Origin of the sequence: Brevibacillus nitrificans (assembly GCF_003710965.1) — a bacterium.
Classification (GTDB): Bacteria; Bacillota; Bacilli; order Brevibacillales; family Brevibacillaceae; genus Brevibacillus; species Brevibacillus centrosporus.
Genome location: NZ_RHHU01000003.1, coordinates 806,718 through 864,388, shown reverse-complemented (window position 1 = coordinate 864,388; position 57,671 = coordinate 806,718). Strand labels below are relative to the sequence as shown.

Here is a 57,671-nt window from a genome sequence, read left to right as displayed (position 1 = left end):
CGTTGATTATGTGGACGGCGTTGCGCCCGGAGTGTTTGCGATCATCTCTTCCTCGATGCAAGAGGTTCATGACACGATGAAATACTTGAAGATGGGTTCGGGTCCAAACTACGTCCTGTATCGACCCTATCATTTGACCAGTCTGGAAACACCCCTTTCGATTGCGCGCGCTTTTTTGCAAAAGGAAGCCACAATTGCTCCCTACTTTGGGATGGTGGCAGAAACAGTGGCCGTAGCCAAAAAAGATTTGCGGGCTGGCGAAGCGCTCGATGGCATCGGAGGATTCTCTGCATACGGGAAAATCATCACGGCAGCGGATAGGCGCGAACAAGAAGCGCTGCCGATAGGTCTGATTGGTCCAAATATTCGGCTTAGCAGAGACGTTGCCCAAGGCTCCGTGATTACTTTCCATGATATTGAGGTCACCGAACAAAATACGATCATGCGACTTCGTGAACAAATGGAGAACAATGATTAAAAAGTGGGAGGAAGGCAACAGCCGTCTTCCTCTTTTCTTTCTAAAAAACAGGGAAAATCTGTTATAATATGTAAGGAAGAAGAGTATAGTAACGTTTTTAATGAGGGATACATATGGATAACTGGACAGAAAAACGCGAACTGGTACGCATCGCCAAAATGTACTACGTAAATGGACTCACACAGGCGGAAATCGCCAAAAAAATCGGAGTTTCCCGGCCGGTTATTTCCAAAATGCTGCAGCGTGCCAAAGATACAGGAGTCGTAGAAATCTACATTCGGGACGAGACTGTAAGCATGGTTGAGCTGGAGCAAGAGCTGGAGGCCGCCTTGAAGATGGATGAGGTCATAGTCGTACCCGCCCAAGGCTCTACAAATGAAGAAATCATCAAGCAGCAGGTAGCGAAAGCAGCAGCACAGTACCTTCCGAAGTGGATCCGCAACAAACGGCGGATCGGTATCTCCTGGGGAACGACGCTATACCATCTGGTCAATGAATATCCATTTGAGAGACATCATAAAATGAAAGTATACCCTCTAGTAGGGGGAATCGGTCGGCACCGCATTGAAATTCACTCCAACCAGCTCGCTTACGAGTTCTCCAAAAAGCTAGGAGGAACCTGTGAGTTTCTTTACGCACCAGCCATCGCGGACTCCATCGAGCTGAAAAAGCAGTTAGTAGACTCGCCGGACATACGCTCCATTCAGGAGGAAGCGCGCCGTGTCGAGCTGGCCATAGTAGGGATCGGAAATCCATACGAATCCACCATGGCCGAGATGGGCTATCTGAAAGAAGAAGACATCCGGCAATTGCGGGATGGCGAAGCAGTGGGGGACATTAGCTCCCGTTTCTTTGACAAGACAGGAGAGCCGATCGATAACAATTTGAATAACCGGGTCATCGGAATCGAGCTTGCAGATCTCAAAAATATCCCAACGGTTGTAGGTGTTGTCTCAGGCACGAAAAAGCTTGCGGCAGTTTGGGCAGGTTTGCAAGGCAACTATTTCGACAAGTTGATCATAGATGAATATTTGGCAGAGCGATTACTGGAGAAGGCCAAGGGGGTGAGTATAAGTGAAAGAGGATAAGATGAAGGCTTCGTTGTTCTGTATCAAATGCATGGACGATACCATCCATGAAGTGACGTATGTCGACAACATTTTGTATGAAATTCGCTGCGAAGTATGCTCTCTATCGGATTCGCGCGGGGCGGACATCCAAAGAGAGCTGTACTTAAACTACATGGAGCGTGTCTTCAGCAAGCCGAAGCGGTTTAAAAATGAGGCAGGGGATAACTTACCTCACTTCCTGTTTTCACTCCCTTATCGTGTGATGAGCAAACCATTTCGCACCTACAAAGAAATCAAGGATATGCTGAAATACAAACGGAAGATTTGAAGAACGCAAAAAAGAACGAAGGTCGGCTGATCCGGCCTTCGTTTCTTTTTTTGGAGAATGGGACTGCTACGGAACGATATTTCCAGCGGCTTTGTAGATTTGGTACCATTCTTCCCGCGTCAGTGTTACATCTGAGCTTTGGCAAGCGTCCAGCAAGCGCTCCGGCTTCGTCGTACCGAGGATCACTTGGATGTTTGCCGGATGACGTTCGATCCAGGCGGTGGCGATCGCCGTATTCGTCACTTCATATTTTTTTGCAATGGTGTCAATGATTTGATTTAATTCAGGGAAGTTGGTGGTATCTCCAAGAAAAGGCCCTTTAAAAAATCCATGCTGAAAAGGTGACCATGCCTGCAGGGTGATGTTGTTCAAGCGGCAGTAGTCCACGATGCTGCTATCGCGATTGATGGACTGATCGACCTTCATATTGAACGAAACACCAGAGTCGATCACGGGTGTATGGGCAATACTTAACTGGATTTGGTTGACGATCAGCTTGTGCGGTAGCGAGCGCTGAAGCAGCTCGATTTGTGCCGGTGTATGGTTGGACACGCCAAAGTACTTCACCTTACCTTGGCTGTGCAGCTGATCAAAGGCTTCGGCAACCTCATCAGGCTCGACTAGCGGATCGGGACGATGGAGAAGGAGTATATCCAGGTAATCCGTTTGAAGTCGCTTCAATATTCCGTCTACGGATCGAATAATATGCTCCTTTGACAAATCGTAGTAGTTTTCTTTGGAGCGGATGCCGCATTTGCTTTGCAGGATCATGGTTTCGCGTATGCTGGGACTCATTTGGAGAGCTTCCGCAAAGATCTCTTCGCACACACCATGGCCATAAATATCGGCGTGGTCAAAGAAGTTGATTCCTTGCTCAATCGCGGTTCGTATCAATTTCTCCGCCTCAGAAATCGACAGCTGCTTGAGCCGCATGCAGCCCAAAACGAGTGAAGAAACCTCGAGATCCGTGTCACTCAAAGGAAAGTATTTCACGCTTACACCCCTCCATACGCCTAAGTATGTATCGAATAGATTGTACCAAGCAGACGGTTCAGTCAGCAATAGATGGAAGGACAATTGCACGCGGAATGGAAATTGGACTTGACAGAGCGCGAAAGAGAAGACATGCTACGGTAGGAACAAATCACGATTTCAACAGCAAAGTCACGTCACTTTTGTTGGCAGAATTAACTCTGTGCACATTTTTTCATAAATGTTAAAATGTGTATGAAGAGGGTATATACTTCTCGTTACGAAAAGGGAGGGGCCGGCGTTCGTTTACCTCAAGGATTTTTTACTCAATATTTTTATCATTTTTTCCCCGCTTGTCTTCTATCCCTATCTGTATAAAAACAGAAGCAACGTATTTTATCACCGGTTACTTTTGTATGTCCTCTTCGCAGCAGCCTTGCTGCTGAGCATGTCGTTTCCGGTAAAAGTAAATGAAATCACGTATGATTTTCGGTCGGTGCCCTTGGCGATCGCTTCTCTTTACGGTGGGCCTGTCGTATCTATTTTGCTCTACGCGACCTTACTCATTTATCGATTTCTGCTAGGCAATCCCAACAATGTTCTTTATGCGCTATCCATACTGCCGAGCTTTGTCTTTGTTCTTTTGCTGTACAAAAACTATCCGTATCAGAAGCTGTATCAAAAAATTGCCGTGGCGATTCTGTTGTGTACGGCGATAAAGCTCACTACATTTTCGACGTATTTTTTCATCACGCAAGGAAGCTTGCAGCAAGTAATCCAGCAGCCACTCGCAACCCTGAATACCTATATTCTGCAAGCAGTTATCATCGGTGTGTGCGTGTATGCCATGGAGTTTTTGCAATCGTACTTTTATATGCAAGAAGAGGTCATCAAAAGCGAAAAAACCAAAATCGTCAGTGACATGGCAGCTTCGGTCGCCCATGAGATCCGCAACCCGCTGACAACCGTAAGAGGCTTTATCCAATTGCTCGCTGCCGATGATGTGGACAAGCAAAAGAAACAGTTCTATCAAAGAATTTGTTTGGAAGAACTGGATCGTGCGCAGCTCATCATCAGTGATTATTTATCCTTGGCAAAGCCAGATCCAGAATCGATGGAAATCATCTGCGTGCACGAAGAGATCACCTATTTATCGAATCTGCTGATCACGTACGCCAATTACAACAATATCCAAATTCACAAAGCGCTTCCTGAGGATCAAGCGCTCCAGATCATCGGGGATCGCTACAAATTCCGTCAAGCTTTGATCAATATCGGGAAAAATGCGATCGAGGCTCTCCGTGATGGGGGAACGCTCGAGATCAAGGCCAGCAAAAAGAACGATCATATCATCATCCATCTGAATGATACAGGGATCGGGATGACAGCGGAACAGATCAAGAGACTGGGAACACCGTATTATTCCACCAAGGATAAAGGGACAGGGCTGGGAACAATGGTCTCATTTGGGATCATCAAAAAAATGAACGGCAAGATCGAAATCACCAGTGAGCCTGGTAAAGGAACCGAGTACAAGCTCATATTTCCAAGCAGCTCAGAATCTGCTTACTAACAAGGCTTCGTCCAATCGCGGATGAAGCTTTTTCTTGTTGCGTTTCAAGCATGACTAGGTCAGTAGGGTGCGGGTAAGGCATTCACACAACATAACATTTATTATGTAAACAAATGACTGTGCGAATTAAATGGAGGCGCGAGTGAGCTATAAATCAATCAAAAGCTCGATCGCAATCGAAAGGCACATAACAAAATGATGGAAACACTCCATCGTCCTTTTGATACTCAACTGTCTTACCTCCTTTCTCTCCGTGCAAACATCGTATGCCGAAGTAGCGAGGCTAGAAGGCAGCGGGTGAAATTCACGTGTAAGTGAACAGAGTGAACGAAATTCCTTAGCGATAAACAAGCTGTTTGTTCGTTAATGTTTGTTTGTGATAATTATGTTGATTTCCAGTTATCTCCTGTCTATGATAGGCATATATCTTACAAACAAAAATATTCCGTTAATGGAGTGATGAAGATGTCGCCTTCTGCCCGGCTCAACCGGCTCTTTGCTGCTGATGGAAAATGCTTTGATGTGGCCATTGATCACGGCTTTTTCAATGAGTATGCTTTTCTGTCCGGGATCGAGTCGATGGAGCGCGCTGTAAAGACGGTCGTGGCGGCCGATCCGGATGCGATTCAGCTCAGCGTCGGTCAGGCGAAGTATTTACAGCGGATTTCCGGCAGACAAAAACCGTCCCTTGTTTTGCGTATAGATGTTGCCAATGTTTACGGAAAAGAGCTGCCTAGACATTTGTTCAGCGAGATGATTCAAAATCCGGTGGAGCAGGCTCTCTCGCTGGATGCTGCTTGTGTCGTGGTCAATGTGTTCTCTATTCCGAACCAGCCTGAGGTCTATCATCAATGTATCCAGAACGTTTGTGCAATCAAACCCGCCTGTGAAAAATACGGGATGCCGCTGATGGTAGAACCGTTGGTCATGCTGCCAAATGAGCAGGGTGGCGGTTATCTGGTGGACGGGAACATCGAGAAAATCATCCCGCTTGTGCGACAGGCGGTAGAGCTGGGGGCGGATATCATCAAAGCAGATCCCTGTGACGACATCACGGAGTATCATCAGGTGATTGAAGCCGCATCTGGAATTCCTGTCTTGGTACGAGGCGGCGGAAAAGCATCGGAGGAGGAGATTCTCACAAGGACCTATCAGCTCATGCAACAAGGCGCATCCGGAATTGTTTATGGGCGAAATGTCGTTCAGCATCCGAAACCTAGGGAAATAACCCGGGCCTTTATGGCAATTGTTCATGAAGGGGCGACTGTCGAGCACGCGCTGCAAATCTTGAAAGAGGAGAATCGCTGAAGATGTCAAAAAAGAAGGTGAGATTCGGAGTCATCGGATGCGGTTTGATGGGCAAGGAGTTTGCCAGTGCCGTTTCGCGCTGGTGTCATCTTTTGGATACGGAAGCCGAGCCGCAGATCGTCGCTGTTTGTGACGCCAATCTGGCTGCTGCAAAGTGGTTCACATCCCATTTCCCCAGCATTCGTCATGTGACAAAGGATTACCGGGAGCTGCTTTCGCTGGCAGAAATCGATGCCATCTACTGTGCGGTTCCCCATCACTTGCACGCGGAGCTATACACAGCGATTATTCAGGCAGGCAAGCATTTGCTGGGCGAAAAGCCGTTCGGCATCGATCGGGTAGCGAATGAGCAAGTGATGGAAGCTATCTCGGAGCGTCCAGATGTGGTGGTGCGCTGCTCCTCTGAGCTGCCTTTTTTTCCAGGGGGCTTAAAGGTCTATGACTTTGTGCGAAAGGGAAACGTGGGGAAAGTCATCGAGGTGGAAGCAGGATTTTTACATAGCAGTGACTTGAATCCGCAAAAGCCGATCAACTGGAAGCGCCGGATCGCTACGAATGGCGAATACGGCTGCATGGGAGATCTGGGGATGCACGTCCTGCACTTGCCGCTGCGTCTTGGGTGGAAGCCGCGAAATGTGCGAGCGATTCTAAGTAAACTGGTGGAGCAAAGGCCAGAAGCAGATGGCAGTCTAGTCCCTTGTGAGACGTGGGACAACGCTACCTTGCTTTGCGAGGTGAAAGCGAATTCACATGCTTTCCCCATGAGTCTATCGATGAAGCGCATTGCTCCTGGTCATAACAATACTTGGTTCATTCGTGTGCTTGGGATGGAAGGCTCCGTCGAATTCAGTACCAAAAACCCGAAGGAATTACGTACGATGCGTTATCGGCCCGGAGGAGAGCAGGCTTGGCGCACGGAAGATTTGCCCTATGCTTCTGCATACCCGACGATTACCGGAAATATTTTTGAATTTGGCTTTTCCGATGCGATTTTGCAGATGTGGGCAGCGTTTTGCGATGAAGTCGTAAATGGCCCAAATATGCACCAGCCCTTCCCATGTGCCACTCCACAAGAAGCTGCTTTTACCCATCAGTTATTTTCGGCTGCTTTGGAATCCCATCGGAAGGGTGTGATTGTCAACCTGGAATAAGGAGTGGTAACGACATGAACTCTAAAATACCGGAAGTCGTGGTCGCCGGTCTTGTTTGTCTGGATGTCATCCCTTCCATTCAGGAAGGGAAATTACTAAAGCATTTTTTCTTGCCAGGCAAACTGATTGAGGTAGGAGCTGCGACGATCGCAACGGGTGGAGCCGTCGCCAATACAGGGGTTGCCCTGCTTCGTCTGGGGATATCGACGAGTCTCATGGGCAAAGTGGGCAATGATGAATTCGGCAGGATACTCCTTGATTCCTTGAAGAGAGTGGATCCTCGTTTGACTGAAACCATGATCGTAGCAGAGGGACAGCACACCTCTTACTCGATCGTCTTGAGCATTCCTGGTGTTGATCGCATCTTTCTGCATTGTCCTGGCGCCAATGATACATTTGTGGTTGAGGACATCAAAACCGAACAGGTCGAGCGGGCAAAGCTGTTCCATTTTGGCTATCCGCCACAAATGAAACGTATCCGCGAGGGGAATGGGCATCATCTTGCGCAGCTGATGGAAAAAGTAAAAGCTTTGGGGGTAGCCACCTCTTTGGACATGGCGATGCCTGACCCGGATGCGGAATCTGGGAACATCGACTGGGTAGGCTTCCTGCGCAAAGCCTTGCCGCATGTAGACATTTTCTTGCCCAGCTTGGAGGAAACCTTGTTCATGCTGAAGCGCTCTTATTATGATGAGCTGCAGCTTCGGGCAGGCCAGGACGGAATTTTGGCTCTTGTCGGAGAAGAAGTGATTGGCGAGCTTGCAGAAGAGCTGCTTGGTATGGGGTGCGGAATGGTTGTCATCAAGCTGGGAGAATCCGGCTTGTATCTGCAAACAGGTCCCAACAAACGGCTTCTAGAAATAGGGGCAGGGCTGATTGACGACGTGGAAAGCTGGTCCGATCGGCAGCTGTGGGCACCTTGCTTTGAAACAGATGTAAAAGGAACGACAGGTGCGGGAGATTGCACCATCGCAGGTTTTTTGGCGGGGTTGCTCAAGGGGCTTTCGCCTGAGAGCGCGATGAATCACGCCGTTGCCGTCGGTGCTTTTTGTGTGGAAGCGATCGATGCCACGAGCGGCGTGGTTCCGTGGGAGCAAGTATCCATACGGGTACAGGAGATGGGGGATCGACTTCCTTTGCGACAGAATCCTGCCTGCTGGGAGTGGCAGGAGGCGGCAACGGTATGGGTCGGACCCAAGGATCGATCGCGCGTTTAATTTTGTTTGAAAATGTTTGTTCGATAGCTTGAATAAATCAAGGCAAGTGCTTTCGCTTTCGAGGGGGAAAACCATGCTGAACAGCACGAGACAAATACAGATGAAAGAGTTTATTGAGAAACAGAAAAATGTTACGGTTCAACAATTGATCGAGCATTTTCGGGTATCGGATATGACCGTTCGCCGCGACTTGGTGCAGCTGGAAAAATTGGGTACATTCAAGCGGGTTCATGGCGGTGTCGTTTACACCGAAGATTTGGAAGAAGACATTCTGCTTTCCATTCGCGAGGATTCGCACAAGCCGGAAAAGGAGAGAATTGCCGAAAAGGCGGTTTCCCTCGTTTTGGAGGGGCAATCTGTGCTGCTGGATGCAGGCTCGACCACTCTCGAAATCGCGAGGAAGCTGCTCGCTCAAAAAAACATCACGGTCATTACCAATGCGATTAATATTGCTTCTTTGCTGTCGCAAAATGTGAATCTGCAGGTCATTATGACGGGAGGCGATGTACGTCATTCCACGCAATCGCTGGTCGGCCCCACAACCGTTCAGTTTTTACGGCAGCTGCAGGTGGATCACGCCTTTATTGGGTGCAGTGGGCTTTCCCAGCAGCGCGGTCTCATGAATTCCAACATGGTCGAGGGAGAAGTCAAGCGTACAATGATGACCGTGACCCGTCACGTCTATGTAGTCGCGGATCATACGAAATTTGAGCAAACGGCCTTCAACAGGTTCGCTGGTTGGGAGCACGTCGATGCCGTGATTTCGACCACGCAAGTAAAAGAGGAGTACCAGCGCGAGTTCCAGGAAAAAGAAAGTCCGAAGCTCATTCTCGTCTAAATTTCAGGGGGGTTTTTGTCCATGGCCAATCGTGAAGAAGTAAAGCAGCGCACGGTAGAGCTTTTACACAAAGCGGGATTATTGCTGACAGAGGAAGAGCAGAAACAAATCGAGATTGCGGATATGGGATTGGGACATCTTGAGATCGAAGGGCTGCAGCTGTTTACGTACATCAATACGGATCGTTACTGCGCCAAAGAGCTGGTGCTTTTCCCAAGGCAAACCTGCCCGGAGCATCTGCATCCACCTGTAAATGGGGAAGATGGGAAAATGGAAACGTTCCGCTGCCGTTGGGGGACGGTCTATCTGTACGTGGAAGGGGAGGAAACGCCAAACATTCAAGGCATTCCTCCCGCAGGAAAAGAAGCCTTTTACACAGCCAGACACGAAATCATTTTGAGGCCAGGCGAGCAATACACGATTCCCCCGCATACGAAGCACTGGTTTCAGGCGAGCGACGAAGGGGCAATCGTGTCCGAATTTTCCAGTACGAGCCGGGATGAGTTCGATGTGTTTACTGACCCAGGTGTAAATCGACTGGAAGGTATCAATACGTAAGACGTCATTTTGACGGAAAATTCCTAAAACAGCAGCTGAGGTATTTTAGTAAGCGCTTACTTTCGCCTTGTCAGATTCCTTACAAATGGAAAGGGGTAATCGGCAATGAAGCAGTGGAGGAAATCGCTTCTGATTGGTGTCTCAACACTCCTGACGGTTATGCTCGCCGCATGCAGTAGTACACCTGCTGGCGGGAATGGCAGTGGCAGTGCTGGAAGTGGAGCATCTGGCTCATCGGGCGGAGGGGAGTTGACTGTTGCGGGTGTCGTTTTTCAGGAAGACCAGTTCATGAAGCTGCTCTCCATTGGGTATGAGGATGCTGCCAAAGCTGCCGGAGTAAAAATCTTGACGAGCAATACAGGAAACGATCAAGGAAAAGAGGCAGAGCTGATCAATACCTACGTTGCTCAAAAGGTGAACGGAATTGCGATTGCCCCATTGAATCAGGAGTCCTCCATAGCGGCATTGCAGCGCGCGGATGAGCAAGGGGTGAAGGTAGCGGTCACGAATATCTCTTTGAGCAATGCCCCGTTCATAGTTGGCGGTTTCACGTCCGACAATCAGAACATCGGGCAGATTACGGGCAAGGAAGCAGCAGCCTATATCAAAGAAAAATTGGGCGGCAAAGCGAAGATTGCGATCATTCAATACAAGTCGCTGCTCCCTGAGCAAAGTACAGCACGCTATACCGGGTTTGTGGAAGAAGTAAAAAAGGAAAATCCTGACGTGGAGATTGTGGCCGATCAGGACGCATGGATTCAGGATAAAGCAGTAGCGGTGACAGGTGACGTACTGACCGCTCATCCGGATGTCGACATCATCTGGGCCGCAAATGAAGGCGGGACGATCGGTGCGGTCATGGCCGTTAAGAATGCTGGAAAAGCAGGGAAGATCAAAGTCTTTGGCACCGATGCCAGCGACCAGCTAATCTCCATGCTGAAAGCAGATGACGACATCCTGCAGGCGATAACTGGTCAAGATCCATACACCATGGGCTACAAGGCTATGGAGCTTTTGATCAAGCAAGTAAAAGGAGAGGACGTCAGTGCGAGCAAAGGGAAGACCGAGATTGTAGACGGTATCTTGCTCAGCCGTTCCAATCCGGATGGCATCGCCAAATTCGAAGCAGATCTGAAAGCAAAGATGGGGAAATAGGTGTTCGATTCGCATTTCCAGGGTTCCTGCAGTATGCCTCTTCTCGATTCTGCAGGGCCCGCTTTCTATTTTTGCAAGGGAATGGTGGTGGCCCAAAGTGACGAGATTGGAGACGAGAAGCATAACCAAAATATACCCTGGCACGGTTGCCTTGCAGCAAGTATCCGCTTCCTTTGAAAGTGGCAAGGTGCATGCGCTGCTCGGGAAAAATGGCTCTGGAAAGTCCACTCTGCTCAAAATCTTTTCGGGAGCGGTCCAGCCGACCAGCGGCGAGGTCGTGCTCGATGGCACCCCCTTGAAGTTCACAGACCCGAGTCAAGCATTTGCCAAAGGAATTGCTACCGTGTATCAGGAGCTAAGCCTCGTTCCCGGGATGTCCGTAGCGGAGAATATCCTGCTCGGCCGAACCCCGATGCGTGGTCCGCTCGTCAACTGGAAGCAAACGTATGCGAAGGCAAAGGAGCTATTACAAGAGCTGCGTGTGGATATACCCGCAGACGAAATGGTCTACAACTTAAGTGTCGGGCAAGCGCAGATGATCGAAATCGTAAAGGCGATGAGCTTTCGGCCAAAGGTGCTGCAGTTGGATGAACCCACCTCAGCCTTGGCGAAGAACGAGGTAGAAGCGCTCTTTGCGATGATTCGCGAATTAAAAAAGCAGGACGTGATTATCATCTACGTTTCGCATCGCTTGCACGAGCTATGGGAAATAGCGGACAGCTGCACGGTATTGCGAGAAGGCCAGTTGATTGGTACAGCACCCATGGCAAAGCTATCCCGGCGTGAGCTGATCAGCATGATGTTTGGCGATGTGGAAATTCGGACGCGTCCGAGTGATTCACGAAGGTCGGAACGGATTGTCCTGGAGGTAAAAGGATTAACCAGGAAAAACAAATGGAAAGACATTTCCTTTCAGCTGCGTGAAGGAGAAATTCTCGGAATTGCTGGGATGCTCGGCTCAGGACGTACAGAGCTGTTAAAATCCATCTTTGGCGCAGAACGTTTTGACAGCGGAGAGATTATTTATCAAGGGGAGAGCATCCCTGCCCCTACTCCTGAAAAAATGAAAAAATGGGGCTTTGCCCTGACACCGGAGGACAGAAAACAAGAAGGCTTGATTCAAATCCATTCCATCCGGGAAAATCTATGTCTTGCCAATCTCGACCAGATCCGAAAAGGTCTGTTTCTGGATCGTCAAAAGGAACTCCAGCTTGTCGATCGCCAAGTGTCTGATCTGCAAATCAAGGTGACCGACATCGAGCATCCGATCTCTTCTTTATCGGGTGGCAATCAGCAAAAAGTAGTCGTGGGAAACTGGTTGAACAGCAATCCCCGCGTCATTTTCTTTGACGAGCCGACCCGAGGTATCGATGTGAACGCCAAGCAACAAATCTTTCAAATCATTTGGGATCAGTCGCGCAAAGGCGTGTCCAGCATCATCGTTTCTTCTGAGCTGGAGGAGCTGCTGGAGGTGTGTCACCGCATATTGATCCTGCGCGATGGACAGATTGTGGGGGAATACGAACCGGAAGAGCTGCGGATGGAAGATGTGTACGCGCTGAGTATGGGAGGCGAGGAACGTGAAATCGACCCCGATCGAGGTTAACCATACAAAGAAGCAGGGCCAAGCAGCCCTATGGAGCAAAATCGTCAACAAATACGTGCTGGAGATTATCCTCCTCGTGATTATTCTATCGATGACCTTCGCTTCTCCTGGCTTCCTCACGACGGATAATCTGCTGAACATCCTGAGGAACATGGCTCTGCAGGGATGCATCGCGTTTGGCATGACGATGGTGATTATCGCAGGCGAGATTGATTTGTCGATTGGCTCGACGGTTGCTTTAACAGGTGTGATTGTCGGTCTGGTGAGCGGATGGTTGTCTGGAGCAGGCTGGATGGGAATCGACCAAGCAGCCCTCGTAGGAATCGTTGTCGCTTTTTTCGCAGCTGGCTTGCTCGGGCTTTTTAACGGATGGATACTGACCAAATACAAGCTGCCTTCGTTTATCATCACGCTCGCGATGCTCAATGTAATCTACGGGCTGGCTGCTGTTGTATCAAAAGGGTTTCCCGTTACGACGCTTCCATCCTGGTACAGCGTGATTGGCTCGGGGAAGATTTGGTCGATCCCCATCCCCGCGATCATTCTGCTCTTGGTCTTCGCAGTCGTTTTTGTCATCATGAACCATACGAAATTTGGGCGTGAGGTGTATGCCGTTGGAGGCAATCCCGAGTCAGCGCGTCTCTCCGGAATCCATGTTACCCGCGTGAAGATCATTTGCATGGTTGCCGTTCAGCTTTGTGCAGCCTTGAGCGGAATCCTCGTGTCATCGCAAGTGATGTCTGGATCGTTCAACTTTGGAAAAGGGTGGGAGATGCTGGTCATTGCGGCCGTCATTATCGGGGGAACCAGCTTGATGGGCGGTATTGGCAAGGTGTGGGGCACCTTTATCGGGCTAATCTTTCTCGGGGTACTGATCAACGCCATGGTTCTATTAAATATTAACGAGTACGTGCAATACATCGTTCGAGGCCTGTTGATTCTCATTGCTGTTCTCATTACAGCGATCCAATTTCAGAAAAAGCGTGCCCGTTAGAAGGTAAGCAGCCCGATTCTTTTCTTGGGCTGTTTTTTCGGTAGGAATAGGGGGGACAGATGGCAATGCCTGACAATCTGTGCATCGTCAAGGAAAGCAGACTGGAAAACGGAATGCTCGCTATCGAAATGCATACCCCGCTGCTGCGGGTAGTCGTCCTGCCAGCGAAGGGAGCGGATATACACAGCATTCAGTACAAAAAACGCGAAAATCTGGAGCTTTTGTGGAAAGCCCCATGGGGGGTGAGCGCGCCGGGAATGTGCATGCTGCACAGCGAAGGCTCCAAGCAGCGATGGCTGGATGCCTATCAGGGAGGCTGGCAGCTCATGTTTCCGAATGCGGGGAATGAATGTCACTATAAAGGCGCACTGTACGGCTTTCATGGAGAAGCGAGCATGGTGCCCTGGAAGTACCAGGTCGAGGAAACGGGAGAGAAGCTGCGTGTACGATTTTGTACCGATCTGACGAGATCCCCCTTTCGTCTGGAGCGGGTACTGCAGCTGGAGTCGAACACGGCGACTCTGACGATCGAAGAGAAAATCACAAACCTGGGTAGGGAAGCCATGGACTGCGAGTGGGGGCAGCATATTGCTTTCGGCGAGCCGTTTCTCTCGGAAGATTGCTCGCTTCATGTCCCAGCTCAAACGATCATCGGCGCTGTGCGAGATCAACGCTTGTCTCGATTGCCTTCTGGTCCATCCCACTGGCCGCTCGTTACTTCACACGGCACCATCCACGATATGAGCAAATTGCCGTCGCGTCACGAGCAAACAACCGATTTTGGCGTTTTATGCGACTTGTCAGAGGGCTATTACGAGCTTACGAATGGCAAGCTTGATCTGTCGGTAGGCGTTGCCTGGGATCTGCGTGTGATGCCGTATGTATGGCTCTGGCAAGAATTTCAGGGACTCAAAGACTACCCGTTTTACGGGCGCTGCTACGTCATGGGAGTGGAGCCTTGCAGTACGTTTTCAGAGGAAGGCTTGCTAGACTCGATAGAAAAAGGAGTGGCGATGCGCATCGAGCCAGCACAGTCCAAATGCTTTTCATTGAAGCTCACGGTTTTCGAAGGAAGGGGGGACAACACAGGGCACAGTGCTTGCGGAGATTGAATGATTGTATGCTAGCTTCTATACTAATTTTATCTTCGCTTTTCCGCTGCTGGTGAAAAGTGCCCAAAGGACGTGCTGCCTGATGTTTTTAATAGGAGAAATCTCAAAGCTCTTCCAAATCGATATCCGCACCTTGCGATATTACGATGATATCGACTTGTTTAAGCCTGCCCACGTCGATGAAAAAACAGGCTACCGCTACTACTCGATCGAGCAATTTGAACAGCTCAATACGATTCTGTACTTAAAGGCATTGAACATCCCGCTGAAAAATGTGAAGTACTTTCTGGAGAACCGGGATATCGATCGAATCCTGCAGTTACTGGAAGAACAACAGCGGGAAACACAAAGGCGCATCCAGGAATTTAAGCAGATTGAAAAAAAGATTGCGAGCCGCATCCATCAGATCACGGACGCCACACAGAAAGAAGAGCTGGATAAGATCAAAGAAGTGTTCATTCCGGAACGCATGATCGTTCGTCTGAAACAAAAAATTCAAAAGAACGACAGCCTGGAAATGTCTATACGCCTGCTGGAAAACAGTACGAGGATGAAGTCCACGATTTTTCTGGGGAAGGTCGGATTATTGCTTGACGTGGAAAAGGTGAAGGAACGGAGCTTTGAGGAGTACGACTCTATCTTTGTCATCATGGAAAATGAAAGCTTGGAAATGGAGGAGGCGCAGGCAACGACGCTCCCTGCTGGCCAATACGCCACGATTCGCTTTACAGGGACGCACGCCGACGCCTCTTTCTACTATGAAAAGCTCTTGGATTATTTCGAGCGGAAAGGCTACGAAATGACGGAGGATGCGATTGAAATTACGTTGATCGATTACGGTCTTACAAATGACAGATCCAAATTTGTCACCGAAATCCAGATACGAGTCAAAACGAGCAGGGAGGCAGGTTTACCCCCCGAGCAGTGATCTGGATAGCTTTAAGGCATCGATCACGATTTTAAATCCACTCTCTTTTTGTGCCCGAATGACGGATACGGCTTTTTCCCGGTCCTTGCTGCGCAGCGCCTCTACAACGGCGCGGTGCTCTTCATTGGACGCGCGCAGACGAGCGGGATCATGGTGGAAAATCATCTTTGAATTTTCGCTTCTCATGAACAGATTCTCAATCATTTCTACCAGAATAGGCGCGTGGGAGGCGCGGTAGAGCAGCTGGTGGAACTGGCGGTTGCTCGCGGTGTAGGTGGGAATGTCGTTATTCTGGATGCTTTCATCCATGCTCTGTACATAGCTTTCTAAGAGGTCCAGCTCCTCGGAAGTCGCTGCATCTACGGCAAGTCTAGTGGCAAGCGTCTCCAGTTCTACGCGAATCGTGAAGATTTCCTCCAGGTTTTTAATATTCAGAGGTGCAATTCGCGCGCCACTATGTGACTTCAGCTCGAGCAAACCATCGGAAGCCAGCTTCTTGATCGCTTCACGTACGGGAATGTCACTCACTCCAAGCTGGCGAGATACCTCTCGAATGACGAGACGGTCTCCAGGATTGTAGGCCCCGGTCAAAATTCTCTCCTTCAAATACTCGTATACTTTATCTGATTTGGTATTCCCCTCAAAATCTCCGATTGTCATGGAATAAACGCTCCCTCGAAATATGATTCTCGCAAATCCCATTCTAGTCATTCTATAGATGTAAGAAGTAGGATTCTTTTAAGAAAGAATCCACTAAAAATATATCATGTCGGATAGTAATTATATATGATTTTGCTGATTTTGTACATAATTCGTAAACGAAGGGTATTTTCGCAAACGCGTCGTGAGAAAATTCATGGAAAAAAGCTCTTGAAGTTTCGCAATATTTTTTATAATATACAGTCATGATTCAGATTATATATAATTTGACTCATCATCATATGTAATGATGAAAATTTTCCATATCATTTTGAGCAGAAGGTGAGCTGATACGATGTACGCAGAGTTGCTTGAGGGAGCGTATGACCTCCATGTACACACAGGACCTGATGTCAACGAACGGAAGCTCGATGACCTCGAGATGGCGGAGCGGGTACAACGTCTAGGAATGAAAGGCTTCGGGATCAAATCTCATTACTTCTGTACTGCAGAGCGGGCGAGATTGGTGAAGAAGCTGTATCCTGACGTCAATCCGATCGGGGCGATTGCCTTGAACTATCCGACAGGTGGAATCAATCCGATGGCAGTCGAGATGGCAGCGCGAGACGGCGCCAAAATTGTTTGGATGCCTACTTTTGATGCAGCCAATGAGCTCCGATACTTATTGGCGCAAAACAGCTATGAAGAGCTGCCCCCTTGGGCGAAGGTCCAGCTGGAGCTGAATCAGCAGGGCAAAACCCAGGCCGGTCTTTCCATTCTAGAGGATGGCAAGCTGACGGCAGCTGCCCTGGAAGTAGTGGAGATTGTGGCGCAGCGAGATCTGATCTTGGCCACCGGTCACTTGGGCAAGGAAGAAATTTATCATCTGGTTCGAGCCGCACGCGATCACGGCGTGAAAAAGGTCGTGGTCACCCATCCCACGTTTTCTTCTGTAAGCCTTTCCAAAGAGGAGCAGAAGGAGCTCACGCAGCTAGGAGCTTTCATGGAGCAGTGCTTTGGTGTCATTACACCGACGTATGGCGTGGACTGGGAACAGCTGTATGAAATGATTCGCTATGTCGGACCAGAGCGTACGATTCTTTCCAGCGACCTTGGGCAAGTGAACAATCCGTTCCCAGATGAAGGCATGGTCACTTTTGTTACCAATCTGCTGAACAATGGCTTTGGAAAAGAAGAAATCAAGCAAATGACTGCAACCAACACGACGTTTTTGGTAGAAGGCTAGAAATCCACATACACAGGAGGGAAACATATGGGGAACGCAACCATTAAGGCAGCCAACTGGAACACGATGCAGGAAGTGCTCGTACGCGAAGGAGTGACTCGAAAAGCATTCAGCGGAGAAGGGGCTACGCTCGCCCTGCACGTACTTCACCCCGGACATGAACCGAAGCCGCATCATCATTCCTACGAGCAGATTGTCTACATCGTGAGCGGCAAGGTGAATTTTCATGTGGGTGCAGAGATCGTCTATCTGGAGGCAGGAGGACTTCTCGTCGTGCCGCCCGATGTAGAGCATTACGCAGAGGTCGTGGGCGATGAGCCTGTATACAATCTGGACATCTTTACACCGAAAAGAGCAGAGTACGATGCATAGGCAGGAGAGGAACTCCACCTTCAAAGAGAGGCTGAGAGCGGGCGCGCCGCAGCTGGGGACCTTTGTGAAGATTTTTTCCGCAGAGATCATCGAGCTGTTAGGGATGGCAGGTTTTGACTTTATCGTGATCGATATGGAGCATACCACCCTGAGCTTCTCTCAGGTGGAGCAGATGGTTCGCGCAGCAGATCTCCATGGTATGACGAGCATGGTGAGGATACCGGATGCGACCAGGAGCTCCGTGCTCAGAGCGTTGGATTTGGGTGCGACGGGCATCCAGATCCCGCAGCTGTACGGAGTCGAGGAGGTCAAGGATGCTGTAGACAAAGCGAAATATCCGCCGGAAGGGTCACGTGGAGTCACTTACGCCCACCGCGCAGCAGGTTTCGGGAATACACCGCCAAACTATTTGGCAAAAGCCAACCAGCAGACAACGATAGCCATTCATATCGAAACTGAAAGCGCTTACGATCAGGTGGATGCGATCTGCCAGGTAGAGGGATGGGATGTAGCATTTATCGGGCCAGTCGATCTGGGAATATCCTTGGGAGTTGGAGCCGACTATTTGCGCGGAGGGCTCGCCCAGCCCGTCCATCGCATTTTGGAGGTTTGTCAGCAGCGGGGGAAACAAGCGGGAATCGCCGTCACGAATGAAGAGCAGTATCGTTTTGCGCTCCAACATCAAATTCCCTATATCGTATGGGCGTCCGATGTAGCTTTGTTCAAACAGGGAATAGAAGGTATCGTCAAAGTCTGTGCCTTGCGTGAAAACGCGTAAGGCGCAGTTTCCAAGCATGATAGAGCCTAAGGGGGGTTATCCATGGGGAAAGCAGCAACAGACAGCATCCTTGTAACGAAAGACCAATCCAGCGAGAAGCTGAGTGAAGAGGGAAAGAAAACGTTACTGGCAGCCTTCTTTGGATTTACAGTCGATATGATTGACGTATATTTGCCGATTATTGCCCTAGCGCCTGCGATGGTGTATTTTCAGCCGGCAGATCTTTCGCCGACAGTAGCAACGACGCTCTATTTCCTGGTATTTGTCCTGTCGCTGATTGGACGGCCGATTGGTTCGATGATCTTCGGTTATTACGGAGACAAGATCGGGCGGAGAAAAACGACCCTGGTATCCATTCTTGGCATTGCGGTCTCGACACTGTTGATTGCGCTATTGCCCGGGTATGCTGCCTGGGGACTCGGCGGCATTATCACGATGGCGATCCTCCGACTGTTTGCGGGTATTTTTATGGGAGGCGAGTATACGTCAGCGAATCCTTTGGCTATGGAGTACGCACCCAAGCAAAAGCGTGGACTGTTTGGCGGATTTATCAATGCCGGCTTTCCAGCTGGAACCATTATCGTATCCGTTGTGACGCTGGCTACCCTGAAACTATTCCCGGCGGGAGACGCGACCTCCGCTTATGCCGTGTGGGGGTGGAGAATTCCTTTTATCATCGGTGCCTTGCTATCTTTTGCCCTATTTATTTACTCCTATTATAAAGTACCAGAATCAGAGGTATGGAAAGAATCCAAAAAGGCGGATAACCCTCTCAAGGATCTATTCAGCAAAGCAAATCTTGCCCAGCTCGGCCAAGTATTTCTGGTCATGAGCGGTGTGTGGTTTGCAACCAACGCAATCATTTCGTCGTTGCCTGGTATGCTGAAGATGCTGAAGGTAGACAGTACCCTTTCCACCAATGCACAACTCATCACAAACATTGTCATGTTCTTTCTGTTTATTTTTGCAGGAGCCATCAGCCAAAAAATCGGACGAAAAGCAGTCCTCATTCTATTCGGCATCTTGGGCTTTACCGTTTCTCCGATTCTCTACTATTATCTGCTCAGCAGCGGCTACCAGAGTGCTGGTTCTCTCATCCTTTTGGTTTTGCTGGTGAACTCGCTGGTGATTCCGGTCTTTGGCGTCTTGACCTCGTACATCACGGAGCGCTTTCATACCGGAGTACGAGCTTCCGGCTATGGAGTAGGCTACAGTCTGGCACTTATCATTCCAGCGCTAACGCCATTTATCATGCTCGGTTTGCAACGCTTCATGCCGTATGTCTATACCCCGATCGTGATTCTGGTCATAGGCGGACTCTTCATTACAATAGGCGCACTGATCGGTCCCGAAACCAAAGAAGTCGACTTATAAGCGAGCAGCAACTTTTCATTGACCCTCCATCTACTGGAGGGTTTATTCTTTCTCCAAGAATAAATGAAGGAGAGGAAAATCACCGTGCTCGGAACCATTGTGAACGTCGTATTGATCATCATTGGCAGTGTGATTGGAAGTATTTTCAAGAGAGGGATGAAAGAATCCTATCAAGACATCCTGATGCAGGGAATGGGACTCGCCGTCACGGCACTTGGCGTTTTTTCCATCTCGAAGCATATGGGGAATAGTCAGTACCCGGTTTTGTTCATCGTCAGTCTCGCAGTAGGGAGTATTGTCGGGGAAAAGCTGGATATGGAGAGCCGATTTAAGAAGCTCGTCTCTCGTATCTCCAAAGGAAACCTGGCAGAGGGCTTATCGACGGCTGTGCTGCTATTTTGCATCGGTACCTTGTCCATAGTCGGACCGATTGAGAGTGCATTGAACGGCAATCAGACTTATTTGTTTACCAACGCGATCTTGGACTTGATCACATCCATGGTGCTGGCTGCAACTTTTGGCATCGGGATTGCTTTATCTGCGATCGTTTTGTTTTGTTGGCAAGGCTTTTTCTACATGGCGGCAGGGTATGTAGCCGATTTTATTACCCCCGAGCTGCTCACGGAAATTTCGATTATCGGCGGTGTCTTGATTCTGAGCTCAGGACTAAGCATTCTTGGAGTGAAGAAGTTTAAAACGATGAATCTGATACCCGCTTTGCTCTTTCCAGTGGTATATTTGACGGTGAAGAGTCTCATCGGGTTTTGACGGGACAAGTAGAAAGAAAAAAAGACGGAGTATGAAAAATGGGGGAATCGGCAGATGAGCAGCGTAGTTCGCTTGGAAGAGATCTTTTTTCAACGCCAGGAGCGCGAGGTTATTACAGATGTGCATCTCCAGATTGATCAAGGGGAGCGGTGGGTCTTTCTAGGGAGAAATGGCTCTGGCAAGACGACGATTCTAGAGCTGATCACTGGCTACTTGTTTCCCAGCAAGGGGAGTGTGCAGGTACTTGGACATACATACGGTGAATGCGATGTACGAGAGATTCGGAAGCGCATCGGGTATGTCAGCCAATCGTTATTTGAAAGACTGACCTCTCACGACCCTGTATGGGAAGTCGTCGCCACCGGTGAATACAGCTACTTGCGGATGTATGAGGAAATGCCTCCAAAGCTGAAGGAAAAAGCGTACGAGAAGCTCGAACAATTCGGCTTGACGCATCTGCATGATCAGTTGATTGGCTCTCTTTCCCAAGGAGAAAGGAAAAAAGTCATGCTTGCCCGCGCGCTCATGAAATCTCCGGATCTATTGGTACTGGATGAGGTCTGCTCCGGGCTTGACTTGTACGAGCGTGAACAAGTGCTAATGACCTTGGAAAAAACGGTTGCTGAGTCCACTTTGATCTATGTCACTCATCATTTGGATGAAATTGTCCCTCTGTTTACCCATTGCGCATTATTCGAAAGAGGGAAAATCATAGCGGCTGGTGCAAAGCATGAGGTTTTGACCACAGAAAACCTGTCGCGTGCTTATCACGTACCGCTTGAGTTGGATTGGCACAACGATAGGCCCATTCTCAAACTGCTTGGAAGTCCTCTATCGAATCCATGAGTAAGATCAGCTAGCCGAGGGTATTGCCCTCGGTTTTTTCATGGACGAGCTTCCGTGCCGGGCAGTCGACTTTCCCGACCCGAAGAATGGTACAATGGAAATGAATGTAAAAACAGGCACGATCGAAAGGATGTTGCGCATGAGCGAAGCGAACCAGGAGTTTATCGTCATTTCGGGAGCGAGGGAAAACAATCTCAAGAATGTATCGTTGCGCATTCCCAAACGGAAAATCACGATCTTCACCGGAGTATCCGGTTCTGGCAAATCCTCGATCGTCTTCGATACGATCGCCGCAGAGTCTACGCGTTTGCTAAACGAGAACTTCAGCATGTTCGTGCGTACGTTCCTGCCCCGCTATCCGCAGCCGGATACAGACGCGATCGAAAACCTGAGCATGGCTGTGATCGTGGATCAAAAGCGGCTGGGTGGCGGCTCTCATTCCACGATGGGAACAATTACCGATATATCTCCCATTCTCCGTCTGCTTTTCTCGCGAGTAGGTCAGCCCTCTATTGGACAAGCGAACATGTTCTCGTTCAACGATCCACAAGGTATGTGTCCCGAGTGTAACGGGATTGGCCGCAAGCTGGTCGTCGACATGAGCAAGGCGCTGGACATGTCAAAATCGTTAAATGAAGGGGCCATCTTGCTGCCGGACTATAAGGTGGAAAGCTGGGATTGGACGATGGTCGTGCAGTCGGGGGACTTCGATCCTGATAAGAAGCTCAGTGACTATTCGGATGAAGAACGGGAGCAGCTGCTCTTTGGCAAGGCGAGGAAAGTAAAAATGGACTTCGCCGGGAAGGCCACGAATATTACGGTGGAAGGCGTGATCGAGAAGTTCACGAACAAGTACATCAAGCAGGATGTGAAGACCAAATCAGAGCGCACGCAGAAGGCTGTTGCCCCATTCATTTCCGAGGGACCGTGCTCCAGCTGCCACGGCTCGAGACTTAGCAAGGCCGCGCTCAGCTGCAAGATCCATGGGTATAACATTGCTGACCTGTCTTCCATGGAGGTCGGACAGCTCATCCGTGTCATAGGCGAGATAGTCGATCCTGTTGCCGCACCGATCGTGCGGTCGCTGACAGAGCGGCTGGAGCATCTGGTGGATATCGGACTTGACTACTTAACGCTGGACCGCGAGACGGATACGTTGTCCGGCGGTGAGTCGCAGCGCGTCAAAATGGTGAAGCATTTGAGCGGAAGTCTGGTTGATGTTACTTACATATTTGACGAGCCGAGCGTTGGCCTGCACCCCCGTGATGTGCACCGGCTCAATGATCTGTTACAGAAACTGCGGGACAAGGGCAATACCGTGATTGTCGTCGAGCATGATCCCGATGTGATCAAGGTGGCGGATCATATTGTCGACGTCGGTCCACATGCTGGCAGCCGCGGTGGTACGATCGTGTATGAAGGAAGCTACCAGGGCCTGCTTGCTTCAGGTACATTGACCGGCAACCATATGAAGCGACCACTCCAACGAAAGCACGATTGCAGACAGCCTTCAGGCAAGCTGTCTATCAAGGATGCTACCCTGCACAATTTGCAACAGGTGAGCGTCGATATTCCAACAGGTGTGCTTACCGTAGTTACAGGCGTTGCCGGCTCGGGCAAGAGCACGCTGATTAACGAGGTCTTCCTCCGCCAACATCCGGATGCGATCGTTATCGACCAATCAGCGGTAGGAGTATCCACACGCTCGAACCCTGCGACCTACACAGGCATAATGGATGATGTACGCAAAGCGTTTGCCACGGCGAACAAGGTAAACCAAGGCTTGTTCAGCTTCAACTCGAAAGGGGCTTGCGAGAACTGCCAAGGGCTGGGAGTCGTGTATACAGACCTTGCATTTCTCGACAGCGTGAAGCTGCCATGTGAAGTATGTGGCGGTAGACGGTTCAAGGAAGAGGTGCTTGCCTATAAGCTCGACGGCAAATCCATTGCAGAAGTGCTGGAGATGACCGTGGAGCAGGCGTTGGAGTTCTTTTCGCTAAAAGAGGTTGTGCGCAAGCTGCAGGCGATGAGCGATGTGGGGCTGAATTATCTTACCCTCGGACAGCCGCTAAGCACACTCTCTGGTGGGGAATGCCAGCGTATCAAGCTGGCAAGCGAGCTGCACAAGAACGGAAGCATTTACGTGATGGACGAGCCCACGACCGGACTGCATATGTCAGATATCGGTCATCTGCTGGAAATCATGAACCGCCTCGTCGATGCCGGAAATACAGTCATCGTGATCGAGCACAACTTGGAAGTGATCAGCCAAGCGGATTGGATTATCGATATGGGGCCGGATGGAGGAAGCAAGGGCGGTCAGGTCGTGTTCGAGGGTACGCCTGAGCAGATCATCCATGCCGAGCAGTCGATTACGGGAAGATACTTGAAGTAATCCAACCAACAAGGAGGAACTGTCTGTGAGCCGAATGGATTTGCTACTGAAGGTCCTAGATTCCACATTCGATAAAGAGAGCTGGTACGCACCTTTTCAGCATGCCATACAAGGACTTACTGCTGATCAGGCGAATTGGAAGCCTCCCGGAGCGGCCACGAAAACCATCTGGGAGAATGTAAACCACCTCATTTATTACAAAGAGAGGCTCGCAGCAAATCTGGATGGGAGAGAGTGGACGCATCATCTCGATGGGGATGACACCTTCCATTATACCGATCAAACGAATGATAATCAGGACTGGCAAACGGTCGTTGTACGTGCGGAAAGCGCACAACGCAATCTCAGGCAGGTCTTGAGCAGCCTCTCCGTTGAAAAGCTCGACCAGCTTGAGGAAGAGAAGCTGCTGGACATCATGCTTCATGATGCCTATCATACAGGGCAAATCATTCAGACTAGAAAAATGCAAGGGTCTTGGCCATCGACTCGTTAAGGGAGACATAATTTTTTTATGGTTAATGCTTTCGGGGCGCTTTCTTGAGGAAGATAGCGCCTTTTTGATTTGCTCCTTTCCGTAATGAAACCAATGACGCGTAAATAGGTATGGTTGCAGGTTCTGTTTTTTGACCGACTACGGGAAGATATAAGCGGGAGGGAAGGATGGCGACTTTCTTTTTAGTCCTGATCTATTTGGCTTTCATCAGCTTGGGCTTGCCTGACTCGTTGCTAGGTGCAGCATGGCCGGTGATGCAAAAGGATTTGAAGGCCCCGATGGAGATGGCTGGCTTCCTCTTTATGAGCATTGCTGCCGGCACCATTGTATCCAGTTTAGCGAGTGGAACCGTATTGAAGCGGTTCGGTACTGGTAAAGTCACCTTGGTTAGCTGCATCATGACTGCCACCGCTTTGCTCGGAATGGCTTTTGCCCCATCGCTGTTATGGCTATGGATACTCGCCATTCCGCTTGGGCTAGGGGGTGGAGCAGTAGACGCGGGATTGAACCATTACGTAGCGGCCCATTACAAAGCGCATCATATGAGCTGGCTGCATTGCTTTTGGGGTGTTGGGGCCATGCTTGGACCGCTGATCATGGCGCCTTATATATCTGAGGAAACCCTATGGAGGCAAGGCTATTTCATTGTTGCCTGCATTCAATTTGTGTTAGTGGTGATTTTGTTCCTTACATTCCCTTTATGGGAGCGAGCAGCAGCCAATCGCGCACAGGCTCCCTTAATCGAAGCGCCTCTTATCGAGACAGAAGGTGTCCATACTTCTCATCCGCTCCAGATCAAAGGGGGGCGATTGGCACTCGCTTCCTTTTTGCTGTACAGCGGGGTCGAAGCGATGATCGGTTTATGGGGGAGCAGCTTTGTCGTCTATGTGAAAGAAGTTCCTGCAGCTGTTGCTGCTCAATGGATTTCCTTCTATTATGCGGGCATCACGGTAGGCAGGTTCATTACGGGATTTGTTACCTTTACGATAAAAAATCAATCCCTCATCCGTCTCGGCCAGTGGATAGCGTTATTTGGGGCGAGCTTGCTGATCCTGCCATTGCCGCCATTTGTTTCACTAGCAGGCTTGATCATTGCGGGGCTCGGCCTTGCTCCGATCTATCCATGCATGCTCCATGAAACACCGAGACGCTTTGGAAGGGAAAACGCTCCGTCCATGATAGGCTATCAAATGGCGTTCGCTTATACGGGAAGCACTTGTCTGCCGCCGCTTTTTGGTTTTTTGGCGTCCCAAACATCCATTGCCATTTTTCCGTGGGCAATTGTCCTGAGCGCTGCGGGAATGCTCTTTTTTACGGAAAAGCTGAATGCCCTGTTGAAAGGAAAGCATGCTTTGCTCGAGAAAAACAGCAGGTCCCTCTAGGCTTGAATGGCCTGCTGCTACGGTTTGCGATTAAATCCTCCTTTAATTTTGCCTGTGCTAGTCACCTTCACCTCGACCTTTACACTTCCGAGCGATTTTTTATCTAAAAAGAAGGGCTTATTTTTTGTCAGGCGATGAAAATCAGCAGGGAAATCACGGTAGATGATTTCGCGTAATTGGTAAGGATCGCATTTGAGAGCCACGCTTTTCGCAAACGTTTTTCTCAGCTCCGCTTCGATGGCCTCCCCGGCATGCAGCTCAAGCTGACTCGTCGGAATATCATCGAACTGCTCGTAAATCGTCCCTTCTACTTTTACATGTAAATCAAACGTAACGGTATTTCCCTTGATGTGAGGTGTCGCTTTAAAGCGGGGATGCGTCATCATGATCACGATACCCGAAGGGACTTCGGATGGTACGCGAAGCGGGGTTTTTTCGAGCTCGCGATTTGTCCAGCGTATTCCTTTTAACTCGTAGAGCGGCATCCACGTGTTTAACCGATGATTTTCAAAAAAGTAAGCGCCAGATATCATGAACATTCCTTTTTTCTTGTGATCTTCGCGCCAGTTCTTCTTGGAGATGGCGATCGAGGGAATCATAGCCGGGTTCCCTTTTTCATTCAAACTGGCGATGGCATGGTTTCCGTTCAGGGGAACTAAGAAAGATTTTTGGCTGCTCATTTGCACGCCTGTAAACATGATTGTGTCCAACGGAGAGAGGTTAAAGATCGACTTTTGCGTCAAGATGTCCGTCAGATTTTCTTTGGTACCATAGACGAGGATATTGTAGCGAATTTCACGATTGCGATTTAACGTGCTGCATATTTCGGCGATTCCCTGTGTCATGGCTCTCTCCGTCACTACTACCGTTTTGAGATGTCCCCAAAACAAAGGGTATTGGGAGGAAGCATTGATTTCCGTCAGCGAACCAGACAGACTTTGTCCATCTCCAACACCAATCCAGATCGGAACGGGCTTTCCTAGCACGGAATCTTCTGAGCGGGCGATATTGCTGAAATTCAAAACTTGCACATAGGATACATACTTGCCATCGATATAATCAACACCAAGAGCAGTCACATAGGCCAAATTCTGAATGTCCCGCGAGTTTCCGCATCCTGAAAGGAAAAAGAGAAGGACGAGCAGGGAATGGACAAAAATGCGGCCTACCTTCAATGCGCACACCCTCCTTACCGATCATCGTCCTGTGTTTGGATGCTGGTTGGCCGGCGGCGCAGCATCTCCCATGGCACTCGCAAAAAAGACTGAACGACCGTTTTCAAGAGCAAGGGGGAGAGTGGCGCCAAATAATTTACTCCAAACGATCGCTGGCTTGCCATATAGGCGACAAATAGGACGATACCTAAAATAACCCCGTACATCCCGAGAAAACAAGCGAGAAAGAAGAAAAAGAAACGCAGGATACTGCTGACGGAGCTGAGTGATTGGTTGACCAAGGTTACACTGCAAATAGCTGTGATGGCACCGACAACAACCACCGAGGGGGAGACGAGCCCTGCTCGAATAGCGGCATCGCCAATAATTAACCCTCCGATAGAAGTCAGTGTTTGACCAATCGCATTGGGCAGACGAATACCCGCTTCCCGAAAAATCTCCAGGAGCATCAGCAGAATGAACATCTCAATCTGCGAGGAGAAAGGTAGCCCCAAACGTGAAACGGCAATGGTAGCCATGATTCGAAAGGGAAGCTGATCTTGATGAAACGCCATCAAAGCGACCCATACGGCTGGCAAAAAGACGGAGAGAAAAAGGCTAAAGATTCGAATGACCCTCGCAAATGAGATGTAAGTATAATTGAAATGAATATCCTCAGGAGACTTCAAAATCAAGCTTAAACCTGCGGGTCCGACTAAGACCATTGGATTTCCGTCTATGACAAGCACGAACCTTCCCGCCAGTAACGCATTTACACAAAAGTCTGTTCTGCCTGTGTATTCGATAAGCGGCAATATTTTTAGTTTGGAGCCTGTTAGAGACTCTTCCAGCTGGTTTATGCTGTAAAGACCGTCGGTTACGATTGAAGTGAGCCTTGTTTGTACTTCCATTAAAATTTTCGGGTCGATAATATCCGTAAAATACAGCAAGGCTACTTTGGTCTTTGTTCGTTTGCCGATGACATACTCTTCCACGTGAAGCGAATGGCTGCGGATCCGTTTGCGAATAAGCGCCACGTTGGTCGTGATATCCTCTGTAAAACCGTCTTTTGGCCCTTTGATGGAGATTTCTGTGCTCGACTCTTCGGGAGGACGCTTGGGGACACTGTTCAAATGCATTCGGTAAAAGCGGTACTCGTTCACAAAAAAAAGAAAAAGATCCCCTTCGAAAATAGATTCGTCAATTTCGTCGATCGTAGGAACGTCTAGAAAAGAGAGGAGGGAAAGCTTGGTCTTCAGAGGGTCCAGCGATGGGATTTCCAACGTTTGGGCCTCGTAAAAACGGATGAGCTCAGGCAGGACCACTTCTTGAATGCGGATGGAGTCACATAAGCCATTGACATAGATCAGAAGGACAGTCGGAGTAGCATCTGAACGAAAATAGCAAGGCTCAATGCTGACATCCGCCGACCCTCTATAGAGATCCTTGAATTGATCTTCAGACCAGCTGCGCTCCATCTTCATCATCCAGATTCAGCCTTTCGCAGAGGTTTCGCAAATAAGGTAATCACAAACCAAATGATCGATAAGGAGAAGAGTACATAAAAGGAAATAGGGATGGAATAGTGGTACATCCACTGGTAAAAGGTGTAATCATTAATAACAGGAACACTACAGAGCAAGATGTAGCTTGCCATTACGATGAGAATGGTACATATCCGATGCCCGCTTTTTTTTATGGGCAAGGTATCGATGAGCAAATAAACAGCGGTGCTTACCCGCACGCAGGCACCCGCCAGCCATTGGAAAATGGAAAAGAAGTCTACGTGCTCAATGTATTGGCCGATGCTGACAAGTCTCCACTGTTCGTAAGGGGATGTCATTTGCTTGGCCGCTTCAACTGGACCAAACTCTGTGATCGCTCCCAGGATGGGTCCCATCATGATGATGATCGTGAAGATGCTGTACGAAAAGAATTGCCAGGTCTTAAGCTTCTGCGTCAATCGATGCTGAAGCAACAGAACGAGGAGCATTTCAGAAAAGCCCCCAGCGGCATAGATCATACCGTTTCTCACCGGTTCCCACCCGTATTCCAGTATAGGCTTGAGGAGCTGGAAGTTCTTTTCGGCCGAGTTTGCCAGACTGACGAAAATGCCCAAGAGGATGACGATCGGAAGCAAAATTCCCGAAGTAATCGCGATAATCCGAACTCCCCAGATAGAGAGTACCAGGCAAATGATGACCAATGCCAAAACAAGTAAAATCGCCGATGATCCCGGCAAGTAGTTGGTCGTATTCCAGGTAACGGTGTGGATAACCGTTGTCGCACCGATCAAGTACAAATTCAACCAAATGGGGATCATGAGAATCCACATGATCACGGGATGCGTACTCTTCGCTAACCACTCCTTCCAAGGACGCTGACCCGATCTCGTGCTCATCCAGTTTAAAAGGAGACACCATCCAATAAAAAGCAGCCCGGTCACCAGAACGGTAATCCAAGCATCTCTTCCAGCAGCGTCAAGCAGCATAGGATTGATGATCACATGGTTTTCAAGCCCATTCATCAGGGCGAATATCGTAAACAATTGAATCACAGAGATCCCGCTTGATTCTTTACCCACTTATGAGGACAACCTTCCTTTTTGACTATATGGGTAATGATGCCATTTTCAGGGCTTCCTTATGCGGATTTTGGTAAAGCGATAAGATTCGAGCAACTTGAGAGCATGGTTTCTATGAATCGAAAGATAGATTGACATACCACTCCATTCATATATTGTAAATTGTAGGAAGAAAAAAGAGATTGCGAACGAAGTAGAGGAGAACCGCAGCATGGAAAGAAAAGTAAAAATCTTGGGGACAGGTAAATACTTACCCCAGCGACAAGTGACGGCAGAGGAGCTTGATGAAAAGCTTGGCCTCTCTGCAGGGTGGGTTGCAAAAAAATCGGGTGTGCGGATCAGGCACTTCGTGACGGACGAAACGGCATCCCAGATGGGAGCCATCGCGGCGCAGCGAGCATTGGAAATGGCTGGGCTAGACTTTTCTGATATCGACTGTCTCGTTTGCGCAAGTGGAACCTCTCAGCAGGAAATTCCTTGTACAGCAGCACTCATTCAGAAAGAATTGCATCAATCCCATTCGGGTATTCCCTGCTTTGATATGAACTCGACCTGCCTGAGCTTTGTGACGGCTTTGGATATCTTATCCTGCTCGTTAGCCATGGGATGCTACCAGCGGATTCTCATCGTCTCTACCGAAGTAGCCTCCGTAGGGCTAAATTGGGGTCAAAAAGAGAGCTGTGTCCTTTTTGGCGATGGAGCTGCTGCCGTGGTGATCGGGCGAACAGGGGAAGGGGAGAATTCGCGTATCCTGTCTTCTCGCATGCAAACCTACAGCGAAGGAGCTCATTACTCGGAAATCAGGGGAGGAGGGACACTGGTACACCCGAGCCAATACGGACAAGGACGAGAGGCAGACTTTCAGTTTGACATGGATGGGAAGAAGATATTTCGAATGACTTCCCAGCTCATCACCGGCTTTGTCGAAGAGCTGTTGAATTCAGCTCGTATTAAAAAGCAAGACATACGGCTGGTTATTCCGCATCAGGCAAGTGGAATGGCTTTGAGAATCATGGGAACCAAGCTGGGCTTTTCCAGCAGTCAAATGATGAATATCATCGAAAACCATGGAAACGTGATTGCAGCCTCCATTCCCATGGCTTTGCACGAGGCAATCGTACAGGAAAAAGTCCAGCGCGGTGATCTCCTGCTGCTATTAGGAACATCGGCAGGACTATCTCTTGGAGGGCTTCTCCTTGCGTACTAGCAAAACGGTATTACTGACAGGAGGGAGAGCGCCCGCTACGCTGGAACTCGCTCGCCTGTTTTATCAGGAGGGGTATCGCGTCATCGTGGCAGAAAGTGCCCGTCACCATCTTTGCCAGGTTTCCCGGGCCGTTTCCCGATCCTACCTAGTCCCACCTCCGCGGCAACAGTCTGAGGAGTATATCCAGGCGCTGCAAAGGATCATGGAACAGGAAAAAGTAGATATGCTCCTTCCAACCTGTGAAGAGATATTCTACGTCTCGCGTGGCCTGAATGGGTTATTGGAGAAAGGGCAGGTCCTGACAGAAGGGCTAGAAATACTACGTCCTCTTCATGATAAATGGAGCTTTCAGCAATTGGCGAAACAGGCGGGCGCTGCAGTGCCTCCTACCAGAAAGGTAGAAACAGAAGAGCAGCTGAGGGAAGCACTGAAGGAGTCGTGCAGGCAGGTCGTACTGAAGCCCGTGTTTTCCCGATTTGCCTCACGCATACGGATCGTAACAGACCCCCGTTCGGCCGCGCTCGGGGATTTGCCAGCCGTTTCCAAACAAGAGCCATGGCTTGTCCAGGATTTCATCGAGGGCAGGCAAATCTGTAGCTACGCTGTGGCGCATAAAGGTAGGCTGGCACTGTATGCAGATTACGAGACTACGTATACGGCTGGACAAGGAGCTACGATTCGCTTTTCGTACGCCAATCACTTCAAGGTCAAAGACTTTGTTCACCGATTTGTCTATGGACAGCAGTTTTCGGGGCAGATTGCCTTTGATTTCATAGAAGACGAAACAGGCGAGCTTTACGTGATTGAATGTAACCCACGCCTAACCAGCGGCATCCATTTATTCGCAGATCAGCCAGAAGCAACGGCAGCGTTTTTTGGAACACGGTCAGAAGTATTCGTTCCTCACGGCAAACATCCATCTATGCTGGGGGTGGCGATGGTGGCATACGGTCTTCCAGCGGTGCGGTCAGCAGCAGCTGGCCGGCGCTTTTTGCAGGACTTTCGCTTGGCGCGGGATGTCGTATGGAGCTGGACAGACCCGTTCCCGTTCCTGAAACAGGCACGTATGCTGGCTGATCTAGCGATGCAGTCCCGAAAGACCGGCAAAAGTATGATGGAATGCAGCACGAGCGATATAGAATGGAATGGTGAGGCATGATGAAACGAGTATTGGTGACAGGCGGAACAGGCTTCCTCGGACAAAAGCTGGCGACGCGCCTTCAGGACAATGGCCACCTCGTGACCGTTATTGGGCGAAACGAGAGGGCGGGCCGCTATTTAGCCGATCGTGGCATTGCGTTTGTCCAAGCGGATCTCACGGATAGGGAAGCGATTCGACATGCCTGCAAAGGCCAGGAGATCGTCTTTCACGCTGCAGCGTTTTCCTCCCCCTGGGGAAAATACACCGATATGTACGCGACAAATGTAGAAGGGACGATCCATACGATCGAGGGCTGCCTAGCACATGGAGTAGAGAGATTGGTTCATGTCTCCACGCCCAGCATCTACTTTGACTTTGAAGACCGACTCGCCATAAAAGAATCCGCGCCGCTTCCCAGGCGTTTTGCCAATTCATACGCACAAACGAAATATTTGGCCGAGCTTGAGATCGAAAAGGCGTTTCAAGGAGGGCTGCCAACGATCACGATCAGGCCGCGGGGGCTTTTCGGTCCAGGGGATAACGCGATTCTTCCCAGGTTGATTCGGGCAAACGAGGAGAAATTCGTGCCTTTGGTGAATGGCGGAAAAGCAACAATCGATTTGACTTATGTAGAAAATGTCGTCGATGCCCTGCTGCTTTGTATGGATTCACCTACTCGGACACTGGGGCGGGCTTTTAACATCACCAATGGAGAGCCTGTGACGATGATCGATGTGCTCAGAGAGGTCTTCCAGCGACTAGGCATGCCACTGCGAGCCAAGCAAATATCATACAGGGAGGCATATGCAGCAGCATGGATGCTCGAGCTGGCATCCAAAACGGTTCTGGGATACCGAGAGCCAGTATTGACGCGTTACTCAGTCGGGGTGCTGGCAAAAAGCCAGACGCTAGATATTTCACGAGCGAAAGACGAGCTTGGCTACCAACCGCGGGTGAGCATGCAAGAAGGAATCGAACTGTTTACGAAATGGTGGAGGACACAGCATGAACGTTAAGCTAACCCTTTTGGATACAGGCTATTGCCGGCAGCTGGAGATGTTTTCGATAAAAGGGGGGAGGCTGAAGTCTATTGATTTTCATGCCATTGCCGCTCTCATTGAGCATCCGGTACATGGTTTGTACTTATTTGATACGGGGTACTCTCCACGCTTTTTCGAAGCGACCCGTTTGTTTCCCTATGCGCTTTACCAAAAAATCACCCCGGTTGTGACAGCCCCGCAGCAAAGTGTAAGGGCACAGCTGTCGGCTCACGGGTTCGACGCACAGCGTATTTCGGGGGTGCTGCTCTCGCACTTCCATGCAGATCATATCGGTGGCCTGCAGGATTTCCCAGGCGCACGGCTTTTCTGTTTTTCCGCTGCATACGAGCATATAAAAGGGAAGCGGGGGCTCCGTGCCCTTCGCGAGGGGTATCTGCCTGATTTACTGCCAGTCGATTTTGAAAAGCGCGTGACATTTGTAGATCATGGGGTCCCGATAGCACTCTCGCAAAACTATCAGCCGTTCTCGGAGGCCTATGACTTCTTTGGAGATGGAAGTATGCTCTTGGTCGATCTGAGCGGACATGCTATCGGCCAATTTGGCTTGTTTTTGCGTGATCAGGAGCAAGGCGACGTACTTCTCTGTGCAGATGCGGCATGGTCGAGTACGGCGTATAGGCAAAACTTGCTGCCGCATGCTTTGGCTCAGTTCATCATGGGGGACATTCGCGCATACAGGGAAAATCTGAAACGACTCCATGAGCTGTCTGTTCATTGGCCCAGTCTAAAAATTTTGCCCACGCATTGTGCAGAAGTATGGCAAATGAGCCAAGGAGTGTTTGCATGGAGATCGTAACGTTACTGTGGCAATACTGGATGACCAAGCGACTACGGAAAAAGTGGGCAACACGCAGCCAGCTGGAAGCCTGGCAAGAGCAGCAGGTACAAAAGCTGCTGCGCACCATTTTGCCGCGATCTCCCTTTTACCGGGAACGATTTGGGGACCTTTTGCCAGATGCGTGGAGGGAGCTGGCGCCCATCGATAAACAGCTTCTGATGGAAAATTTCAGTTCGCTAAATACGCTTGGAATCCACAAAGAGGATGCGTTTCAAGTCGCTTTTCAAGCGGAGGATTCACGGGATTTTACACCGCAGATCGGAGAAGTGACAGTAGGATTGTCTTCGGGAACGTCGGGGAACCGAGGGATTTTTCTGGTCGGGCCACAGGAGCGGGCGAGATGGGCGGGAATGATTTTGGCAAAGGCGCTTCCTGGGCAGCTGTGGAACGAGCATCGAATTGCCTTTTTCCTTCGTGCCAACAGCAATCTCTATACCTCTGTGAATCGGCGGCGCATTCGCTTTTCCTTTTTTGACCTGTTACATCCGATTCCAGAGCATATACAACGGTTAAACGAGTTTTTTCCAACCGTACTCGTAGCGCCACCCTCTATGCTGCGTTTGCTAGCCGAAGCGAAACAAAGAGGGGAGCTTCGGGTGTCGCCTGCCAAGATTATTTCGGTTGCCGAAGTGCTGGACCTGCTAGATGAGGTCTTCATTCGCCAAGTCTTTCACCAGAATATTCACCAAATCTATCAATGCACGGAAGGATTTCTTGCTGTGACCTGCCCGCACGGCACTCTGCATGTGAATGAAGACATCCTCGTGATGGAAAAAGAGTATCTGGATGGACAGAAAGAGCGATTTTACCCAATCATTACAGACTTCTCTCGAACGACCCAGCCGATCATACGTTATCGGTTGAACGATATATTGACAGAGAAGAAAACCGCTTGTCCATGCGGTTCTATTTTTACAGCCTTGGAGAAGATCGAGGGAAGAGCAGACGATGTGTTCCTGTTCAGGCACGAAAATCAACCGCAAAATCGCTGGGTTTCGGTGTTTCCTGATTTTATCCGTCGAGCGCTGCTGAGCACGTCTGAGGATATCCAGGAGTACAAAGTCAAGCAGATGAATCCGCAGCTGCTCGAGGTATCGATACAAGCAGAAGGCAAAGAAGAGCTGTTGTATGAGCAGGTAAGAAGTCGACTGCAGGAGACCATAAGCCAGCATGGTGCTCAGATTCCGATGATACAGTTTACGCTATACGAACGAGTAACTGGTGGGAAGAAGATGCGACGAGTGGAGAGGATGTTTACCCCGAGTGAAATCGAGTAGAAATGTACGCCGCTACGATCAAGGCACTTTGCAGGAAGTTCCCTGGGAACAAATGAAAGACGGAGCTTATGTGAAAGCCTACCTATCCGCCTGCCTGATGGATGGAGCAGAACGCTATGTGAAAAACGTACGGACAAAAATGGAGGCATTAGCCGTTGATGATCTCGTGCTGCCTGTGACCATCAATGAAACGGAGTACGAAAACTCCTACGTGTGTTCGCCGTACACTCACTACATTACCTATGCCAAGGAAGAGCTGCGGATGCTGCGGATGCTGCGGATGCCGATGCTGGAATGGATTTTGGAGCGAGTATTAAAGGGACTCGGTTGGCTACTCAAGACGAGCAGGGTCAATCAGATCGCCATCCTCAACAACTGGCTCCTCTCTACCAATCTCTACCATGACTTGTCCCCGGAACAGATTTTGGCACTCACACAATTTTGTACCCATGAATTTCCTCAGCATGTCATCGCCTTTCGCTCTGTGAGTGCGAAATTGCACCCTGCCATGTACGAGGGGATGCGCAAAGCGGGGTATCTCATGGTGCCGAGCCGGTGCATCTATCTCTTTCATCCTGATTGGCCTGCTCTTGGTGGGTGGCGAGTGCGCAATACGCTGAAGCGCGATCAGCGAATGCTGGAAAACTCCGGGTATCGCATCGTTCCACATGAAGAGCTGCACGAAGCCTTGGTCGGGCGGATCATCGACTTGTATAACGCTCTCTATCTAGATAAATACTCCCATCAAAATCCTCAGTTTACCCATGACTTTATTAGGCTTGCTCTGAAAAAGAGGACATTGACATTACTAGGTCTCGAGAAGGATGGACAGCTGGATGGCATCCTCGGGTACTTTGAGCGGAATGGCGTCATGACGACACCGCTATTCGGATATGACACCACGCTGCCGAAAGAAGCAGGTTTGTACCGGATGCTGTCCAGCTTACTGGTACAAGAAGCTAGGAAAAAGGAATTGCTGCTGCATCAAAGCGCAGGGGTTGGGGCTTTCAAGGCGGATCGAGGAGCAGTGGGAGAAGTAGAGCATACCGCCGTGTACGTCAGACATCTTCCCTTGTCCCGTCGGATTGTTTGGCGTGTGTTGTCATGGATTCTCTTGCGGTTCGGCGTACCCTTGATTCAAAAGTACCAATTGTAGTCGAATGGTGGCAGAATTTTGCTAGATGAGAGCCTGTGATCGCTATATAATATCGAAAGAAATGGAAATCATGGGGAGTTTTGAAAATGGCAGCTTTACCTGGCTACGCTTTGCAGGAAGTCATATACCAAAGCGAAAAAAAGAGGATTTACCGTGCTTTGCGGTCAGCGGATGGGAAGACAGTCATTATCAAAGCGTTAAACGCAGAGACGATGACAACCAGTGATACGGCAAGACTGCTGCATGAATACGATGTGGCAAAGCATCTGCCCATCAAAGGCATCGTAAAGCCGTTGTCCCAGGAGCAAACGGGGGGAACCGTAGCCCTGATTATGGAAGATACAGGCGGCATATCGCTGAAAGCTTATTTGCAAAAGGGAAAGCTGACCCTGCCCGCTTTTTTCCGGATTGCTATTCAGCTGAGTCAGATCCTGATGGACATGCATCGGCATGGAGTGGTTCACAAGGATTTGAAACCGGACAATATCATCATCAATGAGCAGAGCGAGCAAGTATCTATCATTGATTTTAGCCATGCGATCTGGTTCAAGGAAAATCGCAAAAGCTATCCGGTACAGTCTCTGGAAGGAAGCTTGCCTTACATGTCTCCGGAACAGACGGGTCGAATGAACCGGGCAGTCGATTCCCGCAGCGACCTTTATTCGCTGGGCATCATTTTTTATGAAATGTTGACCGCTCAGGCTCCTTTTCATGCAGAGACGAAGCTGGACTGGATTCATGCTCATATGGCAAAAAGGCCAGTCCCTCCACATGAATGGATCCCTGAACTCCCTACAGTCCTCTCCGACATGACGATGAAGCTGCTCGCCAAAACGGCAGCCGAACGATACCAGACCGCCTATGGACTGATGGAGGATCTAGCACTTTGTCACAGGATGTGGGAGGAAGATGGAGAGATCCGCCCCTTTGTCATCGGGCAAAAAGATGCCTCGAGTGTATTTCAGCTACCCCCGACCTTGTACGGGCGGGAAAAGGAGATCGCTCAGCTGCGTGACGCTTACAAACGGGTCAAGGCAGGGGGAGCGGAGCTAGTGCTTGTCCGCGGCTTTTCTGGTATTGGAAAAACAGAGCTAATCAAAGAAAGCTATCGTTTGGCCGCCTCGGAAAAAGCCTATTTTATTTCAGGAAAATGGGAGCAAATGCAGCAGGAGATCCCATTCGCGCCTCTGATTCAAGCTTTTCAGGATCTTGTTCGACAAATTCTCACGGAGTCTTCAGATCGGATCGCCGATTGGAAAAGGAAGCTGCAGCGTGCTTTGGGACGGACAGGTGCCGTCGTGACCGAGGTCATTCCGGAAATCAAATTGCTCATTGGAGAGCAGCCGCCGGTAGAAGTGTTGCCATCAGCTGAGGCACAAAATCGGTTTCAGCTCGTCTTCCGCAAATTCGTTCAAGTATTTTCCAATCGCAATCATCCGCTTATTTTATTTCTTGACGACTTGCACTGGGCTGACCAAGCTACCCTTCATTTTATCCAACTGCTTTTCACCGAACAGGGAAGCCGTCATTTGCTTGTGGTAGGGGCGTATCGGGAGAATGAAGTCTCGGATACGCATCCGTTGCTCGAAACGATTGCCGACCTGGAACAAAAGGGGGTCGCGCTGACCCAGGTTCAGCTAGACCCACTCACGCTGGATCATCTTCATCATTTGATTGCCCATACGCTTTCTACTGAAAAAGAGCGTGTACGGACGCTTGCTGAGATGATGTACCGAAAAACGGCAGGCAATCCTTTTTATTTCAAGCAGCTCTTTCAGGCCATGTACAAAGATCACCTCCTGCTTTTTAACTTCGAGAGCGCGAAATGGGAATGGGATCTGGAAGAGATGGATAAACAGCAGAGCTTCGGGGACGTCATGGAATGGATGCTAGCAAAAATGGAGCAGCTCCCCGATGAAGCCAGAGAGATTCTCATGTTTGCGGGAAGCATCGGTAACCGCTTCGACCTGTACACACTGTCACGCGCCTCCGGGTTTGGCCTGCAAGATACCCTGCGCCTGCTAGAGGCGGTTATCTCGGAAGGATTGGTCTTAGTCAAAGAGGAGGATTCCTCCAGTGATAGGAACATGTCTTTCGAATTTTTGCATGACCGTGTTCTGCAAACCGCCTACTCATTGATTTCAGAGGATCAGAGAAAGGCCATCCATGCAAAAATTGGCAGAGCAATGCTAGAGCTAGTCGGACCGGAAAATTTGGAAGAGAGAATCTATCAAATCGTTCACCACCTCAACATCGGGAAAGAGGAGATCAAGAGCGCGGACGAGCGAAAAAGGCTGGCAGAGCTGAATTTTCAGGCGGGGATGAAAGCAAAAGCCACGACGGCGTACTTCTCCGCTTTGGCGCATTTTCGCACGGGGATGGAGCTGCTCTCGGAAACCGATTGGGACGAACGTTATTCGCTGATCTTTCAAATGCATGTGCGCCTGGCGGAATGCGAATATTTGTGCACGCATTATGAAAAAGCTGAAGAAGAATTTGTGAAATTGCTGAATCGTGCCCGGGATCGTATCGACCGTGCGGAGGTGTACCGGATACGGATTGCGCTTTATACCAATCTCGGCAAATATGTAGAAGCGATTCAGCTCGGCTTGCAAGGCTTGGAAGAGCTGGGGACGTCCATATCGGTTAGGCCCAGTCCGCCTACCATCCTTTTCGAATCGCTTATGGCGAGGGGAAAGGTAATGAAAAAGAGGGAACAGCTCCTTCAACTTCCGAACGTAAGTGATCCGACGATCAAAGCGACGATGGAATTGATTATGGCTCTGGTCGCTCCTACGTTTTTTGCAAACAAAGAAGTGTTTGTTGTCTTGACGTGCAGATATATCCAGCTTGCTCTGAAATATGGCAACACGGATGCTTCCGCGATGGCGTACGCAAGCTTCGGTCTGGTCCTCAGCCTGATCATGAGGCGCTACAAGGAAGGGGATCAGCTGGGGGAAATTGCTATGAAATGGATGGAACAGTTCCCGCACAATCCTTTTTCCTGCCAAACCTTGGTGGTAGCAAGAGGGACGCTCAGCCCGTGGGTACGTCATCCGAAGCACGTTCATGCAGATATCGCAAAGGCGCTTCAGCTAGGCTTGGAGCGAGGCGATTTCATTTACGCCAGCTACGCCATGGGGACGCACGTCAATGCGTACTATGTATGGGGCTCTTTGCAAGGATTGGAGGAGCTCGTCACTCGTTATTTGAACGTCTTGCAACAGCTGAAGGACGAGTTTGTCCGGAAAAATTTTTACGTGTATTTACAGCTGATTCGCAACCTGCAAGGCAAAACGGACCATCGCTTTACACTCAGTGACGATCAGTTTAGCGAAGAGGCGTTTGTGCAGGAAATCCAACAAGAAGATACGCAGGTAACGACGTTCTTCCAATACTACACGTACAAAACGCAAATCTGCTATTTATTTGGCGATTATCAAGGGGCTCTCAGCTTTGCCCAAAAAGCTGCTGTCCATTTGAAATACTCGACGCATCTGCTGCATGTGCCGGAATTGGTATTCTACCAGACACTGGCGATAACCGCCGGATATGACGAGCTCTCGGATGCGAGCCGCCAAACGTACAGAAGGATCGTGAAAAGAAATATCAAGAAGATGAAAAAATGGGCAGCAGATTGCCCGGATAATTTTCTGCATAAATACAGGCTGATGGAAGCAGAAAAAGCACGCCTGGATGGGAGGGATCAAGAGGCGACCGACCTCTACGATCAAGCCATCCACTCCGCGAAGGAGCAGCAATATGTCCGCAATCAAGCGATCGCCTGTGAGCTAGCGGCAAGCTTTTATGGAAAGAAGAAAAAGGAGAGGTTTGCCAGAGCGTACATGACGGAAGCGATCGAAGCCTTTGGGCAGTGGGGGGCCACTGAAAAGGTCAGGCAGCTGCGAGAGAAGTACTCAGAGCTGTGCGAAGACCAAGTAATGCGCTGGGCCGACGAGGACGAGCCGGTGCCTCTGCACATGGGAGATCACCACGGTCTGTTTTTTAGCAGTACGACTACGCATTCAGGTTCATCCTTCCAATTGGATCTAGAATCCTTCCAGCAAGCGCTCCTGGATTTTTCAAAAGAGACGGATTTGCCGAAGCTTCTCGTCTCTTATCTGGAAACGGCCATGAAAAATGCTGGGGCCGAAACGGGTTTTGTCCTTCTGGAGAAAGACGGTGATCTACGGGTCGAAGCCGGGAAGATTGCGGATACACCGCTTGATTCGGCAAATCTAGGGGAATCGGTGGACAGCATTGCATTCATTCCCGCCTCTATCGTTCATTATGTGGCGAGAACTAGACAAGCTGTCGTACTGAGCGAAGCCGATCGTTCCTCATGGCTCAGCAAAGACCCCTATGTGGTGCAAAACCGTCCGCGTTCCATTCTCTGCGTGCCGATCCTGTACACAGGCGTATTGGTGGGGGTGCTTTATTTAGAGAATAGCCTGACTCCGGATGCATTCCATACCGATCGTCTGGAGTTTTCCCAAATGCTCTCTGCCCAGATGGCCAGCGCCAAGCTGCTGCGATTCTCCGACGCGAGCGTGAGCGAGAAAAAAGAACCGGGAAGGATCGCTCCCTTGATCGAGCCGCTCACCGACCGGGAACAAGAGATCTTGCATTTGATCGCAGAGGGGCTGTCCAATCAGGAGATTGCGGAAAGGTTGATACTCACTGTTGGGACAGTCAAATCCTACATCGTCAACCTGTACGGAAAACTGCAGGTGAATCGCCGGGTTCAAGCTGTTTCGAGAGCAAAAGAGCTGGATCTGTTGAAGGAGTAGCTATCGCGTCTCATGTTTTCACGAAAAAACTAACTTTGGTTAGTATTTTTGCTTACTCCGATTTGCTATTTTCACATGGGGAAAGATCGTGAAGGAGTGGAAAGTATGGGAGAGCAGCTGCTTACAGGGATTGTCGTGTACATCATCGTGATGATTGCGTGGTTCATCCCCGGTTTTTTTGATCTAAACTGGAGTATCTTCAATTCTGAAAGACGCAACAAACTGATGTTTAAATGGTATCTCATCTTTGCTAACGTTGTGTCGATTGGGATCGCCATATACGTAGCGGTGGAGACCTCTTGATGGAAAAAGGTACGGCAGCTCAGGGTGATCGATCTACGATCATTCCAGAGCTGCCGTATTTTTATGGCCTCTATTGTATAGAGATAATAAAGTTTTAGACTGGGGCCATTAAACTAACGGAGCAGGATAGCGAATGATATTTAAGGTTTATAACACGGTATGATAATCTACAAATGAGTACTAATTAGCTAGTCGACCCCCAAATTAGCAGGAGGCAATAAATGATTATTCCTGTAATTAAGCACGAAATAGATGTTACTGGTAGTCCAGAGAAAGAAGACGATTTCTGGGTATCTATTTGTGTATCTATCGGACCAGCTGAAGAGTTGGGTGCTGATTTCTTCTATTTTTATGTCGCAAGCCCGAAATTCTTGCTAAGAACACTTGAGGTCAATGAGGTTCTTTGTGGTAGGGGAGTTTTAATATTAAATACGTTTGATTTACTCCTAATCAAAGAAAAAATAAATGAGATAGTAAAGGCATGCATTCGACCGACTTGGAAAGAAGTGGCTGAATCAATCAATAAATACGGGATATGGGAGTACGATGAAACAGATGGTTTTGGTACAAAAAAAGATTAAGCTAACGGGTTCGATTGCTTAGCAAATACATCAGAGGCTGCCGGAGTTTATCCGGCAGCCTCGTTAACTCTTTGGCAGGATAGTTGAGAAATTCCTATTTAACACAAGCTCAATTATGTAAAATTCGTTTATTCACCATTAATGCTAACAGTGGTACAAATCGGCGGATTATTCTTTAGATCAAACTCGAGGTAAAAGCTATCGTCCCCGGTTTCGTTGTCATAGTAAGTAACTGAACACTCGTCATCATCGAGATAGCAATAAGCAAAGTAATAATCGCTCAAGTCAATAGAATGTTTCTTTGCTTCTTGTCTCACCAATTCATGCACGAGTGGTAAACGTTGAATGAATTCAGAATCGGTTTCTATTTCAATTTGACTCATTTCTTATTCCTCCGGTAAACAATTAGCTGGAGAAATTTTAAAAAAGCATATGGCATTTAACAAACTGCTCAATTTGGATAGCTAGTGGGCAGTTATGATTGTGAGGATTGCCGGTGAAATATATAAAGAAGCTCAGATCCTTTTAGGTCGTAACCAGTTACCTTTTTCCACTTCAGTTTATGCCTACTAATAAATCATCCTTTTCGAGACCAGGTAGCCATTTTTGCATGAAGTCTTGCAGAGTGATTTCGAAGGGTTCGAAGTTCTGGTAGCCGTCTACAGAGTTTATGATTTTTTGAACTCAGGATAGTGTCGTCCAAAAGGGCATAGCCCGATTACCTTCAGAATTTTGAGGGGCAGGGAATCCATTCTCATCACGAATTGTCCAAACTCGCTGAATTTCAATAGCTTCTGAAAGAAAAGAATTTAAGTTTAACGACGATTGAGACACCATAATTCCTCCGAGAAAAAACGAATAATTACTATCGTTCAGGAAAATTATAGTGATCCAATCTACAAAATGAACACCATTTTACAAAATGTGTATTAAGAAAAACGGGAGGAATAGACAATGGATCTGAATTTGATGATTAATGACTCTTTAGCAAGACTGAAAGAAGCGGGCTTTGTTGAAAAGATTGTGAAAAGCCACCTTGAAAAAACAACTGAAAGTGTAGTAAGCGATTCCTTGCGAAGCTACAGTGACTTTGGAAAAAACCTATCGAAACAAGTTGAGTAGCTTTTGCAAATCAACCTCGAAAAGCTAGATGTCCCTTCTTATGATCAACTAATTTTAGCTACGATAAAAGATCATCTAAATGCTGTTGTTCATGAGCAAGGAGTAAACCGCATGAAAGAGCAGTTGGATGCATTGTTGCTAACTTCAAAAGAGGAGTACAAGCTTTCTGAGATCATGGAGGAACTCAAGGAAGAGATTGAGGGCTTGGATGAACTCGGCTACGAAGGAACTCATGAAATGACCCTAATTATTGACCGTGAATGGAAGTGGATGACACGTATTTATTTCGATGCTGAATCTGACAAAGAAAAGCACGACTGCAAATACAACATTAACGTTGATACGAAGACTGGACAAGTTGATTCTATTCGCATCAGAGAAGACAGTTACAGAAGAAAAAAAGAGTTTAAAGAGTTCGATACTAGAACAATCATGGGCGGTTTTTATGGATTGGAAGAGACTCTTTTCAAGATTTACGCTAGAAAATCGAAGATAGAAATCGATGAGGATGAAGTCGAAATTGAATGTTCTAACCCTGAATACGAATGAGCTGAGGCAAGCTTTTAACAAATTAGTTATTTTGTGTACTAACTAACCCAATACGAGATAAAATCATACAATACCAAATAGTTACAGAGCTAGGGGGATAAGGTGTTTGAAAAAGATTGATGTAAATAAAACGCTAGAGGAAATTGATGGTGAGGTTTGGGATGATCCAGGTAAAACGACTAAGCTGATAAGGACTTGTCATGAATTGAGAAAAGTACCGCTAAAGGATCTTACAGCAGATAATCTTAGATTAATGATTGGTCAGAAACTTAATCTAGAGCATTTAGTTCCACTTGCATTAGGTATCCTAGCTAAAGATCCTTTTGTTGAAACTCAGTTTTATCGTGGGGATCTTCTCGCTTATGTACTGAAAAATACGAATGAAGAGTTTTGGAATCAACATCATGACTTGTATTTAGAGTTAGATGAGGTCATGAGTGTGGTTAAACAAACCTTTGAAGAACTGTCCCCCTTACTTAACCACTTTAATCCATACCAAATTGAATGAACACTTTATTGTATCTGAAAGTAATTGAAATATGGTTTATCTCCATTAGATAAAACTGATCCTTTATATCTTTTCGCTTGAATGTTAACTGAGCTTATCACAACGGTAAGTGAGATAAATAGCTATTCCAAAATTAGGACTACGTTTTCATGTTCAGAGATTATTTCCAATATCCAATCCAAAACTGTCGGTCCCATACCGAGCTCGGCCTTCTTTAACTTTTCTCTCACAAAAGGAATATTTGAAGGGTGACAGTATTCTAGACGTTCTCTTAAAAGCTTAATAGTTTCAGAATAACTTAAGGTTTTCTTTGATTGAGCGAAGTTTTTCCAGATAATCGTTCCTTCAATATCTCTCAGCAAGTCGTTAAAAGCATCTAGAGTACCATTCCACTGTAAACTATCTAGTAAGAGGCGTTACGTTATTTTATTGAACTAACGGAGAACGATAGCAAAACAAAACATACAGAGGCTGCCGGTGGGATAATACGGCAGCCTTTTATTGAGCATCTTTGAAATTGACAACATAACTTGAAAGAATGATAAATTCAGATAAGGGACGATTATATTACGAGTGCTTCTTTTCCTCCAGTAAGGAAATGATCCGCTCGTTCTGACTAATCATGCGTCGCATTCTTATCTCAATTGATAAAGTCGTAACCGTTAATACGATTGCTGCAGTTACAAAAAGAAATCCCATATTAATTGCACCTATTCCCTTTTTTATCCATTTCACAATAGAGATAAGCATATGAACACGATATTCGTTCAACTAACGGGTAACGATAGTTCAATCACACAGCCTGCCGGAGTGATCTGGCAGGCTAAACTTCCAAATAATGGAACAGTAAAAACCGGAAAGACTAATCAGCACGTAGCGTTACGAAGTCTTTCCGGTTTTTTTATGTCAAACTAGACCGAGTTTTTCTATATGGAGCCGTTAACATCTTATTTTAGTAGTAGCTCGTAGCTGCACTCCACCCATATACTGGAATTAGCGAATTCTGCAGAACTTTAATCTAATTACTGCGAATAAAATGGGAAAATAGCGAAGGGTGACTGGAGGGGAATGGATGAAAGCGATCGTATATGAGCGGTACGGGCCGCCAAATGTACTGCAGCTTCGGGATGTCGCCAAGCCGGTACCGAAGGACGACGAGATATTGATTAAAGTCTATGCTGCAACTGTCGCCGCGGGGGATTGGCGCTTACGAAAGGCAGATCCTTTCCTGGCGCGGCTGTTCAATGGTCTGTGGAGACCGAAGCGAGTCAAGATTCTCGGATTCGAATTAGCGGGCGTGGTCGAATCAACGGGCAGTAGCGTTACTCGGTTTAAACCGGGGGATGCCGTCTATGCTGCCAGCGGAATGGGCTTCGGTGCGTATGCCGAATACAGATGCCTACCTGAGAACGGCAGCGTCACGCTGAAGCCGACAAACATGACGTTCGTGGAGGCGGCCGCGGTACCGGTCGGTGCCTATACTGCCTTGCAATTTCTCCGAAAAGGCAATATTCAGCGCAACAGGCGCGTACTCGTCTACGGAGCATCCGGCAGTGTTGGGACGTATGCGGTGCAGCTTGCCAAGCATTTCGGTGCGGTAGTGACCGGGGTATGCAGTACATCGAACCTGGATTTGGTAAGATCGCTGGGCGCCGACCGAGTCATCGATTATACAGAAGAGAACTTCGCGGATGACGGTACGGCCTACGATATCATTTTCGATACGGTTGGAAAGAGTCCGTTCATGGCTTGCGTCGAGCGTCTGACACCGAACGGTTTATACCTGCGAGCAGTCCATTTTAGCCCTCTGCCGGTCGTTCTCGGGTTATGGGTCAACTTGACGAGCAGTAAGAAGGTGATCGGTGGAACAATGAGGGAAAACGCGGAAGACTTGGGGTATCTTAAGGAGCTGATCGAGGCCGGCAAGCTGCGTGCGATCATCGACCGCGTTTATCCGCTGGAGCAAGCGGCGGAGGCCCACCACTATGTGGAGCAGGGCCACAAGAAAGGCAACGTGGTGTTAACCGTCCAACAAGGTTTATAGGATTCGCTCCTTTAATCCTTGAAAAGTTAGAATTAATACGTTTCGAAATCGAAAGACGAAGACTCCTCGTGCGTTTACCTAACGGAGAACCCTAGTTCAATAAATTTTTTCGAAATACGTATTAACCTCTCCCAAACATAGTGAAGCTGGCTACATGTTAGGATCTGCAATGCTACTGAGCCTGTAAAAAACCACCATACATATCAACTGTCCAAATATTACCGTATTCTGGCCATTGTTTTATGTCCACTCTATATAACCATCTGTCCTTTGTTATAACAAGTATGTGGCGATCATGTTCGCTTTTATTGATTGTTTGGAAAGACTCGATTTCTTTTTGCAAATATTGTGTAAAAAAATTTGCGAGTACTTTTTTGTAATCCTTCCGATCTGATTCCTTCTGTAATTCGATAAGCTTTTCTATATCGAACTCCTCACCAGAATTAAAGTCATGAATTAGAGAAAATTGATCTACAAGTTTATCCCGATCAATAGCAGAACTAACCTCAATTGAATTAACTCTGTCAACGGTTTCACAACCAAGTAAAAATAGTAATACCAGACAGGAAGTTGGTAATTTCATTAGTTTCCAACACCTCCAATTATTACCTTTTATTTCTAAACATAACACAAATTGGAATTGTGAGTTTTCACCAAATTGCTATTACGGTAAAAAGCGATTCAACTAACGGGTTCGATAACGAAAAAACACACCACGACAAAGCTGCCGCGATGATGACCGGCAGCTTTGTTACGCTAACAGGCAGGATAACGCAACTTAATAACTGTTGGAAACGTATCTTTAAATAATGAAATGGTCGAGGGGGGCTGGTATTTGAAAAGATTTTTGACGATTGTGCTTTCTGTTTTCATTATAGCGGCTGGTTTTATTGTATTAAGATTTGGAAGTGCCTTGTCACAAGAGGGCAACCCTGTACCGATACTTGTTTCTATTTCGAAATTAGAATTTACAAACAGCAATTTTGAACAGTTTTTTGAATCAGATAAAAAGCTCAGATTTGTTTCGAAAAATAGCGGCGAATTTCGATATGATGTTGTCAAGGAATTTATGAAGGAAAAGGGTTGGGATTATAAGGACCAAATGGGTTCAGGGCTTATCTTTGAGAATGATAAACAGACAATAATTGTAGAAACCCGACAGTTTTCAAGACATTATTTTTTGTGGGATATTCCCAATCACGGAGTAAGCTAACGGAGATCACCAGTTCAACAATTAGTTCGAAATTACGTATTAATCCCTCCCAAACATAGTGAAGCTAATAGTAATTAGTCTTGGGAGGGGGGTTGTTTTATGAAAATGACTGATATCTGGACGTTGTACGAGGCCGATAAACGAATTCTGGGTTTTAGTCCGCACACTTTAAAAGCGTATTCCCTTCAGTTTAAGGTACTGACTCGCGAGATTGGCAACTTAAATATCAGAGAAGTGACATTGGACTTGCTGAAAGAATACTTAGCAAAGCAGTCGGAACGGTTAAGGCCAAGCAGCTTGGGACATCGTATACGGTTTATACGGTCCCTGTTTCGGTTTGCATTTGAAGAAGGACATATTATTAAAAATCCTACGGCTAAGTTAAGAGAACCAAAACTGGAAAAGAGGATCCCGAAGTTTTTAATTGAGGAAGATGTGATTAATCTTAAGATAACCTGTGATTCCCTACGTGAGCGCGCACTCTTGGAGTTTTTATATTGTACTGGTTGTCGCGTAGGTGAAATACACAGGTTAGATATCGAAGATATCAACTGGGAGAGCTGCGCCGCGATTGTGCATGGTAAGGGCTCTAAGCAACGAGAAGTGTATTTTACAACCGAATGTAAGGTCTGGTTAAAGAGATACCTCAAGAGTCGAGAGGATTCTTGCAAAGCCCTTTTTGTGACGGAGTCTTTTCCTGTGCGACGAATGGACATACCTACAATACGTTATGCTGTTAAAAAGCTTGCGGCCCGTGGAGAGGTTGCAGTAAACGTTTATCCTCATATATTTCGTCATACGTATGCTTGTCACTTACTTGATAATGGTGCCCCGTTAGATTTTATTCAGGGTATGCTGGGTCACGAGAAGGCTTCAACAACACAGATCTACGCTCAATTACGAGGGGAACGTCGACGGGAATTATATAGGCGGTACTTTTAAGGGCAGTGGCTCCCACCGAACTAAAGGGCAGTTTAGTCGATTATGACTTCCTTTAAGATTGCGTGTAAAATGAATTATATTGATCAATTTGACAGAGGGTGAGAACCCATGAATGATAAAGCGGAGAGAAGATGGAGATTAGAACAATTGCTACACAAGCAAAGGTCTAAACAAAAAAATGAATACAGTGTATTGTTCAAAGAATGTCTTGAGTCATTAGGTGAGAACACAATCATTTTATCCGAAGGGGAAAGTGCGAAAGTGTATAATGCACTCCAAAATCAATTTCCATTCTCTCCTTGGGCTAGGATCGATTGGGATCAGGTTTCCACGAAGACAACAGCAGATGATGTGGATGAAATAGTTTCTACCCTCAACAAGATGGATCAACACGTTAAAGATTCGGTATTTATACTTTGGAGTGGTAGTGGTCATCCTGTTTTGCAAGTTGAACTTCACAAAGTGATCCATTCTATTGATGATGTTTTAGCGGTTGATTTTGATACCTATATCTTTCGTCCATCCAAGTTTGTAATTGAGTTTTACCACGAGGGAGAAGTCACAATAGGGTTAGTTTAAGTAAGAATTGTCTCTTGCTTATTGAACTATCGGGTACGATAGTTCAATGAGGCAGTCTAAGACTTTATTATTCAGGTTTAGACCCATAGACTGCTTCATTCTGACGTATAGTCTAAAACTAATTTTCAAATACCTGATGATTTAGAAGACCGGGACTCCTTGTACTGAAAGGGGTTCCGGTCTAAAACTTTATTATCACTGAACATCTATGCTGAGTCTAGCGCTTTAAACGCTGAGATACCCGTTCCTCCAGCTCTGGCGAAGCGTTGTGCAGGTAGCTCAACACGATCCCCTGCAGCTCTGGGGAAATACCCGCTAGATCAGCTGCAAGATTACCTGCCAAGTGCTCTTGCTGCGTCGCATTCAAACTTCGGTAAAACTGTCCGGCCTGCGAGAAGTCATCTGGTTTGGGAGCAGCAGATCGGACAAGGTGTCCTTCCACATATTCGCCACTTCCGCTCGTTACCAGAGAAGCAGGGGTCCAGTCCTCCTGGTGATTCACTGGAATACTGCGGAAATCGGGGCCTAGCCTCCGCCTTTGGGAATCCCAGTAAATATTCGCACGTCCCTGAAGCATTTTGTCGGCGGACAGTTCCGCGCCATCTAATAGATTGGACGGAGAAAAGGCTACCTTTTCTACCTGCTCCATGTAGTTATCCGGATTTTGGTTCAACACTAGCCTTCCAACCGGCAGCAAGGGATATTGCCGCTCATCCCAGACCTTGGTATCATCCAGCGGGTCATAGGGAAGTCTCGCTTCGTCCTGGGGGTCCATCAGCTGAACATAAAGCCCGTATTCCACCGTTTTTCCTGCCGCTAGTGTCTGGAATAGATCCTGTCCCGCGTAATCGGGATTCTCTCCAGCCAGACGAGCTGCTTCCTGACGGTCGATGTACTGCTCGCCGTCAAAAGGAAGCCAGCGGTATTTCACATAGCGGCGGACACCCTGTGCATTCCGCCAGACGTACGTATTGACACTATGACCGGGGATGTGACGAAGACTTTTGACCGTACCTTGATCAGAGTACAGACGGACAAGAAAATGGGTGGCCTCAGGTGCTCTGGCTATAAAGCTCCAGAACCGCTCCGGGTCCAGCAGGTTATTTACGGGAGAAGGGGAAAAGGCTTTGATAGATTCGGGAAAGCGGATCGGATCGCGTACCAGAAACACAGGAATATGATTGCATACTAGATCAAAAACGCCTTCTTCGGTATAAAACTTGGTAGCAAAGCCTCGAACGTTGCGAGAGGTATCCGGGGTGCCTCTGTTGCTAACTGCCAGCGAAAACCTCACCATCACCGGGACCTCTTGACCAGGGGTTTGCAAAAAGCTCAGCTTGGTGTAGGCAGACATAGAGCGTACAGTTTGAAAGTAGCCGAATGCCCCGTAGCCTTTCACGTGGACTGGCCGCTCTGGAATTTTGTTATGGATAAAGGTCTCGAGGGTTTCGTGTAAAATATTATCCTGCTCCAAAATCGGACCCCTTGCACCTACTGTTTGCGAATGGAAAGTCACAGGGGCATCCTCAGCCCATTGCGCAGGGTCATCTGGATGCTGCGATCGCTTGTTTTCCTTCACTGTCCCACCTCCTATACCCACCGTTCCATTTCACCCGCTCCAAATACAATACTGTTTATGCGAAGAAGCAGTGTGAATATGACTAAATCGCTATATTCATGAGAGGGTCGCGGCCCAAAAGAGCCCCCCGTGTTTCACGATTGAAACATTCCAGCTTCACATCAAAAACGTAGAAATCAAAAACGATGCATTTTCTTGAGCATAAGTGGTTGGCATGAATGTTGCGAAAGATCTTTCGCATGCTAGAAAGCCGTCTGCCATGAAAAACGTGTAAAAGGAGAGGAAAAGGACTGCCCTCATAGGGAGGGATATATACCGAAGTAAGCTGATTGAAAATTCCTTCTCTAAAGCGTGACAGCAGGTAGGCTCTATTGGTAAACTAAATTTGCAAACAATGTGATCTTTTAGACTTGGGGATGTAAAAATACCTCGGTATGTTTTAGTATAAGCGAAAGTGAGTGATTTTTTATTGGATACAGTAGGTCGTCAAGAACGAAAGCGGATGGCAACCAAGCAAAAAATATTTGAAACAGGGATACGCCTGTTCCGAGAAAAAGGCTATGAGGCAACAACCGTGGAGGAGATCGCAGCGGCTGCTGACGTAGCAAAGGCGACTTTTTTCAAGCATTTTCCGCGAAAGTACGAGCTGATCCTCGAAGTGTTGATGCAGCGAAGGGAGAAAATTAACCTCGCAGTAACCGATGAGCAAGTGTCCAGACTTTCCACGAAAATGCAGGTCGTACACCTGATGAACATCCTTTGTAATACGATTGAAAGTGATCGCACGATGGCGGTCATTTCCTTGAATGAGTACATCTGTTCAGGAGATTTGCTCAGAGAAGAAGCTCCTACCATCGAGATCTTTTATCAGACAATCGAGAGAGGGAGACAAAAAGGCGAGATCAGAGCCGATATACAGAGTCGTGTCGTCGCGCGAATGCTTTGGGCTTATTACCTCGAATCTTATATTGCCTGGTCGCGCAATGAGCAGGAGAGGTCGCTAGGAGCCATACTTCTTGAGGGTGTGGAAGTGATGTTTCGTGGCATTGAAGCAGGAAAAGAATAGCGAAACAGAATGAACGTAGCAATACCGCAGAAATCGGTATTGCTTTTTTTGTTGAAAAATGAATTTTCGGAATAATGTTGACATTTTCTTTGGCTTGTTGATAGAATGATTTTGAAAAAGCATACCAAGGTATACTTTTGATCCTAAGTATGCAAAAAGGAGGGGGAGCATGAGGCATGCAAAGGAAGATTATCTAGGGCTTACTCTCGGTAAACTCCTGACAGCACGAGCTACAGAGAGTCCAAATCATGTCTACATACGGTTTGGAGATCAGGAAATCACGTACAGCGAGTTCGATCGGATGGTAAATCGCGTAGCCCACAAATTGCTCGCGAGCGGCATTCAAAAGGGAGACATGATCGGGCTGTTCCTCGACAATTCTGTAGAGTTCATCACATTGTTTTGGGGAATCGCAAGGGCTGGGGCCGTCATGGTACCGATGAATACCGGATATCCAGCAGACGAGCTACAGTACGCCGTTACCCATTCAAAGCAAAAAATCTTGTTTGCCCACGACCATTTGCGGCAGGTCGTAGAAGCGAGCAGAGCCTTTTGTCCAGATTTACAGAAGGTTGTATACGTCGGTGGACCAGAGTCTAATTTGGCTAACTGGCTGGAGGGAAGCCCTGAATCATTCGTAGAGATTGATGCCATCTCCCCAAAAGATTTGGTAGGCGTACTTTATACATCAGGTACCACGGCACGACCAAAGGGTGTCATGTTGAACCATCACTCGTATATTTTGGGTGCAGATTATTGGTGCAGTGCTTTTGCGTGCGACGAGTCAGATACGCTCTACGGATTTTTTACCTTGTTTCACGCCAACAATGGTATTTATTTGTTGGTCGGGGCCGTCCTGTTTGGCTGTACATTTGCCTTTCGTCGAGGATTTAGCCTCCGTGAGCATTGGGAGCTTGTGCGAAAATATGGTGCTACCCACTTTAACACGGCAGGTAGCATTTCGCAGTTGCTCGTCTCGCAGCCTCCGGATGAGAGAGATAAGGATCATCGGTTACGTGTTGTGACCAATGGGATGAACATGGGGGATATGAAAGAAGGGTTCGAACAGCGGTTCGGGGTGATCATGCTCGATGTGTATTCCCTGACGGAATGCTTGACGGGTACGACAGAACGCCTCAGTGATCTTCGTACTCGTCACCGTGGAAGGTTGAAATCATGTGGAAGACCGTCCGACTGGGTGGAAATGAAAATCTGTGACGATGAAGGTGCCACTCTACCTAATGGGGAGACCGGCGAAATTTGCTTCAAAGGTCCGGCTGTTACGATGGGATACCTGCATGATGCACAAGCCACGGCCAAAGCCATCCAGGACGGCTGGCTTCATACAGGAGATATTGGCTATGTGGATGAAGATGGTTTTCTCTATTTCAGTGATCGCAAAAAGGATTTGATCAAGCGCAAAGGAGAGAATATCGCGAGTGCGGAAGTGGAGCGAGCTCTTCTCGCCCATCCGGGTGTCATGGAAGCTGCTGTGATTGGAGTGCCTGATCTTTACGCGGATGAAGAAGTGAAAGCTTATGTGATCGCAAAGCCTGACCATATCCTTGATCCTTGGGAGCTGATTGATCACTGCCGTACCTATTTAGAAGATTTTAAAGTACCTCGTTTTATCGAATTTCGTGAAAGTTTTCCACGACCTACTGCCGTGCCTAAGATTTTGAAAACCGCCTTGCGTGCGGAAAAGCAGGATTTGCGAGAAGGATGTTTTGACCGAGGACCAAAGCTTCCTGCCAGGTAAGAGAAAAAAGGCAGGTTGTCCTCTGCATCACAAACGAGAGGTGAAACGATGCGAAAAGTAGCGATTATCGGCGCAGCACAAAGCAAGTGGGGAGTGCTTACAGAACGAACGCTTCATGATTTGATCGCAGAGGTGGGGAACGGGGCAATCCGTAACGCAGGCATATCACGAGGCGCGATCCAAGCCATCTATTTAGGCAATGTAGCAGGAGGAGAGCTAAGCCAACAGTTTACGCTTGGTTCCGTAGCGGCACATACGTTGGGGATTCCCAATATTCCTGCCCAGCGTTATGAAGCTGCGTGCTCGACTGGGGCGGTCAGCTTTCGAGAGGCGTACCTCGCTGTGGCCAATAGTGTGTATGATTTTGCTCTGGCCATTGGTGTGGAGAAATTAAATGTAAACGATATGGATCGTACGGTTGAAGTACTGTCTCGTGGCTTTGATAGCGGAGAGGGTCGAGTAGGACTGCTGGCCCCGTCCCAATACGCCCTGTATGCCACTGCTCATATGCACAAATACGGAACGACCCGGGAGCAGCTGGCGATGGTCGCAGAAAAAAATTACTACCACGGCTCGCTAAACCCTGACGCTCACATACGAAAGCGGTACTCAGTCGAGGACGTGCTCCATGCCCCCATGATTTCTGATCCACTGGGACGTCATGATTGCTCGCTGGTCACGGATGGGGCAGCAGCTGTCATCCTCTGCCCGTTGGAAATGGCACAAGCATACCATGCGCGTCCGATCGAGGTGCTGGCATCTGCGGTGGCGGGTGAAACCTCTACCAGCGCTTCGAGAGAATCGTATGTGTCGTTTGGTTGTACACGTAGAGCAGTCGAAGCGGCTTATCAACAGGCGAAGCTTGGACCAGGCGACATCTCTTTTGCAGAGACGCACGATTGCTTTACCATCACGGAAATTATCAATATCGAGGACCTCGGCTTTGTTCCAAAAGGGGAAGGCGGGCCGGCTGTTCAGGATGGACTTACCCGATTGGGTGGTAGGCTCCCTGTGAATGTGAGCGGAGGACTAAAAGCCAAAGGGCATGCAGTCGGAGCAACGGGAATCGGCCAGATTTATGAAGCGGTCATACAGCTGCGCCACGAAGCCGGGGAGAGGCAGGTGAGCAATGCAGAGGTGGCTTTGACCCATATGTTAGGCGGTTCTCCCGCGATCAGCACCGTTCACATTTTTCAAAGGGGGTATTAATCATGGGCAAATCGCATCCATCCCTGCAAGGAATCAGTTGTGAAAGCTGTGGAGCTGTGCATGTATCTCCTGCTTGGGCGTGCAGTGCTTGCGGCAGCGACCGTTTTGAAGAGCCAATCTCACTGAGTGGGAAGGCATCGATTGTGAGCCACACGGTCGTTCGTCGTCCGAGTCCAGGCTTTCCCGACGCCCCGTACATGATTGTTGTTGCGAAGCTAGTGGAGGGACCCGAGCTATTAGGCTGGTTGCAAAATTTTGAAATCGCTTCCACAACGATTGGAGACCAGATTCGGTTCGATCATTTTGACCATCGCGGCATCCCACAGTTTTGTAGAGCCTAGGAAAGCAAACAAGGAGGAATTCAAAATGACAGGAATGAGAAAAAAACAGAGGTTCATTGACCTTTCCGTAGCCATTCGCCTGCCTGTAGACGGGGAATTGCGTGGTGACCTAGCTCCCGTACTCGCTGCAGATATTCAGTACATTTCGCATCGCGATAATGCAGAGCTTTCTGCCCGGATGTGGGGTGCCACTTTGGCGGATCTCCCCGGCGGTCTCGGATATGCTTCGGAACAGCTAAATCTAAGCTCTCATGCAGGTACGCATTTGGATGCGCCCTACCACTACCATCCCACTTCTGAAGGTGCTCCCGCCAAAACCATTGATGAGATTCCGTTGGAAGAATTGTACGGTCACGGGGTAAGACTCGATTTGCGTCATAAAAAGCCGGGCGAGAACGTGAGTCTCCAAGATATCAAGGACGCTTTAGCTGCGATCGATTATACGATACAACCCGGCGATATCGTTTATCTTTGGTTCGACGCGGATAAGACCTTTGGAACAGCAGATTACTGGAACGAGTATCCAGGGATGGGGGCCGAGGCGACGCGCTATCTTTTGGATCAGGGCGTGAAGGTGCTTGGGACAGATGCAGTTGGCTTTGACCGCCCATTCCCATACACGGCAGCAGAGTTTCAGCGCACGGGAGATCGTGCATTGCTATGGGAAGCGCATTTTGTCGGGATTGAAAAAGAGTACTATCACGTAGAGAAGTTGGCGAATCTCGACAAGCTCCCTCCCTACGGTTTTACGACGATGGTTTTCCCGATCAAGCTGGAAAAATGCAGTGGAGCGTGGTGCCGAGCAGTAGCTATTGTTGAAGAAGAAAGTAGTTGAGTTAGGGGAGAATGCAGTGTGCTAGGGGGGAAGGGTGACATGAACGGAGCGGGAGGAATGGCTAGATGAAGGTGAATCCATTGGAGCTTTTAGCAAATTCCAGGTTGAACAAGCATCATTTTCGTATTTTGGGAACAACGATCATCAGCTTTTTGTTAGAGATGTTTGACTTTTTTATCATGGGTTTCGTACTTGCCTTTATCCTTGGTCCTTGGCAATTGAGTTACGGGGAAAGCTCTTTAATCCTTTTGTCTGCCGGTGTCGGTACCATGCTCGGTGCTTTCGCATGCGGAATTTGGGCAGATCGGTGGGGTAGACGCAAGGTCATGATCGGTTCCATTTTGATGTTCTCTATCTTTAGCGGGTTCATGTTTTTTACGCCAGAAGGAATGTGGGAATATGTCACCGTGTTTCGAACGCTAGTCGGATTCGGAGTAGGGGGATTAACCGCCGTTCTCATCCCTTATGTTACAGAGATTTTTCCATCCCGCCATCGTGGGACTCTGACTGGTTTGCTGCAATCCTTTACCCCTATGGGAATCCTGCTAGGAAGTATGTCAGCTAGCTATCTGGCCCCTATTATTGGCTGGAGAGGACTATTTCTAATCTGCGTGATCCCCGTGCTGCTCATTATCCCCGTTATGAGATGGTTGCCTGAATCCCCCAGATGGCTGTTCATGAAAGGGAGAAGCGAAGAAGCGATTCTAGTAATTAATAGGCTTGCCAATGAAAAGGTAGATAACAGTCAAATCGATCATTCTGCTATGAAGATCAGCTCGAGTGGCAGCAAGGCATCTTTGCGAGATTTGCTCAAGTATCCCAAGAGTTTCGCGATTTCCTTTGGGATTAATCTAGGGACACAGACTGCTTTTTACGGCGTTAGTCTATGGGGACCTGCGATACTCGCGATGGTCTTACAACTAAAACCTCAAGAAGCAGCTGCCATGTACATGGTTGTTTCGCTCTCAGGATTTGTCGGCAGGCTGTTCTTCTCTTTTGCCGCTGAGCGTTGGGGAAGGAGAATATGCGGCACCATCTCCGGACTTGCAGGTGGATTGCTTATCATCCTGGTGGGGGTGTTTCACGATCGATCGATAGGCGAAATATCCGTCATGTGGCTCTTGTTGATTGCCGCCCAGTTTATGATGGATGCGGCTTTGGTTATTACGGGCCTGTATACGGCTGAAGTTTGGCCATCCAAAATCCGTGCAACAGGCTTTGGTTCTGCTTATGGCTTCGGCGGTCTAGGTAAAATCATCGGTCCAATTGGTCTGGCATTGATCGCTGGCGCGAGTAATGTCGTATCACCGAAAGCGACGATAGAAGCGGTTGTCCCCGCATTTACCTTTTTGGGCCTTTTTCTGATAATGGTAGGGATTCTCTTTGCAATCGCTTGGGAAACGAAAAATAAAAATTTGGATGAGCTGGAAAGCATGTTGAATCAAACAGAGGATCGTTTCGTTAAGAAAGCTTCAGAAGCCACTAAAGGATAAGGTATAGGGTCTAAAAAACAAGCAGCGCATGGCCACGGGTCAACTCACCTAGTGGCTTGTTTCTTTTGTGTCCGTCCTTTTGTAGGGTGTGGGCTTCATTTCCAGGGTATGAGGGGGTTTGACATTTACGGATTACGAAAGTAGTATTGTACTACGGTTGTAATCCGAGGAAAGGAGCGGAAGGCAATCTCTCCGTTAGGGGGAGTGACTAGCCGAAAGTGGCAAGGCAAGAGGTGAAAGGAAGATGAGTGAACCATCGGTACAAGGGGAACGAAAGAAGCGCATCAATCGACTGCAAATCGTGTACCTCATGGTGTTTTTGCTGTTTGCCACTATCATTCTGCGGCTGGCACAGCTACAAATTCAGCAAGGTGGCAAGTATACGAGCGAGCTCATGGCACGATCACTCAAAAAAGATGCGATTTTGGCTATGCGCGGTAACATTTACGATCGTAGCGGGCATGTCATTGCCCAGAGCCGTCCAGCCTTTCTTGCGGTTTTTCGGGAGGAGGATACGATGAGCGAGCAGGACTACATTCAACTGGTCGAAAAGCTGGAGAAAATTTTGACGAACGTAGATCGCGCGACGCTTCTGAAAAAAATGGATGTCGGTTACGCTTTTGAAAATGGCCGCTTCATGAGGACCGCGCGTCAAATGCCAAAATATATAGAAAAAGAGCTCAAAAGTGATCTCTCACAGAAAGAAATAGCAGAATTAAGCGAGCACCGCGGGGAATTGCATGGGATCGAGGTCGTAAC

Annotated in this window: 54 protein-coding genes and 1 pseudogene (2 of these 55 cut by a window edge); 46 read left to right on the top strand and 9 right to left on the bottom strand. The window is 48.3% G+C overall.

Going from position 1 to position 57,671, the window contains the following annotated elements; translation table 11 throughout:
* The 3 genes from EDM59_RS05970 to EDM59_RS05960 all read left to right on the top strand — a co-directional run.
* Window positions 1–478, top strand: partial view of an NAD(P)H-dependent oxidoreductase gene (locus EDM59_RS05970; RefSeq protein WP_122922757.1) — the 3' end only. 812 nt of this gene lie to the left of the window's left edge; only the last 478 of its 1,290 coding nucleotides appear in the window; the start codon falls outside the window, past its left edge; the stop codon is at window positions 476–478.
* A 113-nt stretch (window positions 479–591) separates the two neighbouring features.
* Window positions 592–1,566 (top strand): sugar-binding transcriptional regulator, encoded by a 975-nt coding sequence (locus EDM59_RS05965; protein ID WP_122922756.1) that lies wholly within the window; start codon window positions 592–594, stop codon window positions 1,564–1,566.
* Window positions 1,553–1,876 (top strand): hypothetical protein, encoded by a 324-nt coding sequence (locus EDM59_RS05960; protein ID WP_122922755.1) that lies wholly within the window; start codon window positions 1,553–1,555, stop codon window positions 1,874–1,876. Before EDM59_RS05965 ends, EDM59_RS05960 begins: the two co-directional genes overlap by 14 nt.
* A gap of 66 nt (window positions 1,877–1,942) precedes the next feature.
* On the opposite strand, the gene EDM59_RS05955 is transcribed toward EDM59_RS05960, so the two are convergent.
* Window positions 1,943–2,869: an aldo/keto reductase gene (locus tag EDM59_RS05955; RefSeq protein WP_122922754.1), complete on the bottom strand. Its 927-nt coding sequence runs from the start codon at window positions 2,867–2,869 to the stop codon at window positions 1,943–1,945.
* Window positions 2,870–3,116: 247 nt separating this feature from the next.
* On the opposite strand from EDM59_RS05955, the gene EDM59_RS05950 reads away from it, so the two are divergent.
* The 11 genes from EDM59_RS05950 to EDM59_RS05900 all read left to right on the top strand — a co-directional run bounded on the left by EDM59_RS05950 (window position 3,117) and on the right by EDM59_RS05900 (window position 15,288).
* Window positions 3,117–4,421 (top strand): ATP-binding protein, encoded by a 1,305-nt coding sequence (locus tag EDM59_RS05950; protein ID WP_342769195.1) that lies wholly within the window; start codon window positions 3,117–3,119, stop codon window positions 4,419–4,421.
* A gap of 465 nt (window positions 4,422–4,886) precedes the next feature.
* On the top strand, window positions 4,887–5,729 hold the full coding sequence (locus tag EDM59_RS05945; RefSeq protein WP_122922752.1) for a class I fructose-bisphosphate aldolase: 843 nt from the start codon (window positions 4,887–4,889) through the stop codon (window positions 5,727–5,729).
* Window positions 5,730–5,731: 2 nt separating this feature from the next.
* Window positions 5,732–6,880: a Gfo/Idh/MocA family protein gene (locus EDM59_RS05940; protein ID WP_122922751.1), complete on the top strand. Its 1,149-nt coding sequence runs from the start codon at window positions 5,732–5,734 to the stop codon at window positions 6,878–6,880.
* Between the two features lie 14 nt (window positions 6,881–6,894).
* Window positions 6,895–8,097 (top strand): carbohydrate kinase family protein, encoded by a 1,203-nt coding sequence (locus EDM59_RS05935; RefSeq protein ID WP_122922750.1) that lies wholly within the window; start codon window positions 6,895–6,897, stop codon window positions 8,095–8,097.
* 73 nt (window positions 8,098–8,170) lie between these two features.
* On the top strand, window positions 8,171–8,935 hold the full coding sequence (locus EDM59_RS05930) for a DeoR/GlpR family DNA-binding transcription regulator (protein ID WP_122922749.1): 765 nt from the start codon (window positions 8,171–8,173) through the stop codon (window positions 8,933–8,935).
* A 21-nt stretch (window positions 8,936–8,956) separates the two neighbouring features.
* Complete coding sequence (locus EDM59_RS05925) at window positions 8,957–9,493, top strand: D-lyxose/D-mannose family sugar isomerase (RefSeq protein ID WP_122922748.1); 537 nt, start codon at window positions 8,957–8,959, stop codon at window positions 9,491–9,493.
* A 105-nt stretch (window positions 9,494–9,598) separates the two neighbouring features.
* Window positions 9,599–10,648: a substrate-binding domain-containing protein gene (locus EDM59_RS05920; protein ID WP_122922747.1), complete on the top strand. Its 1,050-nt coding sequence runs from the start codon at window positions 9,599–9,601 to the stop codon at window positions 10,646–10,648.
* Window positions 10,649–10,745: 97 nt separating this feature from the next.
* Entirely contained in the window at window positions 10,746–12,254 is a 1,509-nt protein-coding gene (locus EDM59_RS05915; RefSeq protein ID WP_122922746.1) for a sugar ABC transporter ATP-binding protein, read from the top strand.
* Window positions 12,229–13,248, top strand: a complete 1,020-nt coding sequence (locus tag EDM59_RS05910; RefSeq protein WP_122922745.1) for an ABC transporter permease — start codon at window positions 12,229–12,231, stop codon at window positions 13,246–13,248. Before EDM59_RS05915 ends, EDM59_RS05910 begins: the two co-directional genes overlap by 26 nt.
* A 59-nt stretch (window positions 13,249–13,307) precedes the next feature.
* Entirely contained in the window at window positions 13,308–14,360 is a 1,053-nt protein-coding gene (locus EDM59_RS05905) for a DUF4432 family protein (protein WP_122922744.1), read from the top strand.
* 82 nt (window positions 14,361–14,442) lie between these two features.
* Window positions 14,443–15,288: a MerR family transcriptional regulator gene (locus EDM59_RS05900; protein WP_122923394.1), complete on the top strand. Its 846-nt coding sequence runs from the start codon at window positions 14,443–14,445 to the stop codon at window positions 15,286–15,288.
* On the opposite strand, the gene EDM59_RS05895 is transcribed toward EDM59_RS05900, so the two are convergent.
* Window positions 15,271–15,948 carry a GntR family transcriptional regulator gene (locus EDM59_RS05895; protein WP_183192820.1) on the bottom strand — a complete coding sequence of 226 codons (678 nt, stop codon included), beginning with the start codon at window positions 15,946–15,948 and terminating at the stop codon, window positions 15,271–15,273. The genes EDM59_RS05900 and EDM59_RS05895 overlap by 18 nt on opposite strands.
* 334 nt (window positions 15,949–16,282) lie before the next feature.
* On the opposite strand from EDM59_RS05895, the gene EDM59_RS05890 reads away from it, so the two are divergent.
* The 9 genes from EDM59_RS05890 to EDM59_RS05850 all read left to right on the top strand — a co-directional run bounded on the left by EDM59_RS05890 (window position 16,283) and on the right by EDM59_RS05850 (window position 25,581).
* Entirely contained in the window at window positions 16,283–17,173 is an 891-nt protein-coding gene (locus EDM59_RS05890) for a DUF6282 family protein (RefSeq protein WP_122922742.1), read from the top strand.
* 27 nt (window positions 17,174–17,200) lie between these two features.
* The gene (locus tag EDM59_RS05885) at window positions 17,201–17,545 is read left to right on the top strand and encodes a cupin domain-containing protein (RefSeq protein WP_092269795.1); all 345 of its coding nucleotides are present in this window, start codon (window positions 17,201–17,203) and stop codon (window positions 17,543–17,545) included.
* Entirely contained in the window at window positions 17,538–18,323 is a 786-nt protein-coding gene (locus EDM59_RS05880) for an HpcH/HpaI aldolase family protein (protein WP_183192819.1), read from the top strand. Before EDM59_RS05885 ends, EDM59_RS05880 begins: the two co-directional genes overlap by 8 nt.
* A gap of 42 nt (window positions 18,324–18,365) precedes the next feature.
* Entirely contained in the window at window positions 18,366–19,697 is a 1,332-nt protein-coding gene (locus EDM59_RS05875; protein WP_122922740.1) for an MFS transporter, read from the top strand.
* A gap of 84 nt (window positions 19,698–19,781) precedes the next feature.
* The gene (locus EDM59_RS05870) at window positions 19,782–20,465 is read left to right on the top strand and encodes a DUF554 domain-containing protein (RefSeq protein ID WP_122923393.1); all 684 of its coding nucleotides are present in this window, start codon (window positions 19,782–19,784) and stop codon (window positions 20,463–20,465) included.
* 54 nt (window positions 20,466–20,519) lie between these two features.
* Window positions 20,520–21,311: an ABC transporter ATP-binding protein gene (locus tag EDM59_RS05865; protein WP_122922739.1), complete on the top strand. Its 792-nt coding sequence runs from the start codon at window positions 20,520–20,522 to the stop codon at window positions 21,309–21,311.
* A 139-nt stretch (window positions 21,312–21,450) separates the two neighbouring features.
* Window positions 21,451–23,706, top strand: coding sequence for an ATP-binding cassette domain-containing protein (locus EDM59_RS05860; RefSeq protein ID WP_122923392.1), 2,256 nt, complete (start codon window positions 21,451–21,453; stop codon window positions 23,704–23,706).
* 25 nt (window positions 23,707–23,731) lie between these two features.
* Window positions 23,732–24,199 carry a DinB family protein gene (locus tag EDM59_RS05855; protein ID WP_122922738.1) on the top strand — a complete coding sequence of 156 codons (468 nt, stop codon included), beginning with the start codon at window positions 23,732–23,734 and terminating at the stop codon, window positions 24,197–24,199.
* 167 nt (window positions 24,200–24,366) lie between these two features.
* A complete protein-coding gene (locus EDM59_RS05850; RefSeq protein WP_122922737.1) occupies window positions 24,367–25,581 on the top strand; it encodes an MFS transporter in 1,215 nt (404 codons plus the stop codon).
* 17 nt (window positions 25,582–25,598) lie between these two features.
* Here EDM59_RS05850 and EDM59_RS05845 read toward each other — a convergent pair whose 3' ends face one another.
* The 3 genes from EDM59_RS05845 to EDM59_RS05835 are packed head-to-tail and all read right to left on the bottom strand — an operon-like array spanning window position 25,599 to window position 29,319.
* The gene (locus EDM59_RS05845; protein WP_425455927.1) at window positions 25,599–26,765 is read right to left on the bottom strand and encodes a Ger(x)C family spore germination protein; all 1,167 of its coding nucleotides are present in this window, start codon (window positions 26,763–26,765) and stop codon (window positions 25,599–25,601) included.
* Window positions 26,766–26,770: 5 nt separating this feature from the next.
* On the bottom strand, window positions 26,771–28,222 hold the full coding sequence (locus tag EDM59_RS05840) for a spore germination protein (protein ID WP_122922735.1): 1,452 nt from the start codon (window positions 28,220–28,222) through the stop codon (window positions 26,771–26,773).
* On the bottom strand, window positions 28,219–29,319 hold the full coding sequence (locus tag EDM59_RS05835) for an endospore germination permease (protein WP_122922734.1): 1,101 nt from the start codon (window positions 29,317–29,319) through the stop codon (window positions 28,219–28,221). The genes EDM59_RS05840 and EDM59_RS05835 overlap by 4 nt, the downstream gene beginning before the upstream one ends.
* 211 nt (window positions 29,320–29,530) lie before the next feature.
* Here EDM59_RS05835 and EDM59_RS05830 point away from each other — a divergent pair, with 211 nt between their 5' ends.
* From EDM59_RS05830 to EDM59_RS05790, 9 genes are all read left to right on the top strand, one after another.
* On the top strand, window positions 29,531–30,526 hold the full coding sequence (locus EDM59_RS05830; RefSeq protein ID WP_122922733.1) for a beta-ketoacyl-ACP synthase III: 996 nt from the start codon (window positions 29,531–29,533) through the stop codon (window positions 30,524–30,526).
* Entirely contained in the window at window positions 30,516–31,685 is a 1,170-nt protein-coding gene (locus tag EDM59_RS05825; protein WP_122922732.1) for an ATP-grasp domain-containing protein, read from the top strand. The genes EDM59_RS05830 and EDM59_RS05825 overlap by 11 nt, the downstream gene beginning before the upstream one ends.
* Window positions 31,682–32,683 (top strand): NAD-dependent epimerase/dehydratase family protein, encoded by a 1,002-nt coding sequence (locus EDM59_RS05820; protein WP_122922731.1) that lies wholly within the window; start codon window positions 31,682–31,684, stop codon window positions 32,681–32,683. Before EDM59_RS05825 ends, EDM59_RS05820 begins: the two co-directional genes overlap by 4 nt.
* Window positions 32,673–33,524 (top strand): MBL fold metallo-hydrolase, encoded by an 852-nt coding sequence (locus tag EDM59_RS05815; protein ID WP_122922730.1) that lies wholly within the window; start codon window positions 32,673–32,675, stop codon window positions 33,522–33,524. Before EDM59_RS05820 ends, EDM59_RS05815 begins: the two co-directional genes overlap by 11 nt.
* Entirely contained in the window at window positions 33,512–34,843 is a 1,332-nt protein-coding gene (locus tag EDM59_RS05810) for a F390 synthetase-related protein (protein ID WP_122922729.1), read from the top strand. The genes EDM59_RS05815 and EDM59_RS05810 overlap by 13 nt, the downstream gene beginning before the upstream one ends.
* The gene (locus tag EDM59_RS05805; RefSeq protein ID WP_342769190.1) at window positions 34,830–35,999 is read left to right on the top strand and encodes a GNAT family N-acetyltransferase; all 1,170 of its coding nucleotides are present in this window, start codon (window positions 34,830–34,832) and stop codon (window positions 35,997–35,999) included. Before EDM59_RS05810 ends, EDM59_RS05805 begins: the two co-directional genes overlap by 14 nt.
* A gap of 86 nt (window positions 36,000–36,085) precedes the next feature.
* A complete protein-coding gene (locus EDM59_RS05800; RefSeq protein ID WP_122922728.1) occupies window positions 36,086–40,789 on the top strand; it encodes a helix-turn-helix transcriptional regulator in 4,704 nt (1,567 codons plus the stop codon).
* Between the two features lie 105 nt (window positions 40,790–40,894).
* Complete coding sequence (locus EDM59_RS05795; protein ID WP_122922727.1) at window positions 40,895–41,092, top strand: hypothetical protein; 198 nt, start codon at window positions 40,895–40,897, stop codon at window positions 41,090–41,092.
* 221 nt (window positions 41,093–41,313) lie between these two features.
* The gene (locus EDM59_RS05790; RefSeq protein WP_122922726.1) at window positions 41,314–41,673 is read left to right on the top strand and encodes an Imm8 family immunity protein; all 360 of its coding nucleotides are present in this window, start codon (window positions 41,314–41,316) and stop codon (window positions 41,671–41,673) included.
* A 128-nt stretch (window positions 41,674–41,801) separates the two neighbouring features.
* On the opposite strand, the gene EDM59_RS05785 is transcribed toward EDM59_RS05790, so the two are convergent.
* Together EDM59_RS05785 and EDM59_RS31730 are read right to left on the bottom strand one after the other, a co-directional pair.
* The gene (locus tag EDM59_RS05785) at window positions 41,802–42,056 is read right to left on the bottom strand and encodes a hypothetical protein (RefSeq protein WP_122922725.1); all 255 of its coding nucleotides are present in this window, start codon (window positions 42,054–42,056) and stop codon (window positions 41,802–41,804) included.
* A 172-nt stretch (window positions 42,057–42,228) separates the two neighbouring features.
* Window positions 42,229–42,510 (bottom strand): annotated as a pseudogene (locus EDM59_RS31730) (DUF2750 domain-containing protein).
* Window positions 42,511–42,627: 117 nt separating this feature from the next.
* On the opposite strand from EDM59_RS31730, the gene EDM59_RS30975 reads away from it, so the two are divergent.
* From EDM59_RS30975 to EDM59_RS05765, 4 genes are all read left to right on the top strand, one after another.
* The gene (locus EDM59_RS30975) at window positions 42,628–42,795 is read left to right on the top strand and encodes a hypothetical protein (protein WP_183192818.1); all 168 of its coding nucleotides are present in this window, start codon (window positions 42,628–42,630) and stop codon (window positions 42,793–42,795) included.
* Between the two features lie 111 nt (window positions 42,796–42,906).
* On the top strand, window positions 42,907–43,344 hold the full coding sequence (locus EDM59_RS05775) for a hypothetical protein (protein ID WP_122922724.1): 438 nt from the start codon (window positions 42,907–42,909) through the stop codon (window positions 43,342–43,344).
* Between the two features lie 106 nt (window positions 43,345–43,450).
* A complete protein-coding gene (locus EDM59_RS05770) occupies window positions 43,451–43,852 on the top strand; it encodes a contact-dependent growth inhibition system immunity protein (protein WP_122922723.1) in 402 nt (133 codons plus the stop codon).
* Window positions 43,853–44,924: 1,072 nt separating this feature from the next.
* The gene (locus EDM59_RS05765) at window positions 44,925–45,896 is read left to right on the top strand and encodes an NAD(P)-dependent alcohol dehydrogenase (protein WP_122922722.1); all 972 of its coding nucleotides are present in this window, start codon (window positions 44,925–44,927) and stop codon (window positions 45,894–45,896) included.
* Window positions 45,897–46,068: 172 nt separating this feature from the next.
* On the opposite strand, the gene EDM59_RS05760 is transcribed toward EDM59_RS05765, so the two are convergent.
* Entirely contained in the window at window positions 46,069–46,479 is a 411-nt protein-coding gene (locus EDM59_RS05760; RefSeq protein ID WP_122922721.1) for a hypothetical protein, read from the bottom strand.
* Between the two features lie 252 nt (window positions 46,480–46,731).
* Here EDM59_RS05760 and EDM59_RS05755 point away from each other — a divergent pair, with 252 nt between their 5' ends.
* The 3 genes from EDM59_RS05755 to EDM59_RS05745 all read left to right on the top strand — a co-directional run bounded on the left by EDM59_RS05755 (window position 46,732) and on the right by EDM59_RS05745 (window position 48,630).
* Window positions 46,732–47,109 (top strand): hypothetical protein, encoded by a 378-nt coding sequence (locus EDM59_RS05755; RefSeq protein WP_246010912.1) that lies wholly within the window; start codon window positions 46,732–46,734, stop codon window positions 47,107–47,109.
* Window positions 47,110–47,208: 99 nt separating this feature from the next.
* Complete coding sequence (locus EDM59_RS05750) at window positions 47,209–48,051, top strand: tyrosine-type recombinase/integrase (RefSeq protein WP_122922719.1); 843 nt, start codon at window positions 47,209–47,211, stop codon at window positions 48,049–48,051.
* 108 nt (window positions 48,052–48,159) lie between these two features.
* The gene (locus tag EDM59_RS05745) at window positions 48,160–48,630 is read left to right on the top strand and encodes a CDI toxin immunity protein (protein ID WP_122922718.1); all 471 of its coding nucleotides are present in this window, start codon (window positions 48,160–48,162) and stop codon (window positions 48,628–48,630) included.
* A 217-nt stretch (window positions 48,631–48,847) separates the two neighbouring features.
* Here EDM59_RS05745 and EDM59_RS05740 read toward each other — a convergent pair whose 3' ends face one another.
* Window positions 48,848–50,209: a catalase gene (locus EDM59_RS05740; RefSeq protein WP_425455926.1), complete on the bottom strand. Its 1,362-nt coding sequence runs from the start codon at window positions 50,207–50,209 to the stop codon at window positions 48,848–48,850.
* 502 nt (window positions 50,210–50,711) lie between these two features.
* Between EDM59_RS05740 and EDM59_RS05735 the strand changes: the two genes are divergently transcribed.
* From EDM59_RS05735 to EDM59_RS05705, 7 genes are all read left to right on the top strand, one after another.
* A complete protein-coding gene (locus EDM59_RS05735) occupies window positions 50,712–51,275 on the top strand; it encodes a TetR/AcrR family transcriptional regulator (RefSeq protein ID WP_148040822.1) in 564 nt (187 codons plus the stop codon).
* A gap of 169 nt (window positions 51,276–51,444) precedes the next feature.
* Complete coding sequence (locus EDM59_RS05730; protein ID WP_122922715.1) at window positions 51,445–53,034, top strand: class I adenylate-forming enzyme family protein; 1,590 nt, start codon at window positions 51,445–51,447, stop codon at window positions 53,032–53,034.
* A 48-nt stretch (window positions 53,035–53,082) separates the two neighbouring features.
* A complete protein-coding gene (locus EDM59_RS05725; protein ID WP_122922714.1) occupies window positions 53,083–54,243 on the top strand; it encodes a thiolase C-terminal domain-containing protein in 1,161 nt (386 codons plus the stop codon).
* A 2-nt stretch (window positions 54,244–54,245) separates the two neighbouring features.
* Window positions 54,246–54,584 carry a Zn-ribbon domain-containing OB-fold protein gene (locus tag EDM59_RS05720; protein ID WP_122922713.1) on the top strand — a complete coding sequence of 113 codons (339 nt, stop codon included), beginning with the start codon at window positions 54,246–54,248 and terminating at the stop codon, window positions 54,582–54,584.
* Between the two features lie 25 nt (window positions 54,585–54,609).
* Window positions 54,610–55,419, top strand: coding sequence for a cyclase family protein (locus EDM59_RS05715; protein ID WP_122922712.1), 810 nt, complete (start codon window positions 54,610–54,612; stop codon window positions 55,417–55,419).
* Window positions 55,420–55,484: 65 nt separating this feature from the next.
* Complete coding sequence (locus EDM59_RS05710) at window positions 55,485–56,912, top strand: MFS transporter (RefSeq protein ID WP_122922711.1); 1,428 nt, start codon at window positions 55,485–55,487, stop codon at window positions 56,910–56,912.
* A gap of 244 nt (window positions 56,913–57,156) precedes the next feature.
* A protein-coding gene (locus EDM59_RS05705) for a peptidoglycan D,D-transpeptidase FtsI family protein (RefSeq protein ID WP_122922710.1) crosses the window boundary here: on the top strand, window positions 57,157–57,671 show its 5' portion. Its footprint extends 1,516 nt past the window's final position; 515 of the gene's 2,031 nt are visible here — the first part of the coding sequence; the start codon lies at window positions 57,157–57,159; the stop codon falls past the right edge of the window.

What these genes read in the sequence shown, in the direction of transcription:
- EDM59_RS05730 (WP_122922715.1), top strand. Translation starts at nt 51,445, where the DNA reads ATGAGGCATGCAAAGGAAGATTATCTAGGGCTTACTCTCGGTAAACTC.
- EDM59_RS05880 (WP_183192819.1), top strand. Translation starts at nt 17,538, where the DNA reads ATGCATAGGCAGGAGAGGAACTCCACCTTCAAAGAGAGGCTGAGAGCG.
- EDM59_RS05775 (WP_122922724.1), top strand. Translation starts at nt 42,907, where the DNA reads ATGAAAGAGCAGTTGGATGCATTGTTGCTAACTTCAAAAGAGGAGTAC.
- EDM59_RS05790 (WP_122922726.1), top strand. Translation starts at nt 41,314, where the DNA reads ATGATTATTCCTGTAATTAAGCACGAAATAGATGTTACTGGTAGTCCA.
- EDM59_RS05745 (WP_122922718.1), top strand. Translation starts at nt 48,160, where the DNA reads ATGAATGATAAAGCGGAGAGAAGATGGAGATTAGAACAATTGCTACAC.
- EDM59_RS05810 (WP_122922729.1), top strand. Translation starts at nt 33,512, where the DNA reads ATGGAGATCGTAACGTTACTGTGGCAATACTGGATGACCAAGCGACTA.
- EDM59_RS05875 (WP_122922740.1), top strand. Translation starts at nt 18,366, where the DNA reads ATGGGGAAAGCAGCAACAGACAGCATCCTTGTAACGAAAGACCAATCC.
- EDM59_RS05890 (WP_122922742.1), top strand. Translation starts at nt 16,283, where the DNA reads ATGTACGCAGAGTTGCTTGAGGGAGCGTATGACCTCCATGTACACACA.
- EDM59_RS05815 (WP_122922730.1), top strand. Translation starts at nt 32,673, where the DNA reads ATGAACGTTAAGCTAACCCTTTTGGATACAGGCTATTGCCGGCAGCTG.
- EDM59_RS05840 (WP_122922735.1), bottom strand. Translation starts at nt 28,222, where the DNA reads ATGATGAAGATGGAGCGCAGCTGGTCTGAAGATCAATTCAAGGATCTC.
- EDM59_RS05920 (WP_122922747.1), top strand. Translation starts at nt 9,599, where the DNA reads ATGAAGCAGTGGAGGAAATCGCTTCTGATTGGTGTCTCAACACTCCTG.
- EDM59_RS05710 (WP_122922711.1), top strand. Translation starts at nt 55,485, where the DNA reads ATGAAGGTGAATCCATTGGAGCTTTTAGCAAATTCCAGGTTGAACAAG.
- EDM59_RS05795 (WP_122922727.1), top strand. Translation starts at nt 40,895, where the DNA reads ATGGGAGAGCAGCTGCTTACAGGGATTGTCGTGTACATCATCGTGATG.
- EDM59_RS05935 (WP_122922750.1), top strand. Translation starts at nt 6,895, where the DNA reads ATGAACTCTAAAATACCGGAAGTCGTGGTCGCCGGTCTTGTTTGTCTG.
- EDM59_RS05925 (WP_122922748.1), top strand. Translation starts at nt 8,957, where the DNA reads ATGGCCAATCGTGAAGAAGTAAAGCAGCGCACGGTAGAGCTTTTACAC.
- EDM59_RS05750 (WP_122922719.1), top strand. Translation starts at nt 47,209, where the DNA reads ATGAAAATGACTGATATCTGGACGTTGTACGAGGCCGATAAACGAATT.
- EDM59_RS30975 (WP_183192818.1), top strand. Translation starts at nt 42,628, where the DNA reads ATGGATCTGAATTTGATGATTAATGACTCTTTAGCAAGACTGAAAGAA.
- EDM59_RS05820 (WP_122922731.1), top strand. Translation starts at nt 31,682, where the DNA reads ATGATGAAACGAGTATTGGTGACAGGCGGAACAGGCTTCCTCGGACAA.
- EDM59_RS05860 (WP_122923392.1), top strand. Translation starts at nt 21,451, where the DNA reads ATGAGCGAAGCGAACCAGGAGTTTATCGTCATTTCGGGAGCGAGGGAA.
- EDM59_RS05735 (WP_148040822.1), top strand. Translation starts at nt 50,712, where the DNA reads ATGGCAACCAAGCAAAAAATATTTGAAACAGGGATACGCCTGTTCCGA.
- EDM59_RS05895 (WP_183192820.1), bottom strand. Translation starts at nt 15,948, where the DNA reads ATGACAATCGGAGATTTTGAGGGGAATACCAAATCAGATAAAGTATAC.
- EDM59_RS05800 (WP_122922728.1), top strand. Translation starts at nt 36,086, where the DNA reads ATGGCAGCTTTACCTGGCTACGCTTTGCAGGAAGTCATATACCAAAGC.
- EDM59_RS05885 (WP_092269795.1), top strand. Translation starts at nt 17,201, where the DNA reads ATGGGGAACGCAACCATTAAGGCAGCCAACTGGAACACGATGCAGGAA.
- EDM59_RS05850 (WP_122922737.1), top strand. Translation starts at nt 24,367, where the DNA reads ATGGCGACTTTCTTTTTAGTCCTGATCTATTTGGCTTTCATCAGCTTG.
- EDM59_RS05725 (WP_122922714.1), top strand. Translation starts at nt 53,083, where the DNA reads ATGCGAAAAGTAGCGATTATCGGCGCAGCACAAAGCAAGTGGGGAGTG.
- EDM59_RS05965 (WP_122922756.1), top strand. Translation starts at nt 592, where the DNA reads ATGGATAACTGGACAGAAAAACGCGAACTGGTACGCATCGCCAAAATG.
- EDM59_RS05720 (WP_122922713.1), top strand. Translation starts at nt 54,246, where the DNA reads ATGGGCAAATCGCATCCATCCCTGCAAGGAATCAGTTGTGAAAGCTGT.
- EDM59_RS05905 (WP_122922744.1), top strand. Translation starts at nt 13,308, where the DNA reads ATGGCAATGCCTGACAATCTGTGCATCGTCAAGGAAAGCAGACTGGAA.
- EDM59_RS05865 (WP_122922739.1), top strand. Translation starts at nt 20,520, where the DNA reads ATGAGCAGCGTAGTTCGCTTGGAAGAGATCTTTTTTCAACGCCAGGAG.
- EDM59_RS05765 (WP_122922722.1), top strand. Translation starts at nt 44,925, where the DNA reads ATGAAAGCGATCGTATATGAGCGGTACGGGCCGCCAAATGTACTGCAG.
- EDM59_RS05900 (WP_122923394.1), top strand. Translation starts at nt 14,443, where the DNA reads ATGTTTTTAATAGGAGAAATCTCAAAGCTCTTCCAAATCGATATCCGC.
- EDM59_RS05830 (WP_122922733.1), top strand. Translation starts at nt 29,531, where the DNA reads ATGGAAAGAAAAGTAAAAATCTTGGGGACAGGTAAATACTTACCCCAG.
- EDM59_RS05940 (WP_122922751.1), top strand. Translation starts at nt 5,732, where the DNA reads ATGTCAAAAAAGAAGGTGAGATTCGGAGTCATCGGATGCGGTTTGATG.
- EDM59_RS05715 (WP_122922712.1), top strand. Translation starts at nt 54,610, where the DNA reads ATGACAGGAATGAGAAAAAAACAGAGGTTCATTGACCTTTCCGTAGCC.
- EDM59_RS05930 (WP_122922749.1), top strand. Translation starts at nt 8,171, where the DNA reads ATGCTGAACAGCACGAGACAAATACAGATGAAAGAGTTTATTGAGAAA.
- EDM59_RS05785 (WP_122922725.1), bottom strand. Translation starts at nt 42,056, where the DNA reads ATGAGTCAAATTGAAATAGAAACCGATTCTGAATTCATTCAACGTTTA.
- EDM59_RS05760 (WP_122922721.1), bottom strand. Translation starts at nt 46,479, where the DNA reads ATGAAATTACCAACTTCCTGTCTGGTATTACTATTTTTACTTGGTTGT.
- EDM59_RS05945 (WP_122922752.1), top strand. Translation starts at nt 4,887, where the DNA reads ATGTCGCCTTCTGCCCGGCTCAACCGGCTCTTTGCTGCTGATGGAAAA.